Genomic DNA, 57671 nt, shown 5'->3' with positions numbered 1-57671 from the left:
ACCTCGTGGTCTCCAGCGCAGACCTGCACTTCACCGAGACCGAGCTGCTGCCGCGTCACCTGCAGACGTATCCCGAAAAGTGGTGGCACTCGCGCACGCCGAGTCCCGGAGCCGTGCTCCTGATGCTGGGCGTCGACGGCGCACTTCCCGAACTCGCCCACCACACGCTCCTGTTCTCGGCGGATTGGCGCACGAACTTCGACGACATCTTCGGCGCTGACCCTCGACTGCCCGACCCCGCATCGCTCTACGTCTGCAAGCCGTCGGCAACCGATGATTCTGTGGCACCCGCCGGAAGCGAGAACCTCTTCGTCCTGGTGCCGGTTCCGGCAGACCCTGCGCTCGGACGCGGCGGCATCGACGGCGCCGGCTCCCCCGCGATCGAAGCGGCCGCGGACCGCGCGATCGCGCAGATCGCGAGCTGGTGCGACATCCCCGACCTTGCCGAACGGATTCGCGTACGCCGCACGATCGCACCGGGGGACTTCGAACACGACTTCCACGCGTGGCGCGGAAACTCCCTGGGGCTAGCCCACACCCTCCGGCAAAGCGCGATGTTCCGGCCCGGCAATGCCTCGAAGAAGGTCGAAGGGCTGATGTATGCCGGAGCGTCGACGTTGCCCGGAATCGGCCTCCCGATGTGCCTGATCTCGGCGGAGCTCATCGTCAAGCGGCTGCGTTCGGATCACTCCCCCGGACCACTCCCCGAGCCGAGCGTGGTCTGACATGCCCGGCACCTACCTCGCGGCCATCCTGCTCTCGATGCTGGGGGTGGGAATCATCGACGCCCGCTGGCGGCTGGCGCTGTTCGGCGCCCCGGTGCGGACGCTGGTCTGTGTCGGCATCGGCGTGGTGTTCTTCCTCGTCTGGGATGCTGTCGGGATCCTCACCCGCTCCTTCGCGAAGGGTGACAGCCCGCTCTTCACGGGAATAGACCTCGCACCCGAGCTGCCGCTCGAAGAGCCGGTGTTCCTCGCTTTCCTCTGCTACCTGGCCCTGGTCGCGTTCGCGGGCGTCGTGCGGTGGTCGGCCGCGCGAGCCACCGCCGACGCGCAGAACACCGACAGCGTGGGCGACGCCCAATGACCTACGCGCTCACGATCATCCCCTTCGCCCTGATCACGATCAGTGTCGTGTGGATCTCGTCGCGACGACCCAGGATGCGCGAGCGGATGGCGGCATCGGGGGTCGCCGCGATCATCCTGGTCGTCCTCACGGCAATCTTCGACAACGTGATGATCGGCGCCGGCCTGGTCGTCTACCCGGAGGGCGTCTCCAGCGGCATCCTCATCGGCGTGGCCCCGATCGAGGACTTCTCGTACGCGATCTGCGCCGCCTTCCTCATGCCCGCGATCTTCGCACTTCTGCCCGAGGGACGTGCTCACGCCCGGAGCATCGATGAGTGATTCGCGGTCCCCCCTCCCGCTGGGGCGCATCGCACGGGAACTGGTGATCTCCTCGCGTCCGGTGAGCTGGATCAACACCGCCTACCCGTTCGCGGCCGCCTACCTGTTGACCACGCGAGAGATCGACATCCCGCTGGTGGTCGGCACGCTGTTCTTCCTGGTGCCATACAACCTCGCCATGTACGGCATCAATGACGTGTTCGATTACGAATCGGACCTGCGCAACCCCCGCAAGGGTGGCGCGCACGGCGCCGTGCTCGACCGTCGCATGCATCGCATCACCCTCTGGGCAGCGGCCCTGGCCTGCGTGCCTTTCGTCGTCTACCTCGTCGTGGTCGGATCCCCGCTGTCCTGGCTCGTGCTGGCGGCGAGTCTCTTCTTCGTCGTGTTCTACAGCGCGCCGCCGCTGCGGCTCAAGGAGCGCCCCTTCGCCGACTCGGTGACCAGCAGCATCCACTTCTTCTCCCCTGCCGTGTACGGCCTCGTGCTGGCGGGGGCGACATGGACGTGGGGTCTGATGGCGATCATCGTCGCCTTCGCCCTGTGGGGGGTGGCCTCGCACGCGTTCGGGGCGGTCCAGGATGTCGAGGCCGACCGCGCCGCGGGGATCGCATCGATCGCAACGTCCCGGGGAGCGGCCTGGACAGTGCGCTTTGCGCTCGCCTGCTACGCGCTCGCGGGCGCGGTGATGCTCGCCACGCCGTGGCCAGGTCCCCTGGCCGCGCTGGCGGCCGTGCCCTACCTCGTCGTCGTCTGGCCGTATCGCTCGGTCGCGGATGCCGACGCCGCCCGCGCTACGGCAGGGTGGCGGCGCTTCCTGTGGCTCAACCAGTTCGCCGGCTTCGTCGTGACGCTCCTCCTGATCTGGTGGTGGATGCTGACCCTCTGAGGGACCGCACCCACCACCGGGTGATCATCAGCCGTCGCTCGCTACTGGGCGCTTCCGAGATCGATCAGCGTCTGCACGGCGTCGGTGAGGGCCTGGTCGGCCTCGGCGAACGCGGCCAGATCACCGGAGCGCAGTGCCTCATCGCGCGCGAGCATCGCCTGCTGCGCGGCATCCAGCGCCGCCTGATACTCATCGGTGGTCGTGCCATCGTCGGTGGCGCCATCGTCAGTCGTACCGTCGTCGATCGTGGGATCGACGGGTTCGATCCCGTCATCGCCGGCGTCAGCACCGGCGTCGCCGCCGAACAGCGCGTCGAGGGCTTCGGTGAGGGTGTCCTCGAACGCGATCTCATTACCGAAGGACACCAGCACCTTCTGCAACGTCGGAAGCTGTGTCGCACCGGAGGACTGCACGAACACGGGTTGCACGTACAACAGACCGCCACCCACGGGGAGCGTCAGCAGGTTGCCGTTGCGCACCTCGGATTGCCCCTGGGCCAACAGGTTGATCTGCGACGAGATGACCGGGTCGGCATCGAAGGTGTTCTGCACCTGGCCCGGACCGGGCACCGTCGTGTCCGCATCGATCACCAGCAGGCGGAGCTTTCCATACCCTTCGCCGATCACCCCGGCGGTGCTGCCCGCATTCGAGTCCACGGCGAGGTAGCCCATGAGCACGTTGCGCGCGGTCCCGGCCTCGGACGAGGGGATGAAGGTCGTGAACATCGAGTACGACGGCTCGTCCTGTCCCGGCATCTGCATCGTGAGGTAATACGGGGGCTGCAGCTGCGTGTCGTTCTGCGGGTCGTTCGGCGTCTCCCACACGTTGTCACGCTGGTAGAAGGACTGCGCGTCGCTCACGTGATACACGCCCAGGATGGCGCGCTGCACCTTGAAGAGGTCCGTGGGATAGCGCACGTGGCTGATGAGGTCGGCCGACATCTCACTGACCGGCTTCACCGTCGACGGGTAGACGTTCTGCCATGCCTGCAGGATCGGGTCGGTCTCGTCCCAGGCGTACAGCGTCACGCTGCCGTCGTACGCGTCGACCGTGGCCTTCACGGAGTTGCGGATGTAATTGATGTCGTCGAGCCCGAAGCGCTGCAGACTCGTGTTCGAGTCCGAAATCGCCTCCTGCAGGCTCACCGTCGAGGAGTACGGGTAGTTCGCGCTGAGGGTGTAGGCGTCGATGATCCATACGATCCGGCCGTCGACGACGCTCGGGTACGGGTCGGAATCCAGCTGCAGGTAGGGAGCGACCTTCTGCACGCGCTCGGCGGGATCGCGATCGTAGAGGATCTGCGAGTCGTCATTGATGTAGTCCGAGAACAGGATCTGCTCGGACTGGAACTTCAGCGCGTAGACCAAGCGGTTGAAGACGTTCCCGATGCTCGGTCCACCGTCGCCCGAGAAGGTCGTCTTGGTGTCGCTGGACCCGTCGGTCCCCGTGGGGTAGTCCAACTCGACGGGCGTCGTGCCCTCGGGAGCGCCGACGATCGAGTACTCGGGCGAGTTCTCCCCGAAGTACACGCGCGGCTCGAAGCTGCCCTCGTCGGTGAGGAACCCGGAGGTCGGGATGCCCTGCTCGAGGAAGACGGGCTCTCCCTCGGTGGTGCGGTTGTTGCCCTCGGCGACGACGAGCCCGTACCCGTGCGTATAGACGAGCGACGTGTTCTGCCACGTCGCGGCGGCACCGAGCTGGTCGATGTTGAGCTCGCGCACCGATACGACGGTGTCCTGGCTCACGCCGTCGATCTCGTAGCGGTCGACATCCAGCGGGTCCTGGAACTGGTAGTACGAGCGGAACTGCTCAAGCTGCTGCACCGTGGGACCGATGATCGCCGGGTCCATGATGCGGATCTGCGCCGTGGTCTCGGCGTCCTCGCGTAGCTGGCCGGCCTCGGCGTCGGTCGCCGCGGTGAAGTTCATCTCCTCCAGCCCGTCAACGGCGTACGCGGCCTGCGTCCCATCGATGTTGCGCTGGTAGTACTCCTGCTCGTAGGCGAACTGGTTCGGCTGCACCTGGAACGTGTTGACGATCCAGGGGTAGCCGATGCCGACGACGATCGTGGCGATCACGAGCACCGCGGTGCCCACGAGCGGGAACCGCCAGCGTCCGATGACCGCGGTCACGAAGAACAGCAGGGCGACCACGACGGCGCTGAGGGAGAGGATCGCGAGGCCGGGGATCACCGCATTGGCGGTCGTGTACCCGGGCCCGGTGATGCGGTCACCGGTCTGCACGAGCGTGATGTAGCGGTCCAGCCACAGGCTCGCGGCCTGCACGAGGACGTAGAGACCGGCGATGATGGCGATCTGGATGCGGGCGGCCTTCGAGATCCGCAGTTCACGCTGGCCGATCCGCACCGATCCATAGAGGTACGAGACGACGACCGTCACCAGCAACGCGACCAGCAGCACGGCCGAGACGAAGCCGAGCAGCGCGCTGTAGAACGGCATGGCGAACAGGTAGAAGCCGGTGTCCAGGCCGAACTCCGGGTCGGTCACGTCGGTGGCGACACCGTTGAACCACAGCCACGTGGTCTGCCATTGCGTCGAGGCGGCGAAGCCGGCGAAGAACCCGAAGAACGTCGGGATCCCCCACATGGCCAGACGCCGCAGGGGCTCGATCACCTCCTGGTATCTGTCCAGCTGCGAGCTCATCCGCACGTACACCGGGCGCAGCCGGTACGCGAGCTGGATCGCCACCCACACCGGGAGCGCCATGCCGACGAAGCCGACGACGAACATCACGACGCGCGCGAGCCACTGGGTGGTCAGCACCTGGGTGTAGCCCAGCTGAGCGAACCACAACCAATCCGTGTACAGGCTCACGAAGACGAAGAACCCGACGACCAGGGCCGCCAGGACGGCGAGGGTGATCGCGATGATGCGGCGGGACGGTGACGCCTTCTTCGGCGCAGGAGTCGTGGTCACCACCCCATCCTAAGTGGGGCTCCGCGGACCCCGGCCGTGAGAACGCTGGTGACTGCGCTCGCGATCTCTCAACCGCAGGTGGGCAACGCCGAGAGATCGGCGTCGGTGCGGATCGCGTCGAGGGCCGCGAGCGCGTCATCCAGCGTGGCCACGGCGAACACCTGCAGATCACCCGGCACATTGCCCGCGACCTCGTCGCAATTGCTGTCCGGCGCGAGGAAATACTCCGCGCCGGCGTTCAGCGCGCCCCAGAGCTTCTGCCGGATGCCGCCGATGGCGCCGACGACGCCGTCGGCGGTGATCGTCCCGGTGCCGGCGACCTCCGCGCCGCCGTTGAGCTGATCGGGGGTCATCACGTCCATGATCCCGAGCGCGAACATCATTCCGGCGCTCGGCCCGCCGACGTTGTCGAGCTGAATGGTGACATCCACCGGGAAGTCGTACTCGGTCGTGAGCGTCACCCCGATCAGCCACGCATCGCTCTCGGAATCGAAGGCGGGCGTGAGAGAAACGGTCATCGGCGTGCCGTCTCGCAGGATGTCGATTGCCACGGCGGCGCCGTCCGCGTCCTGCACGAGGTCGCGGATCTGCTGCACATCGGCGACGTCCTGCCCGCCGACGGCGACGATGACGTCCCCGGCCACGAGCACGCCGTCGGCCGCGGACCCCTCGCCGACCGAGTACACCGTCTCGGCCGTGCCCACGTCGTACCCGAGCTCGGTGAGCGCTGCCGCGGTGGCCTCGGCCTGTGAATCCACCATCAGTGCCGCGTTGACCTCGCTGCGCTCCTCCGAGGTGACACCGGAGGGGAAGACGGACTCGATCGGCACGATGGCCCGGGACGGGTCGAACCATGCCATCGCCAGCTCGAACCAGGACGGACGTCGCTCGGGTGAACCCGCGACCTGCACCGTCAGCAGATCCAGGGCACCCGAGGTTTCGTAGGTGGGTGCGCCCGCGACCTCGATGAGGGGGACGGTCTCACCGTCCGAGGTCTGCACCGTGCCGAGTGTGTTGTACACGGGCCCCGGCTGCTCGATCACGTACGAAGTCGGCAGGAACGTCAACGCCAGCAGCGTCACGAGCGCGACCACCAGCGCCCACAGCCCGACCTGCGTCCCGCGGCTGCGCCGACGTCGCGGCGCAGGCACAACGGTGACGTTCTCGTCGAACAGAGCCACAGCATCCCCTTGATCGGTCGTTCGCGACCGGCGTACGGCGATTCGTCAGAAGCCGGCGGGTGCGATGAGTCGTACGACTAGCGTAGTTCGCGTCACCATGAAGCGGCTGAGAGGCGGAACACGTGGCCGACGAGACACCGGGTCCGGACGAGGACCTGCCCGAAATCTTTCGCCAGCTCTTCGGCGGAGCAGGAATGGATCCCGAGCAGCTGGCTGAGCTGTCGAAGATGGGCTTCGACCCGGCGATGCTGCAGAGCGCCCTGTCCCAGCTACAGGGCGCATTCGCCTCCGCCGGGCACGGCGGCATCTCGTGGGAACTCGCCGAGCGCCAGGCGCTGCACATCGCGAACAAGGACGGGGCCGGGATCGGGGCCGCCGATCGCAGCGCGGTCGATGAGGCCTTCACGCTCGCCTCGCTCTGGCTGGGCGAGGCCACCGCGATCTCCGATATCCCCGCGCCGGGCACGGCCCTCACCCGCGGCGGCTGGGTCGAGGCGACGCTCCCCGTGTGGCAGGAGCTCGCCGAGCCGGTGGCGACGAGCATCGCGGATGCCTTCACCGCGGCCCTGCAGGAACAGGCTCCCGACGACCTCCAGGGTCTCATCGCCAACGCCGGAAAAGTCATGCGCACCGTCGGTGGATCACTGTTCGCGACGCAGCTGGGCAAGGTCGTGGGCGATTTGTCGACCGAGGTCGTCTCCGGAGGAGATGTCGGCATCCCGCTGCTCGCCGACGGGCATGCGGCGGTGATCCCGCAGAACTTCGCGGCCGTCACGCGCGACCTCGACATCCCCGACGACCAGTTCGTGCTGTACGTCGCCACCCGCGAACTCGCGCACGCGCGCCTGTTCCGCCACGCCCGGTGGCTGCGGCTGCACGTCCTGTCGCAGGTGAGCGAGTTCGCCCGGGGTGTGCGCGTGGACACCCAGGCGCTGGAGGACATGGCAGGGCGCTTCGACCCCGCGCATCCCGAAGAGCTGCGCGAGGCACTGGAGACCGGTGCGCTGCTGCCCGAGCGCTCCGACGCACAGAAGGCGGCGCTCTCGCGTCTGGAGACCACGCTTGCCACCATCGAGGGCTGGGTGGATGTCGTCACCGAGCAGGCCACCTCGCGATTGCCGGCCGCGGCACGCATCGCGGAGACGGTGCGGCGTCGTCGCGCCATCGGTGGGCCCGCCGAGCAGGCTCTGGGCGCGCTCGTCGGCCTGGAGCTGCGCCCGCGTCGCATCCGCGAGGCAGCCGCGATGTGGCGCGCGGTCGCTGATGCCGTCGGCATCGCCGCCCGCGACGAGCTCTGGGACTCCCCCGACCTCGTGCCCACCGCGCACGACATCGACGACCCCGCCGCGCTCGTGGCACGGCTCACCGCCCGAGCCCGGGGTGAGGAGCCGGTCGGCGACGAGTTCGACGACGCGCTGGCGCGTCTGCTGGCCGCAGAAGACCCTGCCCCGTCGGCGGAGGACGACCAGACGGACGAGCCGACCGAGGGCACTGACCCGGTCTGACCGCGCACGGCGCGGACGCCGTCGTCGCTGTCTCGGGCCCTCTCCTCCCCAACGCTGTGCCCGGGGCCACGCGGTCTCCCTGTGGACAGCGCGCCGCCTACCGGCGGGTCCCCGGACACAATCGGGCCATGCTGCGCATCGACCCCGCCTTCCCGCCGCTGTGGCGCACGCCCACGATCCTGCAGTTCGGCATCGAGGGCGCGCTCCGACTCGTCGATCCTCCACTGTGGCAGCTGCAGTTCATTCGCCAGCTCGAACGCGGCCTGCCCGCGGTGACGGCGATTCCGCTGGCACTCGCGCTGGGCGCCGGCAACGCGGAGGAGGCAGAGGCGCTGATCTCCCGTGTGGAGTCGGTGTTGATCGACGCCGCGGTCTCCCCGCTCGATGTCGAGGTGCAGACGACGACCGACGCGAGCGCGGAGCATGTCGGGTCGGTCGTCATCGGGCTCGAGGCGGTGGGCTGTTCCGTTCGGGTCACCGTCACGGATGATGCCGCGCCCGCTGATCCCGTCCGCGATGGTCGCGCCGTCGTTCTCCTCGCCGCGCTCGCGGTGCATCCGCGGCGTGCGGCACGACTGGTCGCCGACGACGTGCCGCATCTACCGGTCGTCCTCGATGAGGGGACCGCACTCGTGGGTCCGGTTGTCATCCCGGGGCGAGGTGCATGCTTGGCGTGCCTCGCGGCGCACCACCGCGACGCGGATTCCGCTTGGCCCGCCCTGACCGCGCAACTGTTCGGTCGCAGCGCCCCTGTCGGTCCGGCGGCGCTCGCGCTCGAAGCGGGCATGCACGCCGCACGCATGCTGAAGAACGGTCTGGTGGGCGTCAGTCGCCTCCTCGACGTGTCCACGCCCCGCCACGTGGAGCGGACCTGGGAACCGCATCCCGCGTGCACGTGCGGATCTCCTGCAGGAAACGGGACGGCTCTCGCCCGCGGGATCCCCGCGACCACGACAGCGACAGCGTTCGCCGTGCCCGCGTGATGCCGACGTAGGTCAGTCGCCGCTCTTCGTCGATCGCCTCGAAACCGGTGGCGTAGCCGATCGGCAGCAGCCCCTCGGCCATCCCCGTGAGGTAGACGTGATCCCACTCGAGCCCCTTCGCCGCGTGGAGCGTCGCCAACGTCACGGTCCTCAGGGCGGGCTCGTCCTGCGCGCGAGCACGGGCCATGACGTCGTCGGTGAACTCCCGCAGCGTCGTCCCCTCCGGCGCCTCCTCGGCCAGCCGCAGCAGCGCCGCGCGGGCCTCCCACGCGTCACGCACGGCACCTCCGGCAGGCGGCGGCTGATCGGTCAATCCGAGCGAGCGCAGAACGTCACGCACCGTATCCACAAAGCCGTTCTCCAGAGGGGCGACCGACGCTCCTCGCAACGCCATGATCGCCTGGCGCACTTCGGGGATGTCGAAGAACCGGGTGCCGCCCAGGACGGTGGTCGGCACGCCCGCGTCGGCGAGTGCCTCGATCAGCTCGGCCGATTGCCCGTGCGCGCGATAGAGCACGGCGATCGCCCGCGGGTCCGCGCCCGCCGCGATCCGCTCGGCAACAGATGCCGCGACCGCCCGGGCTTCGGCGATCTCATCGCGATGCTCCGCGACCATCGGAAGGAGATCGTCCCCCACGCCGCGGTGCACGTCGCCGGCGACGAGTTCGACGGAGCCCGGCCGGCCGCGCATCAGCTGGTTCGCGGCCGAAAGGATGCCCGGCGACGATCGATAGTTGTGCGGCAGCTCGACCACCCGCGCATCAGGATGGCGATGACCGAATTCGAGGAGGAATCTCGCATCTGCGCCCGCGAACGAGTAGATGGTCTGGCTGGCGTCCCCGACCACGCACAGGTCCTGACGATCCCCGACCCACAGTTCCAGTAGCCGCTGCTGCAGCGGCGAGACATCCTGATACTCGTCGACGGTGAAGTGTCGATACTGTTCGTGGACGGCCGCGGCGACGCGATCTTCGGATTCCAGCATTCCTGCGCAGGCGAGCAGGACATCCTCGAAATCCAGCTGGCGTCGCTCATCCTTGAGCTGCTCGTAGGCCCGTTGGAGTTCGACGACCACGGCGGTGCTGAGGGGCCCCACAGCACCGCCCGCGTGCTCACGGGCGTACTGGTCGATCGTCCGCATCCGGACCTTGCGCCACTCGATGTGGCTCGCCACCTCCCGCAGAGTGGCTCGATCCGGATCGAGGCGGAGTGTGTCGGCGGCATGGGCGAGGAGGCGAACCTTGTTGTCGACGATGGCAGGGAGTGCATCCCCGGTGAGTGTCGGCCAGAAGTAGTTGAGCTGGGCCAGAGCCGCGGAATGGAATGTTCGCGCTGAGACGCCCTCGATGCCGAGAGTGCGCAGCCGCCCGCGGAGCTCGCCGGCAGCCTTGCTGGTGAACGTCAGCGCCATCACGCGGCCGGGACTGAAGGCGCCGACATCCACGCCGTGCGCGATGCGCCGGGTGATGACCCGCGTCTTTCCGGATCCTGCTCCCGCCATGACCGCGACGGGTCCGCGAAGGGTTCGCACCGCTTCGAGCTGATGCTCGTCCAGTCCGTCCAACACGTTCATGACACGACGCTCACGCGGCACCGGCGCGCTCAGCGGCGTGCCAGTGCTCGATCAGCGTGCGCGCGATCGACGCCGGCCCGGGCAGATGAGGGAGCGCGTCCCCCGCGAGCGCCGCCGCGATCTGCTCTCGGTCGAACCATCGCGCATCGATGATCTCCTCCCCGTCCGGTCGCGGCACGGCATCGGAGGTCGTGGCGATGAAGCCGAGCATGAGGGAGCGCGGGTACGGCCACGCCTGCGATCCGAGATAGGTCAGCTCCTCCACGTGGACCCCCGATTCCTCGAGGACCTCGCGCGCGACGGCGCTCTCCAGGGATTCCCCCGCCTCAACGAATCCCGCAAAGCACGAGTATCGATCTGCGCCCCAGGCCGCGTTGGATCCCAACAGAATGCGCTCGCCGGTCGGGTCGGTCACCGCGACGATCACGGCGGGGTCGGTGCGTGGGAAGTGCTCTCGTCCGCAGGCCCCGCAGGAGCGTGCCCAGCCGCCGGTGGTCAGCGTCGTGACCGCCCCGCACGCCGGACAGTACGGGCTGTCCCGCAACCATCGCGCCAGGCTCAGCGCGGCGACGAACGCGGAGGCATCAAGGTCCACGAGACCGCCGCCGACGGCACGCAGCGCCTCCCATCGCGCGGCGATGTCCGGTGCCTCAGCGCCGTCGGGCAGCGCAAGGAGCCACAGGTCGCGCCCGTCAGCGCCCTCTCCGAGAAAGGCATGGATGCCATCCAGCGCCGCCAGCGCCGGGTCGGACGCCGATACCCAGAGCAGACGACCTGCCGCGTCCATCGGGGCCCTGTCCGCATCGACGACCAGGACGCGCGCATCCGGTGCCGGATCCGTCCCGACATCCGTGCGTCGATGCTCGGCCCGATCCAGTCCTGACCTGGCCAGGGGCGCACGGCCGGACGACTGCATTGGACAAGGACCTCTCTCAAGGGCGTGGCGCGAGGCTTCGCGCGGGCGCCAGACCTACCCTGGGCACATGGCGCGCTCACCTCTCACTCTAGCCGCGGCCGTCACCTCCATCGGCGCGGACACCACCGTGATCGCCGCCGCCGAGCTCACCGAACGATCCGCCGGCCGCATCGACGCGGCACACCTCACTCTCGACGACGGACGGACCCTGGTCGTCCGGGTCGGCACCGATGCGGACTCCGGTGATGAACTGCGCGCCCAGGCCCGCGCACTCCGCGCCCTGTCCAGCGGAATGCGGGCACTGCTGCCTTTCGCGGTGCCCGAGGTTCTCGGCGAGGTCCCTCTCGGATCGGACACCGCCTACGTCACCACCTTCATCGCCGGCTACCGCGTCGACCCCGGACAGGTGCCGCCCGGAGCCGGTGTCGCAACATCGATCGCCGCGGCGCTCGCCGCGATCCACGCGCTGCCGGTGGCCTCAGTGCGTGACGCAGGTCTGGCGGTGCGCACCTCAGCCCAGATCCGCGACGAGACCGAGCGGCTGATCGACCGGGTGCAGACCACCAAGCGGGCTCCCGTCGCGCTGGTCTCACGCTGGCGGCGGGCCGTGGACACCGACGATTTGTGGCGTTTTGAACCCACCGTGATCCTCGGTTCGGCATCATCGGACAGTTTCTTCCTGGCCGATCGCGACGACCTCCCGGTGGTCACCGGGGTCGCGCACTGGGAGGGGCTGTCGGTCGGCGACCCCGCGGCCGATCTGCAGTGGATCGCGTCGGCACCGACCGCGGCATCCGATGTGCTGGCCGCATACGCGGCGGGATCCGATCGCGCCCCCGACCCGTTCCTGCGCTCACGCGCACGTCTTCACGCCGAGTTGGAGTTCGCCCGTTGGCTCGTCCACGGCTACGACGCGAATGATGCCACCGTCATGACCGACGCCGAGACTCTGCTCTCTTCCCTAGCGGACTCCGTCGTCGATGACGCACTGATCCCGCGCGCCTCCGCCGGTGTCGACGACGCCATCGCGCTCATGGGCCAGATGCCGAGCGCCGCGACCAGCGGTGCCGACACGTCGATGCACACCGACGCGTACGACCCGGATGAACTGGCCACCTGGATCACCGACGAACCGGCGGACACCGTCACCGAGGAGGCCCGGACGGAGCCTGTCTCCACCGTCGATGAGCCGAGCCCGGGAAACGACAACACCGGCACGGATGAGGAGCCCTCCGCCGGCGTCACCGTGACCGACGCCGTCACGGCGCCGATCCTCCTGCCGGTGAAACCCGTTCAGCTCGGCACGGTCGACTCGTCATTCGGCGACATCGATCCCGAGTCCGATGAGCCGGCGCGTGCCGCACGGGCCGCGTTCCAGAGGTGGACGAGCTCCTCCTCCGAGTAAACGCGATCCGAGCGGATCACCGTGTCCGAGGCGACGTAGTACAGCACGACATCGATCTGGTCCAGGGGAATGCCGCTGCGTTTGTGGTACGCGACGCGGTAGAGCGCGAGCTGCAGCATGCGATCGGCCCGCTCCGACGCGGTGCGCGGCGCGGCACCGGTCTTCCAGTCGACGATCTCGATGCGTCCGCTCCGCCGATAAACGGCATCCAACTTGCAGATCAGCCGATCGATTCCCTCCGCTCCCGGGAGTCGAATGTCGATCTCGCACTCCACCTCGAGCGGCGAGAGCATGCCCCACTCCGAAGCGATGAACCTTTCCTGGAGCGCCGCGAGCGCGGCCTCCTCCGCATCGGCGACCGGCGAGGAGTCCACCTCTGCATCGTCCTGCTCCCACAGCAGGTCATCCAGCGGGCTGGTGCTGCCGGCAAGGCCCGAGCGTGCCTCCACCCACGCGTGGAAACGTGTGCCGAGGGTCGTCGCACGATACGGCTTCTCGGGCATCGGTCGCTCGACCGAGGCCTGAGCGCGGGCGTAGTCGGCGACGAACTCCTTGAACCGCGAGGCGGCGACCCGACGCGGGTCCTCCGCCTGCCGACGCGAACTCCGCGCTGAGCGCTCGTCCAGCAGCCGGGCGATGTCCGGTGCCGCAACCAACGGCGATGCGGTGTCGCGCTCCATCGCCTCCTCGACCAGGCGGGCGGCGTCGTGCACGCGCTCGGTCCGTCCACCCAGGGGCGCCATGGGCCACTCGACGGGCACCCCCTCCCGTCCTTCGTACGGATTGTCCTCATCATCGGGCACGGAGATGGCAGGCAGCCCCAGTGCGTCGACGATCTCGACGAGATAGGGGCTCGGATCGCGCGGCTTGCGCTGACCGCCCCACCGTGAGCCGGTCAGCAGCAGTTCGTTGCGCGCGCGCGTCACGGCGACGTACGCGAGCCGCCGTTCCTCGGACTCCAGGTGGTGTTTCATCTGGGAAGCGAAATCCGACACGGCAGCGCTGAGGTCCTTTCGGACCGGATCGCGGTCCGGTGACCAGTCCAGAACCGGGAGAGCGTCACGGTCGCCACGGAACGCATACGGCAGCGAGCCGTAGCCGAGCCAGCCCTGGGTGCTGCGAGGGCGCTTGGGGAGCTCGTCACCCACCATCCGCACGACGGCGACCGCGTCCCACTCAAGGCCTTTCGAGCCGTGGATCGTCAACAGCTGTACGACTCCCGGCTCAGGCGGCTCGGTCCGCGGCATGAGCTCATCGGTCTCTTCTGCGTGGTCGAGCCATGCGAGCAGGCTCGCGAGCGTGCCGCGCTCGTCCGCAGCCAGGAAGGTCTGGATCTCGTCCAGGAACGAGCGCAGCTGCGCGGTGGAGGTGCGCGCAGGTCCCCGACTCTCGTTCGCGGCGAGCTCGATGTCCAGCCGCAACTCACGCTCGATCGCACGGATGACGTCGGGAATCGATCCGGCCGTCACGGCGCGCAGCCGGTGGAAGACGCCCGCAGCTTCCCCGAGGCGATCCAGGCCCTCGACGCTGAAGTGTCGAGTGAAGGGACTTCCCGGTCGCAGCCTCGCCAGCACGTCGAGGGCATCGACGAGGGAAAGCTGCTCCTCCGGGCCGACCGAGGCCCGCACACGCTCCTGGACGGCCTCGGGCAACTCTCCGAACGCCGCGTCGACACGCGGCAGCCTCGCCGCCAGTCCCCGGAGCGCCGCGAGATCGCCCAGACCGACACCGAAGCGCGGACCGACGAGGAGCCGGATGAGGGATGATCCCTGCGAGGGATCGCTCAGCACGCGCAGCGCTGCCACGACATCCACCACCTCCGGGGTGGAGAGCAGTCCGCCCAGGCCCAGGATGCGGTGGGGGATGCCGCGCGCCGCCAGCGCATCGGCGAACACCGTCATGTGGCGCTTGGCGCGGAACAGGATCGCACCCGAGTGCGGTGCCTCGCCGCGGTGCCGCCCACGCACCTGCGCGAAGAAGTCCGCCACCTCGATCGCCTCGTCTTCGATCGTCGCCGCAAAGCGCTGCCTCACCCGCCCGGCGCCCGCCGACGGACGTGCCTGCAGTGGCGGGATGGCGATGCCCTCGACGTGCTGCGCACCGATCACCGCGTTGGCGGCATCCAGGACGGCGGCGTCGTTGCGCCAGCTGGTCATGAGCGCGAAGTGCGCGCACCGCCCGGAAGGGGAGAACGCGCGCGCGAACGACACGAGATTGGCCGCGCTCGCCCCGCGCCAGCCGTAGATCGACTGGTGAGGGTCGCCGACGGCCATCACCGCGGAGTCTGCGAACAGCGTCGAGAGCAAGCGGCTCTGCTGGACGGAGGTGTCCTGATACTCATCCAGCAGCACGACCCGGTAGTGACGGCGGAGTTCGTCGACCACTTCGGGTGCACCGGCGACGATCGCCAGCGCACCGGCGACCTGATCGGCGAAGTCCACCGCGCCCGCGGCTGCCTTCGCCGAACGATACTGATCGACCAGGTCCGCGAGGATCGGAAGCGCGGTCATCGCGGTATGGAATCTCTCGATCGCCCCGGGCTGGGCCAGAGCGCGATTGCAGGCAGGGGCGATGGCGGAGGCCCACACGTTCCCGAACTGCGCGACGGCGTCACCGTCTGCCCCGTGGTCGAGGAATTCTCCGGCCAGGCGCTGGAGCGCATCGACGATGGTTCCGAAGCGGTCCTCGCGCGCGGACAGGCGAGCATCCTGCGAAGCCACCACCACCCGTCTGGCGAGCAGCCACGACGCCGAGGTGCTCAGCAGTGCCGCGTCCGGATCGGTTCCGATGCGCGCACCGTGCTCGCGAACGATGGCATCCGCAAAGGCGTTGTAGGTCGACACGCGCGGACGCAACAGTGCATCCTCGCCGGCGGCATCCGCCGAAAGCTCGCCGATCCGTCCCTCGCGGGCGAGCTGGTCGATGCGCGAGAGACGTCGATCGATCCGCTCGGAGAGCTCCCCCGCGGCTTTCCTCGTGAACGTGAGTCCGAGGATCTCGTCGCGGCGCACGATCCGGTTGGCGACGAGCCAGACGACCCGGCCCGCCATCGTCTCGGTCTTGCCGCTGCCGGCCCCCGCGACCACGAGCGTGGGGCCGAGCGGCGCCTCGATCACCCGCTGCTGGTCGAGCGTCGGCTCCGGAAGCTCGAGGATCTGCGCGATCCGACGCGCCGAGAACAGCATCTGCGGAGGGGCATCGTTCTCGCTCATGACGAACTCACCGGCTTGACTGTGTGCACCCGGCACACGGCGAAGTGATCGTCGTTGCAGTGTGTGTCGGGATGTCCGATGAACGCGTCCGCGGCCATGGCTCGCGCGTCTGCGACCACACGGCGCAGGAATGCGTCGCGCTGCTGGTCATCCATCGGTGCCTGATGGGCGATCCGGTAGTGCGTCCCCTTGAGCGTCTTGGAGAGCACGACCAGGCGTGCGCCGGCCACCTCGGCCGTCTCGTCCGACAGCGCCCGGGCGGCGAGCTGGTACGCCGCCAACTGCGCGTCATCGCCGACCTTCTCGGCAGACACCCGTGTCTCGGAGCGCCCGGTCTTCAGATCCACCACGACCAACGCATCCTTGTGTGGATCATCCGTGTGAGGCACGGCCTCGCCCCGTCCGTGCGGATACCGCTCCAGCCGGTCGATCGACCCGTTGATGACGGCGATATCCGCCGCATCGGGTTCACTCGCGTCCGATCCGGCCAGGCGCACGCGCGGCGGGCCGTCGGGCCCGTCCTGCGCCACGCGCAGGCGAAAGCGCGTCTCCGCGCCGATCGCCTCGCCGCCGTGGTCGCCGACCGCGGCGAGATAGGCGCGCAGTCGGCGACCGAGCACAGCCGCCCACAGCCGCTCTTGGCGCGACATCCACTCCGCCTCGAACTCCAGCTCCCCCCACCGCCCATCGATGAAGGCGTCGACATCCAGATCGGGATCCGTGCGAGCCTGCTCCATCGCGGCGTGCAGGATCGTCCCCACGCCAGCCGAGAAGGTGCGCGTGTCACCGCCGAGCGCGCGCACCGCCCAGTCGATGCCACACGCTTCGAACGACTCCAGTCGCGAGGGCGAGAGAGGGACGGGACCGTCGTCGAGGTCGTGGATCCGCGAACCCCCGGTTCGCCCTCGCACGCCGTACCACTGGGCCGGGTCTGCCCCGGGCACGCCCTCGCGCGCGAGCACCGCGAGCTGCTGCGCGGCCTCTCGGCGTTCGTGTTCGTCGTCCGAGGTCGTCAGCACGCGCCGGAATCGCGCAACCGCGCCACGAAGCGTCATCGGCACGCGGTCGGTGCGCGGCTCGGGGTCGGGAAGAAAGGAGAAGATCACACTCGGCGACGTGTCGTCGTCGAGCACCGAGGTGACGAGCACACGGCTGCGCGCACGCGTCAACGCGCGCAGGAACAGTCGCAGCTCGTCGTGGAGCACCTGACGACGACGATCGACGATGGCCGTCTCGGGAGCGCGTCGTCCCTCTCGGCGCGCCTGGACGTCGTCGGCCAGCCGCCAGCCGTCCAGCAATCCGCCGCGCAGGCGGGTATTGGGCCACACCCCCTCGTGCACGTTCGCGATGACCACGGCGTCGAACTCACGGCCGAGCGCGGCAGCGGGCGTCAGGATCGCGACGGCCGCGGTCCGCGCCGTGCGGGTGATGTTGTCTTCGTGGATCTCGCTGTCGAGGATCCCGCGTACGAACCGGTCGGGGCTCTCGTCGCCGCGCTCTGCCGCCAGCTTCGCGGCACCGAACAGCGCCACGAGGGCGTCCAGCGACCGCTCCGCCTCCGCGGCATCCGGCCCACTCCCGGCCGCCCGACGTTGCCACGCCGCAGCCAGACCGGACCTCTCCCAGACCGTCCACAACAGCTCGTGTGCCGACGCACCCGCGACCGCCTGCCGGTGCACCTCGTCGAGTGTGCGTGCCACACGGGCCGCGCGGCGGGCCTCGGGAGTATCGACCAGCACGAACGTCGCCGGTTCGAGGAAGGCCGCGGTCAGCAGCTCGAGGGCGCTACGGGCCCCGTCGCGCGTGAACTCGTGTGTGCGCAGTCGGGCGCGCAGCCGCCGCATCGCCACCGCATCCATGCCGCCGAACGTGCCCGTGAGCGCCGCGGAGAGCTGTTCTCCGGTCCGCTCGGCCGGGTCGGTGATTCCGAGGCTCACCATCGCGAGGATCTCCCGCACCACGCCCTCGCTCCCGAGCGGGCGGGCCACGCTCTCCGCGCGTGTCGGGACCTCGCGCGCGGCCAGCTCCGTCTCCAGCCGCGCGACCTGGCTCGTGTCGTGGACGATCACGGCCATGTCCTGCCAGGGGATCTCGTCGTGCAGGTGCCAGGTCCGCAGCTGCAACGCGACGCGATCGACTTCTTCGTGCGGCGATGCCTCCACGGCGCAGACGACATCACCCGCTTTCCCGCACCCGGCATCGGGCGACGGAGGGCGTCGATGCGCCACCACGCCGGAGGAGCCGATCGCCTGCGTCACGCGGCGGGCGATGTCGGTCAGTGCCGGCGAGGACCGGTGCGGGCTCAGCAGCGCTCGAGGCGGCCCCAACAGTCGCAGGAGGCGGGCGAAGGTCTGCGCCCCGGCCCCGCGGAACGCCCCCGAACCGATGTCCGGATCACCGACGGCGAACACGGCGATGCCGGCGGCTCGAGCTGCTTCCAGCACAGCCATCCCCCCGTGGGTGAGCTCCTGCGCGTCGTCGACCATCAGCACGCGGACCGCGGTGAGGGCAGAGCCGAACTGGGCAAGCGCCTCCGCCGCGTCCTTCAGTAGCTGTGCGGGATCCCGGTGCGCCTCCCGCAGCCGCCCCAATACGTAGGCGTACTCATCGAGGAAGGATGCCGTCGACTCCCACACCGGGTGTGGAAGCTCGCGCGCAAGTGCGGACAGCTCGTGGGGCGCGACGCCGAGCTCGGCGCACTGCGCGGCGAATGCGCGCAGCTCGCTGCGGAATTCCCGCGACCGTCGCACCGTGGTTCCCAGAGTCTCGGGCCAGCGCGGTCGCCCCGCATCGGCATCGCGCTCGTCGCCCTCGAGGAGGTCCATCAGGATGTGGTCCTGGTCAGCGGCGGTGAGCAGCCGGGGCGGCGGCTCCTCCCAGCGCACCGCCGCCGCGCGCACGAGTTGGAACGCGAACGAGGCGACAGAACGTGCGAGCGGCCCTGGGGTGGCGAGATCCAGATCGGGAGCGAGCTGCTCGCGGAGCGCCGTGGCCGTCTGCCGGGTGGGGGTGAGCACGAGGATCTGTGCGGGATCGATGCCGTCGCGCAGCAACCGGGCGACCCGCTGGGTGAGCACCTCGGTCTTGCCGGTCCCCGGCGCGCCGACGACGATAGCGCTCGCGCCCGCCGGCAGGGACACGAGCTCACGCTGCTGCGGGTCCAGTTCGCTCCAGGCGATCGTACGGAAATCCATCAATGGCACGCTATCGACCTCCGGCGACATCGCGCTGACGTAAAGTGACCAGTGGCTCGCTCGAGGCGGGTCAAGGAAAGCGAGGAAGTGACGTGGAGATCCGCATCGGCATCACCCAATCGGGGCGCGAGTTGAACTTCGAGACGAGCGCATCGGCGGCCGAGGTCACCGAATCGGTGACGAAGGCGCTCGATTCCGGCGCCTCGTCAGTCAGCTTCACGGACGTGCGCGGCAACACCTACATCGTCCCCGCGGCCTCGCTGGCCTACGTCGAGATCGGCACCGAGGAGACCCGCCGCGTCGGCTTCGTCGCCTGACGCTCAGGCCGCCAGCCCCAGGCCGTCCATCCGTCGAGAGTGGGCGGCCATGAGCTGGGTGAACACCGGCTCGACCTTCTTCTCATCCTGCGACTGCAGGTGCTCCGGGCGCAGTGCAGCGCGGGCGACCAGCAGTGTGTCGCCGACCAAACGTCGTCCCCACATCGCCAGAAGCGAGCGCCACTCTTCGTCTGCGTCCACCGTCTCGCGCAGGATGTCGATGATCGGCTGACGGTCGGCATCCGCCCGCAGGATGCGCGCGATCTTCCGACCGGTCTCGCCATAGCTGGCCGCCAGCGCCAGATAGAAGTCGTCGAGCATCCCCGCGGTGATGTGGACCGACAGCATCGTCTCCTGCGGGCGCACGCCGTGCGTGGCAGCGCGGAAATCGTCGAGCGGCTCCCGGAACGGCAGCATCAGCGCCGTGGGATCGTCACCGCGATCGCGGATGACCCCGACGAGTGCCTCGTGCTTGTTCAGGGCCGCGCCGGCCGCGCGGGAGAGGGCGTCTTTGCGCGCGAGCTCCGGCGTCAGCGCGATCAATTCGCTGACCGTCTCGAAGAAGCCGAGCTGGAGATAGGCGGCCTGGCCGAGGAACACATCGATGTCGGGAGCGAGCTCTTCGAAGTCGACGCGGTGCGCGTCGCCGAAGTCTCCCCGGGATCGCAACGACAGCGTCGCCCCGAGCGGGCGCTCTCTGCGCCAGAACCGCCAATCGACCACGAACTCCAGCCTAGGGGTACGCCGGTCGACCCGCCGCCGGTGCCGCGCTCAGGCTGCTGACATCGGCGGCCCGGTAGACTGGACCGGTCTCCGGCGCGGACCGGAGCACCGCGCCTGCGGCTGAGTGAAGGGCGTGGATCCGACACCAGCGGCGGCAACGGCCGCCAGACAGGCTCAATATCGTGACGACTTTCGCCGACCTCGGCGTTGATCAGGACATCGTCGAGGCGCTCTCGCAGCGCGGCATCATCGACGCCTTCCCCATCCAGGAGCAGACGATCCCGCTCGGGCTCCCCGGGCAGGACATCATCGGCCAGGCCAAGACCGGCACCGGCAAGACCTTCGGCTTCGGCATCCCGGTCGTGCAGCGCCTGGGCGCGAACCCCGAGCCCGGCGTGAAGGCACTCATCGTGGTGCCGACCCGCGAGCTGGCGGTGCAGGTGTACGAAGACATGGACATGCTGACCGAGAACCGTGCCACCTCGGTCGTCGCGATCTACGGCGGCAAGGCGTACGAGGGGCAGATCGAACAGCTCAAGGCCGGTGCGCAGATCGTCGTCGGTACCCCGGGCCGCCTCATCGACCTGGCAGGCCAGCGCCTGCTCGACCTGTCGAACGCGACCGAGGTCGTGCTCGACGAGGCGGACAAGATGCTCGATCTCGGGTTCCTCCCGGACATCGAGAAGATCTTCCAGAAGGTCCCCGCAGTACGCCACACGCAGCTGTTCTCGGCGACCATGCCGGGGCAGATCGTGACTCTCGCGCGCCGCTTCATGTCCAACCCGATCCACATCCGGGCGACGGACCCCGACGAGGGCCTCACGCAAGCCAACATCAAGCATCTCGTCTACCGCGCGCACTCGCTGGACAAGGACGAGGTCATCGCCCGTATCCTGCAGGCCGAAGGACGCGAGAAGACCGTCATCTTCACCCGCACCAAGCGTGCGGCGCAGAAGCTCGTCGACGAGCTTCAGGACCGCGGCTTCGCGGCCGTCGCGGTGCACGGCGACATGAGTCAGGAGTCCCGTGAACGCTCGATGGCCGCCTTCAAGGCCGGAAAGAAGGACGTTCTGATCGCCACGGACGTCGCGGCCCGCGGCATCGACGTGGACGATGTGACCCACGTCATCAACCACACGATCCCGGACGACGAGAAGACGTATCTGCACCGCGCGGGCCGGACCGGCCGTGCGGGCCGCACCGGCATCGCCATCACGTTTGTGGACTGGGAGGACCTGCACAAGTGGGCCCTCATCAACCGGGCGCTCGAGTTCGGCCAGCCCGAGCCCATCGAGACGTACTCCTCAAGTCCGCACCTCTATGCCGACCTGCAGATCCCCGAGGGCACCAAGGGCCGCATCGCGACCGCTCCCCGCGCAGACTCCGCGCCCAAGGTCGACGGGGCGGGCGGTGACCGTCCGCGCCGCCGACGCTCGCGCTCTCGCGGGTCGGCGTCGCGCCCGGATGCGGCCGCGGGAGCAGCCGCTCCGCGCCCGGCTGAGGGCGGCGGCACGCACGACGGCGGTGGCTCCGAGCACCGCGACGGCACCTCGACCCCGCGTCGCCGGCGGCGGCGTCGCGGACCTCGCCCCGATGCCGCGGCCTGACACCGGGGCCGGAGTTCACTCGGACGCGGTGTCGAAGCGCTAAGGTGATCTCCGGCGGCACGCCCCGCCCGGTGTCGTCAGCTCTGTGACCACGGCGCCGTCCGTCCCCGAAAGGCTGTCATGCACTTCATCGAAGCTGTCACCACCGGCTACCAGTACCAGGGATTCTGGGGGTCCTTCTGGGACTTCATCTGGTGGTTCCTGATGATCTTCGCGTTCATCGCGTACCTGTTCGTGCTGTTCGCGATCATCTCGGACCTGTTCCGCGACCACAAGCTCAACGGCTGGTTCAAGGCCGTCTGGATCCTGTTCCTCATCGTCGTGCCGTTCCTGACGGCGCTGGTGTACCTCATCGCCCGCGGACGCGGCATGGGTGAGCGCTCCATGAAGGAAGCGGAGCAGATCAAGAGCGCGCAGGACGCGTACATCCAGTCCGTTGCGGGCACCAGCAAGAGCCCGGCTGCCGAGATCGCCCACGCCAAGGAGCTCCTGGACGCCGGCACGATCACCCAGGCCGAGTACGAGGCCCTCAAGGCCAAGGCGCTCAGCTGATCCCCCGCTGATCTCAGCAGACGCGAAGCGCCCTCGTCTCCTACGGGTAGACGGGGGCGCTTCCCGTTCCGGCGGAGACGATGCGCTGCACCATCTGCGCTGTCGTCGTGAATTCGCCGGGCTGGTTGGGCTTTCCCAGGCCGTGGTAGTCACTGGATCCGGTCACGATCAGGTCCCGCTGCGCGCAGAGCGCGCGAAGCTCCCGGATGCCCTGCTCCGTGTTGTCGCGGTGACCGAGCTCGAATCCGGCCAGCCCCGCATCCAGCATGTCCTCGATCAGCGGACGCGGGAACGGCCCCGCGCGCCCGGCCGGATGCGCGATGATCGGCACTCCCCCTGCCGCCACGATGAGGCGCACCGCCGTGACGGGATCCGGTGCGAACAGAGCGACGTAGTACTCACCCCGGGGACTGAGGATGTCGGCGAAGGCCTCGGTGCGATCAGTCACGTGACCGCGGGCCACGAGCGCATCGGCGATGTGCGGACGACCGACGGTGGCGCCGTCGGAGGTCTGGGCGAGGATGTCCTCCCACTCCAGGTCGAAGTCCACCGAGATCCGCTCGGCCATGAGTCGTGCCCGATCCAGGCGCGACCGACGCACCCGCTCGGTCATCTGACGCAGCTCCACGTTCTCGGGATCGAACAGGTAGCCCAGCACATGGACGCTGCGCCAGCTGTCTCGCGAAGACATCTCCATCCCCGGGAGGAACGTCATCCCGAGCGAGGTAGCCGCCTCGGCAGCCTCGGCCCAGCCAGCGGTGGTGTCGTGGTCTGTCAGGGCGACGGTGCGCAGGCCGTGGCCGTGGACCGCCCGCATCACCTCCGCGGGCGGCTCGGTCCCATCCGACTGCGACGAGTGGAGATGCAGATCGGCCGGTCCATCGATCACCCGGACGCCGTGCATGAACGCCAGCGTAGCGCTCGACCGAACGCACGCGGTCCGGCGGGGCTGACACCGATCTCCCAGCGCCGGCACGTAGGCTCACGCACGTGATTCGAGCGGTGGGGGTCCTCATTGCCCTGTTGTGGGCGATCGCCGTCGCGGTCCTCACCTTCCCGGACTTCTTCCGCGTGGAGCGCGTGGCGCCGATCGCGCAGATCATCGCCTTCCGCGGTGCGATCGTGCTCGTCCTCGCCGCCGTCGCGGCGGTCTCCCTGATCGCCCTTCTCGCACGCCCGGTGCGGACCTTCGCCGCCGCGATCCTGCTGGTGTCCCTGGCCGGCGCGCTGGTCACCGGGTCGACCCTGGCGCAGCGCGGGCTCGGCGCCGCATCGCTTCCCGCGAAAACCGAGACGAGCGTGCGCGTGCTCACCTGGAACACCGCAGGCGAGGCGACCTCCGCCGAGGAGATCGCTCAGCTGGCCGTCGCGATGGCGGCAGACATCGTGAGCCTTCCCGAGACGACGATCGAAACGGGTGAGGCCGTCGCGATCGCGATGCGGGAGATGGGCCACCCGATGTGGGCCCACCACACCGACTACGGCGGCTGGGACGCCGGATCCACGACGCTGCTGATCGCGCCGGAGCTCGGCGACTACGCCGTGATCGCGTCCTCTCAGGACGGTTCGAGCAACACCTCCACCGTGCCGAGCGCCGTCGCGATGCCGACCTCGGGCTCCGGGCCCATCGTGGTGGCCGCGCACGCCGTGGCGCCGCGCGAGGGCTACATGGCCGACTGGAGGTCTGATCTGCAGTGGCTGGCCGACCAGTGCGCGGCCGACAGCGTGATCCTGGTCGGCGATTTCAACGCGACCGTCGACCATTTCGGGGGCCTCGGCGTCGACGGCGGTGACCTCGGGCGCTGCACCGATGCCGCCAGCGTCAGCGGGAACGGCGCGGTGGGGACCTGGTCGACGTCGCTGCCCGCTCTGCTCGGCGCCCCCATCGACCATGTCCTGGTGACTCCCGCGTGGAGGGTGTCCGGATCCCTCGTGGTGACCTCACTCGACGATGTCGGCAGCGATCATCGGCCCCTGGTCGTGCAGCTCGAACCTGCATCCTGACCCGCGCACGCCCGACGATCGCGTGCGAAACTGGGGGGTATGACCTCCGAGAGCCAGACGACGACGCCGGCCACGACGAATCGGCGCCAGCCGTTCGCGCAGGGGTTCCTCGACACGATCTCTGCCGGGTGGGCGGACCGGCCCGAGTCGCGGCCGACGCCGCGGGCCCAGGCACCGCACGCGGCCCGCCGACGGGAAGCCCTTTCGGCGCAGTTTCCGGGCGAGCGCCTCGTGATCCCGGCAGGCGAGCTGAAGCAACGTTCGAACGACACCGACTACCCGTTCCGCGCGCACTCGGCCTTCTCGCACCTGACGGGGTGGGGAGCGGATGCCGAACCCGGCGCGGTCCTCGTGCTCGAGCCGAACGACGACGGCCATGAGGCGGTGCTCTACTTCCGCGAGCGCGCGGACCGCACGACGCCCGAGTTCTACGCGGATGCCGCCATCGGCGAGTTCTGGATCGGGCCCCGGCCGGCGCTCGCCGGTGTGCAGGCCGACCTCGGCATCCGCACCGCCGCCCTTGAGGAGTTCGCCCCGGTCGGTGGCGAACGGGTCGTCGACGAGGACACGGACCTCACCCGCGCGGTGTCGGAGTTGCGTCTCATCAAGGACGACTATGAGATCGGTCAGCTGCGCGAAGCCGTCGCTGCCACGGCCGCCGGGTTCGATGACATCGTGGCCAACCTGGATCGCATCGTCGCCCACCCCCGGGGCGAGCGGGTGGTCGAGGGCGTCTTCCACGTCCGTGCGCGCTCGGACGGCAACGGCGAGGGCTATGACACCATCGCCGCCTCGGGCCCGCACGCGTGCTACCTCCACTGGACCCGCAACGACGGCGCCGTCCTCCCGGGGGATCTGATCCTCATCGATGCCGGCGTCGAGGTCGACAGCCTCTACACCGCGGATGTCACCCGCACGCTCCCGGTGAGCGGCACCTTCACCGAGGTGCAGCGGAAGGTCTACGAGACCGTACGGGAAGCTGCCGATGCCGCGTTCGCCGCCGCGCGTCCGGGAGTCACCTTCCGCTCCGTGCACGATGCGGCGATGCGGGTCATCGCCGCCCGCACGGCAGAGTGGGGACTGCTGCCGGTCTCCGCGCAGGAGGCGCTGGATGCCGATACCGGCGGGCAGCACCGCCGCTACATGGTCCACGGCACGAGCCACCACCTCGGCATCGACGTCCACGACTGCGCGCAGGCGCGTCGGGAGATGTACTACGACGGGATCCTCGCCGCGGGAATGGTCTTCACGATCGAGCCGGGCCTGTACTTCCAGATCGACGACATCACCGTTCCCGAGGAGTATCGCGGCATCGGCGTGCGGATCGAAGACGACATCCTCATGACCGACAACGGCCCGGTGAACCTCTCCGCGGCGCTCCCCCGCACCGCGGACGAGGTCGAGGAGTGGATGGCGAAGGGCGCCCGCTGATCCGTCAGCGTGTGTCGTCGCCCTCGTCCGCCGACGACGGCTCCGCCGTGTCGGCGGTCGGCTTCGGCTCGAGCGCCGCAGCAGGCTCCGCATCCGTATCAGCCGCGTCGGCAGGAACGACCGGCGCGCCCGTGGCCGGGTCGATGCGCTGACCATAGCGCGGAGGCTCGCTGAGATCGACCGGATCGACCGGTCGCGCGACCGGTGTCGCGTGCTGTCCGAGGAGCTGACGGGCCTTTCCCGCGCTGGCGTCCGCGACCGCGATGTCGTAATGCTCGGCCACGACCTGCATGACCGAGGCGTAGTCGCGCCGACGCCGCACGATGGCAAAGGTCAGCAGACTCGCGAGCATCCCGATCGCGATGCCCAGGAAGAGCACCCCGATGAAAGCCTGGACGGGAAGGGTCGGGCTCCCCAGAACGAAGATGGCGGAAAAGAGCATCCCCAGCAGCAGTCCGTTGATCGCCCCCGATCGGGCAGCCGTCGCATATCCGAGCCTGCCCGTCACACGTTCGATCGAGCGCAGCCCCTGGCCCACGATCGCGATCTCGCGAGCCGGGATGTCGGCGGCGATCAGCGTCGAGACCGCCTTCTGCGCGGCCTCGTACTGCGAGAAGCTCGCGACGGTCTGCCCGACCTCGCCGAGCCCGCGCGGGAACTGACCGCCCATCATGCTCATACCTCCATCCTCCCATGCGCCCGGGCGCCCGATCTCCTGCACCGCGGTCGCACTACGCTGGACGCGTGAGTACGCAGCGGGTCTTCGTCGCGCGCCTGGTCGGGTGCGCCGTCTTCGACCCCGCCGGGGATCGACTGGGTCGGGTGAGGGATGTCGTCGTGGTCTACCGCGCCGAGGATCCCCCGCGCGTCGTCGGCCTCGTGGTCGAGATCCCGGGCCGCCGACACGTGTTCGTCTCGATCGGACGTGTCACCTCCATCGCCCCGGGCCAGGTCATCACGACCGGCCTGATCAACGTCCGTCGCTTCCAGCAGCGAGGCGGGGAGGTGCGGGTCATGGCCGAGTTGCTCGGCCGTCGCGTGTTTTTGCGCGACGGTTCCGGGGAGGCCGTGATCGAAGATGCCGCCATCGAGCGCTCCGCTCTCGGCGACTGGGACATCGGCAGCCTCTTCGTGCGGCGACCGCGGACAGTGCCGACACCGTTCACGAAGGGGCCGACCGCGGTCGTGTCATGGCGTGACGTGACCGAGCGCCTCTCGCCCGGCGAGGAGCCCTCGGCCGAGCAGCTCGTGGCGACCCTCAGCGAGCTGCGCGCCGCTGACCTCGCCAACACCCTGCTCGACCTCCCCGACGACCGGTTGATCGAGGTCGCCGAGGAGCTTCCCGACGACCGCCTCGCCGACGCGCTCGAGGAGATGCCCGAGGACGAGCAGGCGCACATCTTGGAGCAACTCGGTGATGAACGCGCCGCCGACATCCTGGATGCCATGGAGCCCGACGACGCCGCTGATCTGCTGGGTCAGATGCCGATCGGCCGCTCGGAGCAGCTCCTGGACCTCATGGAGCCCGAGGAGGCAGAGGACGTCCGCGAGCTCCTGAAGTACGGACCGGACACGGCCGGTGGTCTCATGACCAGCGACCCCATCGTCCTGTCCGGCGAGGCGACCGTCGCGGAAGCCCTGGCGATGGTCCGCCGACATGAGCTCCATCCGGCGCTCGCGGCCTCGGTCTACGTCACCCTTCCCCCCTACGAGACCCCGACCGGTCGCTACCTCGGAACGGTCCACTTCCAGCGGATGCTGCGTTACCCGCCGCACGTGCGGATCGGCACGCTCGTCGACGACACCATCGACCCCCTGCCGGCGACGGCCTCCGCCGCCGACGTCGCACGGATCCTGGCCAGCTACAACCTGGTGTCCGTCCCCGTGGTCGACCACGTCCACCGGCTCGTCGGCGTCGTCACGGTCGATGATGTGCTCGACTACCTCCTCCCCGAGGACTGGCGCTCGCACTCGACGACTCCCGCGCACGTCGCGTTCCCGTGGACGGGACCGGTGACACTGTGACCGGCGTGGTGGCATCGTGATGGCACGTTCGCCGCGCGGGTTGGATGCCCCGCGCGGCCTGTCTTCGATGCGCGGGCGTCCCGCCCAGCCGTCCCGCGACCGGTTCGGGCGCGCGACCGAGTGGATCGCCCGCAACATGGGCACACCGTGGTTCCTGGTTGCCCTCACGGTGTTCTGCCTGGCCTGGATCACCTGGAACGTCGCCGCACCGGAAGAGTTGCGCTTCGACTCCGCCGCCAACGGCTTCACCGCGCTGACCCTCATGCTTTCTCTGCAAGCGTCCTACGCAGCGCCCCTCATCCTGTTGGCGCAGAACCGCCAGGACGACCGCGACCGCGTCCAGATCGAGCAGGACCGGCAGCGTGCCGAGCGCAACCTCGCCGACACCGAGTACCTCGCGCGCGAGATCGTGGCGCTGCGCCTGGCACTGACCGAGTTGTCCGACGAGGTGCTCACCCGGGACACGCTGCGCAGCGAACTGAAGGCCGCGCTCGCCAAGCTCGATGAGCGCTCCGCGGGGGGCGATTCATGACCCTGGCCGACAGCGTCCGCACCGCCGTCGCCGCCGTCGTGGACCCGGAACTTCGGCGACCCCTCGGCGAGCTCGAGATGGTCAAGAGCGTCACCGCCGACGCGGGGCATGCAGCCGTCGAGATCGCGCTGACCATCGCCGGCTGCCCGGCCGCAGACCGCATCGAGCGGGACGTGCGCGAGGCCGCGGTATCCGTCGAGGGCGTGAGCGACGTCGACGTCCACATCGGGGTCATGACCGCCGCGGAACGGGCCGCACTGACGGAGAAGCTGCGCAACGGGCGCCCTGCGCGAACGATGCCGTTCACTGCGGACTCGCTCACCCGCGTCGTCGCGGTCACCAGCGGCAAGGGCGGTGTCGGCAAATCCACCGTCACCGCCATGCTCGCGGTGGCCCTCGCGGACCAGGGCCTGCGCGTGGGACTCATCGACGCCGATGTGCACGGATTCTCCATTCCTGCCCTGATGGGCCTGATCGCCGCCGACGGCACCGTACCCTCCCCCACCCGCATCGATGACCTCATGATCCCGCCGGTCGCGCACGGGGTGAAGGTGATCTCGATCGGGATGTTCCTGCAGCGCTCCGGCAGCGACGCGGTCCGGGGCGCGGTCGCCTGGCGTGGCCCGATGCTGCATCGCACGGTGCAGCAGTTCCTCACCGATGTGCACTTCGGCGATCTCGACATCCTGCTGCTGGACATGCCGCCGGGCACGGGAGATATCGCGATCTCGGTGGGCCAGCTCCTCCCGCACGCCGAAGTGGTGGTCGTGACCACTCCGCAGAGGTCTGCCTCGGAGGTGGCGGTGCGCTCTGGGCTCGTCGCCCGACAGACGGGCCAGCGGGTGCTCGGAGTGATCGAGAACATGGGACCGATGACCCTCCCGGATGGCACGACGCTCGAGGTCTTCGGATCCGGTGGCGGGAGGGAGGTCGCCGCGGCCCTCCACACCGACGACGAGCCGGTGCCCGTGCTCGGATCGATCCCGCTCAGCCCGCCGCTGCGCGCGGATGCCGATCAGGGCCTGTCCACCCTGCGCGCCCATCCCGATGATCCCGCCGCGGTCGCGCTGCGGTCCATCGCCACGAGAATCATCGGTGTCCCACGCGGACTCGCCGGACGCTCCCTCCCCCTCGGCATCCGCAGCTGACAGCGTCTGCGCGAGAGGATCTGGGGTCAGGTCGCTTCGGTGTCGTACGGCGGCACGGCGCCCGCGGGGAGCACGTCTCGCGGTTGCGCGGCGGGCCCAGGAGCCGACTGCGGCTTGACGGGCGCGGGCGTGGTCGGCTCGTCGTCCAACAGCGCCTCGCGGATGATGCGACGCGGGTCGTACTTACGGGGATCGAGGGTGCGCCAATCGACGTCGTCGAAATCCTCGCCCATCTCGTCTTTGACCCTGGTGCCCGCGTTGCGGGCGAAGTCCCGGACGCGTCGCGTCATCTGCGCGAGCGCCGCGGCGTAGCGGGGCAGGCGTTCGGGACCGATGATGAGCCCGGCGACGAGTGCGATCAGCATCAGCTTCTCGATCGTGAGCCCGGAGAACATGACTCCAGGCTACCCCTCGCGCCTCCCGCCCAACCGGCGCTGCGGCACGTAGGCTGACTCCCCGAGAGGAGCTGACATGGGCCCCCACGCAATCAACCGTTTCGTCGACGAGGTCACCGTCGAACCCGACGGGATCGCCCGCGCGCGCGAGGCCGCGCTCGAGCTCGGCATCAGCTCGATCAGCGCGCCCGTCGGCGTGCAGTGCGCCACGATCGCCGCGGTCGGCAAGGCCACGAGCATCATCGAGATCGGCACCGGTGGCGGCGTGTCGGGGCTCTGGCTGCTGCGCGGGGCACCGGGCGCGACGCTGACCACGATCGACAGCGAGCCCGAGCATCTGGCAGCGGCCAGGTCGGCGTTCACGGCCGCGAAGGTTCCCTCTGCCCGCGTGCGCTTCATCACCGGCCGCGCCGCCGATGTGCTCCCCCGCATGAACGAAGGCGCATATGACATCGTGCTCGTCGACGCCGAGCCCGAGGGCGTCATCGAATACGTCGAACACGGCCTTCGCCTGGTGCGCCCCGGAGGGACGGTGCTGGTCCCCCGCGTCCTCGTGGACGGCGCCGTGGCGGACCCCGTCCGCCGTGATCCCGTGACCAGCGCCTATCGCTCCCTCATTCAGGAGGCAGCGCAGTCGTCGGCCGTGATCGGTGCACTCAACACGGTCGCGGAGGGTCTGCTGCAGCTGACCACACTCCCGGGCGACTGACCCCTGCAACGACGAAGCGGTCGGATCCCCACAGGAATCCGACCGCTTCGCGAAGAGTCGGCTCAGGCCGCGCTGACGACGCCGCCCAGGACGTCGTAGAGTTCCTTGGCTTCCGCGTCGTTCACCGAGACGACCAGCCGCCCCCCGCCTTCCAGCGGTACGCGCACAATGATGAGACGCCCCTCTTTCACGGCCTCCATCGGCCCGTCTCCGGTTCTCGGCTTCATCGCTGCCATCGTGGCTCCCTTTCCTCGTGGTCTGCCTGCCAAGTTTATCCCGGCCTCGATACAGCGACGAACTGAGGACCGCACGACGTGGCACCGCGTCGCGCGCTCAGGGGATCTGCCAGTACGTGTTGCCCAGCGCATACATGTTGTAGATCCACCACCACTGGCCCGCCACGCACGCGACGATCACGCCGCCGCGCCACCACGGCGAACGCGGGACGGCGAACGCGCCCCACAGCGGCGACAACGGCAGCAGCAAGCGGAACACGCTCGACTGGGGGAAGAACACCGCGAGCAGGTAGACGAGGTACGACACGGACCACAGCCGGACCTCAACCCCGAGTGCCCGCACCTGCGGCGCCCGCCACAGCGCGAGTCCGATCGCCACCAGCACGATCAGCAGGGCGAGGATGCCGCCCCACTGCCCCCACCCCCAGGAGCTCCCCCAGAACAGGGCCGCCTGCACGAAGCCGTCGAAGGGGATGAAGCCGCCCGCGTCCCCGGGGATCCAGTTGCGCCGCCACGACAGCTCGGTGAGCAGATACGCCTGGGGATCTCCCGTCACGAGCGCCGCAATCACCTGCCAGGAGAACCCCACGGTCGTCGCCAACGCACCGAGCGCGACGATGTGGACGACCTCGACGCGGCCCAGCGGCTCGCGCCGCCGTGAGAACCAGCGCCAGATTCCGAACAGGCCCAGAAACAGCGCGAAGGCGAGAACCCCCGGACGCGTGAAGCCCATCACGACGATGAGCGGGTAGAGCCAACCGTAGCGACGAGCGCTCACAGCCCAGAGGGACAGAAAGAGCCAGAAGAGGAACAGCGACTCCGCATACGCGACCTGGAACATCGCGGCCAGCGGGCCGGCGGCGAAGAAGGCCGCGGCCCAGAGCGCGGCGGTCTCGCCGATCTTCACGCGCAGCATCCGGAACAGCACATAGGTGGCGCCGTAACCCGCCGCCAGGGAGATCAGAACGGCCGCAAGTCCCCAGGAGCCGCCGAGCAGCGGAGCGAGACCTGCCGCAAGGAAGGGGAACAGCGGCATGAAAGCCCACTGGTTCTCCGCGACCAGCCCAGCGTCGGTGAGGGGCAGCTCGGCGGGATAGCCGTGCACGGCGACGAACCAGTACCACTGGCCGTCCCACCCGATCGCCAGGTCCTGCACGGTCGCGTCGGCGCCGAACCGGGTGCCGTCGGCGGCGAGGGCGGCCGCGAGAACGAAGAAGCCGAGAGTGACCAGGCGCGCGACGAGGTAGATCAGCGCGATCGTCAACGCGGGGGGAAGAACCCGACGCGGCGTCGTCAGTCCCGTGGGCTCTGGCACGGAGTGCGTCAGCTCAGCCAGGCGCGCAGCCCGCGCTCGACGTCCTCGATCTGCGCCACCGGCACGCTCTCCTCGTCGTGGTGAGCGAGGTGGGGATCGCCGGGGCCGTAGTTGACGGCGGGAACCCCGAGCGCCGAGAAGCGCGCCACATCGGTCCAGCCGTACTTCGGACGCGGGGTCGCGCCCACGGCCGCGACGAACTCCTGCGCGAGCGGGTCATCGAGTCCGGGGCGCGCGCCGGCGGCCTTGTCGATGACCTCCACCTCATAGCCCTCGAACACCTCGCGCACGTGAGCTTCGGCTTCGGCCACGGAACGGTTCGGCGCGAAACGGTAGTTGACCTCCACCTCACACACATCCGGGATGACGTTGCCGGCGATCCCTCCCCGGATCCGCACGGCATTGAGTCCCTCGCGGTAGACCAGTCCTTCGACGGGCACCTGACGGGCCTCGTAGACCGAGAGCCGCTCGAGGATGGGCGCGGCCTTGTGGATGGCATTCTCACCGACCCACGAGCGGGCGCTGTGCGAGCGCACCCCGCGGGTGCGCACGATCGCTCGCATGTGCCCGTTGCAGCCGCCCTCGACCTCGGCGCCGGAGGGCTCTCCGAGGATCGCGAAATCGCCCGCGAACAATTCGGGACGGGTCCGCGCCAGGCGGGTGAGCGCGTTGAGCTCGGCATCCACTTCTTCGTGGTCGTACCAGATCCAGGTGATGTCGACGCGGGGCGCGACCAGTTCGGCGGCCAGCTTGAGCTGCACGGCGACGCCCGCCTTCATGTCGACGGTCCCCCGGCCCCAGATGACATCCTCTCCGTCGATCACCACGTCCCTGGTCGGCACGTTGCGGTTGATCGGCACGGTGTCGATGTGGCCAGCGATCACGACCCGCTGCGCCCTGCCCTGCGTGGTGCGCGCGATGATCGTGTCGCCATCGCGCAGGACGTCCAGGTGCGGGTAGGCGCGCATCGCCTCCTCGATGAGGTCGGCCAGATGCCCCTCGTCGCCCGACACACTCGGGATGTCGCAGATCGTGCGGGTGATATCGGCGGAAGAGGCGGTGAGATCGAGCACGCCTCGAGTCTACCGAGCGCCCCCGCGGGCGGATCAGGAGCCCGGCGTCGATATCCTGGAGGGATGACTCAGACACGGTGGATCAGCGGCGCAGGCCTGGCGACTCTCGCTCTGGACGGGACGGTGCTGGACACCTGGTACCCCGCTCCGCGGGCGGGTCGACTGACCGACGAGCTCGACGCTCAGCGCGCCACGGCGGCCTGCCTTCACGCCGAGGAGTACGACGATGACGTACGCGGTGTCACCGTCCGCGTCGTCGAGCTCGAGATCGATCTGGACGCGGCCCCCGCAGGGACCTCCGACGCCTACCTGCGCCTGCACGCGCTGTCACATCTGCTGGTGCGCCCCAACGAACTGAGTCTGGAGGGCATCTTCGGCTGGCTCCCCAACATCGCCTGGACGAACGCCGGTCCCGTCGATCCCCGCGCGCTGGACGCCCGCCGTCCGCGGTTGCAGCGCGCCGGCATCCAGGTGCAGGGCCTGGACAAGTTCCCACGCCTGACCGACTACGTGACGCCCGCGGGAGTCCGCATCGCCGACGCGTCGCGCGTACGCCTGGGCGCGCACCTGGCCCCGGGCACCACCGTCATGCACGAAGGGTTCGTCAACTTCAACGCCGGAACCCTCGGGGCCAGCATGGTCGAGGGCCGCATCTCGCAGGGTGTCGTCGTCGGAGACGGCAGCGATATCGGCGGCGGTGCCTCCATCATGGGAACCCTGTCGGGCGGCGGATCCCACCGCGTCGCGATCGGCGCGCGGACCCTGCTGGGCGCCAACGCCGGCATCGGCATCTCGCTCGGTGACGACTGCATCGTCGAGGCGGGCCTCTACGTCACCGCCGGCTCGAAGATCGTCCTCGCCGATGAGCCTGCCCGCGCCGACGGGTCGCGGCCGACGGTCAAGGGTGGCGAGTTGTCGGGACGAAACGGCCTGCTGTTCCGGCGGAACTCCCTCACCGGAGCGGTGGAGGCGGTACGCCGCGCAGGGGTGGGCGTGACCCTCAACGAGGCGCTCCACGCCTGAGCATCAGTCCCGCACGCGCACCGACAGGCAGGTGACGCAGCCTTCGAGCTTCTCGAACTCCGAGACGTCGACCGTGATCACCTCAAGCCCGCGCTCCCGGTGAGATGCGGCGGTCCGGGGCGCGTCCGCAGACATCAGCACGGTGCGCTCGTCCAGCACGACCACCGCAGTCCCGTGTTCCTCGGGAACACCCTCGAACACCGGGAACAGCGACGGGTCGTCCACGAGCGGCTCGTAGCCGACCACGGTGCCATCCGGCAGCGCGGTGACGCCGCTCTTGAGGTGGAGCACGCGCGACACCGGGATGTCGCGCACGTCCCAGCCGCGGGGCGCGAGGTGCTCTCGCAGCTGCGCGATCCCCGCGGCGTTGGTGCGCGATGAGGCCCCAACGTAGACCGTCCGGCCGATCTTGAGGACATCTCCCCCGTCGAGGGTTCCCGGCGCCACGATGTCGAGTACCGGCATCCCGAGGGCCACAGCGCTCTCGCGGGCTGCCGCCCGCTCGCCTCGGCGTGAATCCGCTCCGGCGTTCCCGACGACGACGACATCCCCGAAGATCACGATCTGATCCTCGATGAAGACGCCGTCGGCGAACTCCTCCCCGGCGGGAACCTCGATGACCTGCCATCCGCGCGTGCGGAACACTTCGACATAGTCCTCCCACTGCCGCAGCGCGCGGTCGGCATCCACGGGGACGCGCTCGAGGTGGGTCAGCTCGCCGTCGGCGAGGTGGGGCGAAGGACGACGGACGAGGAGCTTCGACATCCTCTCAGGATGCCACCTCGAAACCGGTGTCAGACGCCGGGGTAGTTGCGCTCGCCCGAACCGATGTACAGCTGCTGGGGGCGGCCGATCTTGGTCTGCGGGTCGGTCACGGCCTCACGCCACTGCGCGAGCCAGCCCGGCAGCCGCCCGATCGCGAACAGCACGGTGAACATGCGCGTGGGGAAGCCCATCGCCTTGTACATGACACCGGTGTAGAAGTCGACGTTCGGGTAGAGGCGACGCTCCTTGAAGTAGTCGTCGTTGAGAGCGATCTCCTCGAGCTCCTTTGCCAGATCCAGCAGCGGGTCGTGGACACCGAGCTCGGTGAGGACCTCGTCGGCCGACTCCTTGACGAGCTTCGCGCGGGGGTCGTAGTTCTTGTAGACCCGGTGCCCGAAGCCCATGAGCTTGACGCCGTCTTCCTTGTTCTTGACGCGCTCGACGAAGCGCTGCACGCTCTCGCCCGAGTCCCGGATCTGCGCGAGCATCGTGAGAACGGCCTCGTTCGCGCCACCGTGCAGCGGCCCGTAAAGCGCGTTGATGCCGGCCGAGATGGAGGAGAACTGGTTGGCGCCGGTCGATCCCACGAGACGAACGGTCGACGTCGAGGCATTCTGCTCGTGGTCCTCGTGGAGGATCAGCAGGCGCTCCAACGCGCGGGAGACCACGGGGTTGACCTCGTACGGCTCGCTCATCACGCCGAAGTTGAGGCGGAGATAGTTCTCGACGAAGCTCAGCGAGTTGTCCGGGTACAGGAATGCCTGACCGAGGGTCTTCTTGTGCGCGTAGGCGGCGATGACCGGCAGCTTGGCGAGCATGCGGACCGTGGTCAGCTCGATGTGCTCGGGGTTGTGCGGGTCGGATTCGTCCTCGTAGTAGGTCGAGAGGACAGCCGTCGCGGCCGAGAGCACCGACATCGGGTGCGCGGTCGGCGGCAACGAGCTGAAGAAAGAGCGCAGATCCTCGTGCAGGAGCGTGTGGCGACGGATGCGGGCGTCGAACGCGGCCAGTTCATCGGCCGTGGGGAGCTCGCCGTAAATGAGGAGCCACGCGACCTCGAGGTAGGTGCTGTGCTTGGCCAGCTGCTCGATCGGGTACCCGCGATAGCGCAGGATGCCGGCGTCGCCGTCGATGTAGGTGATGGCCGACTTCGTGGAGGCGGTGTTGACGAACCCGTAGTCCAAAGCCGTGTAGCCGGTCTGTCGCGTGAACGTGGCGACGTCCAGACTCGGCACACCGTCCGTGCCGTGCAACAGCGGGAATTCAGCTGTCTGATCCCCGATCGAAAGAGTGGCCTTCTGTTGCGTCTGCGCGTTGTCCACGTAGCCTCCTCGCGATGGTTCGGGGGGTCTCCCCGCCGCTTGCGCGTTACAGCCTAGTCGGCCTGTGGGCCAACTGCGTTCACGACCAAAGGATGATCGGATCCGATGGAGGAATCCGTCAGCTCCACGCGGCGATACGCTGCGCGGCCGCGGCGATCCGCTCATCCGACGCCGTCAGTGACAGCCGCACGTGCTGCGCGTGCCCTTCGCCGTAGAACACCCCGGGGCCGACCAGAATGCCGGCATCGGCGAACCGCGCCACCGTCTGCCAGGCGTCCTCGCCCGCCGTGACCCACAGGTACAGGCCCGCCTCGCTGCGATCGATCCGCAACCCGGCGGCCTCGATGGCGGGACGCAGGATGTCACGACGATCGCGATAGAGCTCCTTCTGGTGCGCCACGTGCGCATCGTCGGCGAGTGCCACCGCCATGGCCGCCTGCACGGGTGCGGGGAGCATGAGACCGAGGTGTTTGCGCGCGGTGAGCAGGCGCCCCACGAGCGCGGCATCGCCCGCGAGGAACGCCGCGCGGTAGCCGGCGAGGTTGGACTGTTTACTGAGCGAGTAGACCGAGAGCAGGGACTCGAGGTCCCCCTCGGTCACGCGCGGATCGAGCACGGAGGGCACCGGTTCGCGATCCCAGGGCGCGTCCCATCCGAGCTCGGCGTAGCACTCGTCACTGGCAAGCACCGCTCCCAGCTCCCGTGCGCGGGCGCGCGCCGCTCGCAGCCCCGCGACATCCAGCACAGCACCATTGGGGTTACCGGGCGAGTTGATCCAGATGAGTTTGGTCCCGGCGGGCCAGGTGGCCGGATCGTCCGCGGCGACAGGAGTGGCCCCGACCACGCGCGCTCCGACCTCGTAGGTCGGGTACGCGGCGACGGGGTGTACGACGGTGTCACCCGGTCCGAGATCCAGCAGCAGGGGCAGCAGAGCGACGAGCTCCTTGGAGCCGATCGTCGGGAGGACGTTTTCGACCCCCAGCCCCGGCACGCTGCGACGGCGCTCGTACCAGTCCACGATCGCCTCGCGCAGGAGCGGGGTGCCGATCGTCTGCGGATACGCGTGGGCATCAGTCGCGCCGGCCAGGGCTGCGGCGATCAGCGGCGGCGTCGGGTCGACGGGCGAACCGATCGAGAGATCGACGATCCCGTCCGGGTGCTGCCTCGCCCGTTCGGCGAACGGGACCATCGCGTCCCACGGGTAGTCGGCGAGTTCTGCGACTCCCATCGGTCTCAGTCGCCCTGCGGGGGCAGGGCCTCGATCACCGGGTGGTCTTTGTGGATGACGCCGACCTTGGCGGCGCCACCGGGAGAGCCGATGTCGTCGAAGAACTCCACGTTCGCCTTGTAGTAGTCCTGCCACTCATCGGGCAGGTCGTCCTCGTAGTAGATCGCTTCGACGGGGCACACCGGTTCACACGCGCCGCAGTCCACGCACTCGTCCGGATGGATGTACAGGGAGCGTTCGCCTTCGTAGATGCAGTCGACGGGACATTCGTCGATACAGGCGCGGTCCTTGACATCCACACAGGGAAGGGCGATCACATACGTCACGATGTCAGTCTAGTTCGCGCTCTCGACGGCGGGCCGTCTCACGACGCGCGTCGGCCATGCCACGACGAGCACGGTCACCAGCGGAACCCACGCCGTCCACACCAGGCCGAGGGTCGACGCCTCGACGACGACCGATCCACCCGGGCCTTCGCCCGAGAGGACGAGGGTGGCGAGCATGGCACCCAGCCCCGTGGCGAGGGCCGCCCAGCGATCATGGGTGAGCACACGCACCGCCAGGACGATCGCGGCGACCGAGACCATGGCCAGGAGCAGCCCGACCGGCACGGCACCCCAGAAGTAGGCGTGGCCGATCGTCCCGGCCGCACCGTAGAGCAGCCCCACCAGGGCGGCGACGATCCACGCGGCGATGCGGATCAAGAATGCGCGACTCACGCGCGCCACTCTAGCCGCCCGCTCTGTGCACCCCTCTCAGCGTGCCGTGCCGCCGGTTCACGCGGCGAGACCCCACAACCGCAGCAGCGCGGCCACGATCGCGGCGGCGGCGACCACGACGAGGAACGGCGCGCGCAGCATCAGCAGACCCGCCGCCACGAGGAGGGCGGTAACGCGCGCATCGACGATGATCTCCTGCCCGATCGAGAAGGTCTGCACGGCCACCAGGGCGCCGAGCAGCGCCACTGTCAGCAGGTCGGCGATGCGCGACGGACGCGGCCCCTCCAGCGCGCGGGCGGGAATGACGTAGCCGACGGCCTTGAGCGCGAGACAGATGACTGCGGCGAGCAGGGTCGCCGTCCACAGGGTCATGGCAGCCCCTCCCGCTCGGGGACGTCGTCCGGTTCGGGGGTCGGTACTGCCGCGGGATCCTCACCCGGGCCCCGCGGCCAGTTGATCCACCCCACGATGATGGCCACCAGGCCCGCGATGAGGACGGGCACCCCGGGCATCAGCACCGGCGTCAACACGACCGCGACGACGGCCGCCGCCACCCCGACCACGATCGGCTGCAGCGCCCGGAGCCGCGGCCACAGCAACGCGAGGAAGGCCGCCGCGGCCGCCGCATCCAGCCCGTACGCGCGGGGATCCCCGAGCACATCCCCCAGCAGTGCACCGGCGAGGGTCGACAGATTCCATCCGAGGTATATTCCGACACCCGTGACCCAGAAGCCCACGGTACGGGCGCGTGGGGTCGGCTGTGCGAGTGCGACCGCGACGGACTCGTCGATCGTGAAATGCGGCGCGAGGACGCGGGAGAGCGGCCCTCCGAGGATGAGCGGTGACATCCGCAGGCCGTACGCGATGTTGCGCACACCGAGGAGCGCTGCGGACGCGATCGCGGCGGGGATCGCCGCCAGTCCCCCGGCACCGATGACACCGACGAAGGCGAATTGCGAGCCGCCGGTGAACATCACCAGGCTCAGCACACACGTCTGCCAGACGTCCAGGCCGGATGCCACGGCCAGGGCGCCGAATGAGACGCCGTAGGCACTCGTGGCCAGCGCCACGCCCAGCGCCTGGCGCCACGCACGCCGTGCGTGGTCGTCAGGCGTCGGTGCGGAGGCCGAAGCTCCGGGCTCAGGCGTTGGCATCCTGGCGCTTCAGGCGCGACGCCGCACGGCCGCGCTCGGTCGCGTCGAGCACGACCTTGCGGATGCGCACCTTCTCGGGCGTGACCTCGACGCACTCGTCCTCGCGGGCGAACTCCAGGCTCTCCTCAAGCGAGAGCAGACGCGGCGGCGTCATCGACTCGAACGTGTCGGCCGTGGAGGAGCGCATGTTGGTGAGCTTCTTCTCCTTGGTGATGTTCACGTCCATGTCATCGCTGCGGGAGTTCTCGCCGATGACCATGCCCTCGTAGACCTCTTCGGTGGGCTGCACGAAGAAGCTCATGCGCTCCTGCAGCGCGATGATCGCGAAGGGCGTCACCACACCCGAGCGGTCGGCGACGATCGAACCGTTCTGACGCGTCACGATCTGCCCCGCCCAGGGCTCGTAGCCGTGCGAGATCGCGTTGGCGATTCCGGTGCCGCGGGTCGTGGTCAAGAACTCCGTGCGGAAGCCGATGAGGCCGCGCGACGGCACGACGAACTCCATGCGCACCCAGCCGGTGCCGTGGTTGGTCATGTTGTCCATGCGGCCCTTGCGCGCCGCCAACAGCTGCGTGATCGCCCCGAGGTACTCCTCCGGCGCGTCGATCGTGAGGTGTTCGAAGGGCTCGTACGTCTTGCCGTCGATCTTCTTGGTGACCACCTGGGGCTTGCCGACGGTGAGCTCGAAGCCCTCGCGCCGCATGTTCTCGACGAGGATCGCGAGGGCCAGCTCGCCGCGGCCCTGAACCTCCCAGGCGTCGGGACGGCCGATGTCGACGACCTTGAGCGAGACGTTGCCGATGAGTTCGCGGTCGAGGCGATCCTTGACCATGCGGGCGGTGACCTTGTGGCCCTTGACCTTGCCGACCAGCGGCGAGGTGTTGGTGCCGATCGTCATCGAGATGGCGGGGTCGTCGACCGTGATGGCCGGAAGCGGGCGCACGTCCTCGGGATCGGCGATCGTCTCGCCGATCGTGATCTCCTCGATGCCCGCGATGGCGACGATGTCGCCGGGACCGGCCGATTCGGCAGGGAACCGCTCGAGCGCCTGCGTCTTGAGGAGCTCGGTGATGCGCGCGTTCGAGTAGGTGCCGTCGTGGCGCACCCAGGCGACCGTCTGCCCCTTCTTGAGCGTGCCGTTGAAGACGCGCAGGAGCGCGAGGCGCCCGAGGAAGGGGCTGGAGTCGAGGTTCGTGACCCAGGCCTGCAGCGGTGCCTCGTCGTCATAGGACGGCGCGGGAACGTGATCGAGGATCGCCTCGAACAGCGGCTCGAGGTCGTCGTTGTCGGGGAGGCTCCCGTTGTCCGGCCGGGTGCGGGATGCCGCTCCCGCACGACCCGAGGCGTACACCACCGGCACATCCAACAGCGCGTCGACGTCGAGATCGGGGACATCGTCCTGGAGATCGGATGCCAGTCCCAGGAGCAGGTCATGGGCCTCCTCCTCGACCTCGGCGATGCGTGCGTCGGGGCGGTCGGTCTTGTTGACCAGCAGGATGACAGGGAGTTTGGCTTCGAGCGCCTTGCGCAGCACGAAGCGGGTCTGCGGCAGCGGACCTTCCGAGGCATCCACCAGCAGCACCACGCCGTCCACCATCGACAGACCCCGCTCGACCTCGCCACCGAAGTCGGCGTGACCGGGGGTGTCGATCACGTTGATCGTGATCGGGATGTCGGTGTGGGCGCCGTTGTAGGTGATCGCGGTGTTCTTCGCGAGGATCGTGATGCCCTTCTCGCGCTCGAGGTCGTTCGAGTCCATGGCGCGCTCTTCGACGTGCGCGTGCTCGCCGAAGGAGCCGGTCTGGCGGAGCATGGCATCCACGAGCGTGGTCTTGCCATGGTCGACGTGCGCGACGATTGCGACGTTGCGCAGGTCCGAGCGGAGGGCGTGGGCCATGAGGGAATTCCTTGCAAGATGGGGGCGCGCCGGGATTCCGGCGCCTACCAGGATATCTCAGGCGGACTTCTGGGCTGCCAGCAGCGCCGCCCGCGCCTCGCGGCGCTGCCGCTGTTCGGCGGGATCGGGCACGGGAACGGCCGCGATGAGGCGCTTGGTGTAGGGATCCTGGGGGTTGCGGAGGATCTGCTCCTTGCTCCCCTGCTCCACGATCTTGCCGTGCTGCATCACCGCGATGCGGTCGGCCAGCAGGTCGACGACGGCCAGGTCGTGCGTGACGAACAGAGTCGCGAACTGCTTCTCCCGCTGGATGTTCTGCAGCAGCTCGAGCACGCGCGCCTGCACCGAGACGTCCAAGGCGCTGGTCGGCTCATCGGCCACCAGCACGGTCGGGTCCAGGGCGAGCGCGCGGGCGATGCCGATGCGCTGGCGCTGACCGCCCGACAGCTCGTGCGGGTACCGGTTGCGGAACGAACGCGGCAGCTCGACCAGGTCCAACAGCTCCTCGACGCGGGCGGAGATCTCCCTGGCGCCGCGGCCGTCCAGCTCCATCGGCTCGCCGATCGAGACGCCGACCGGCCACCGGGGGTTCAGCGATGAGCCCGGGTCTTGGAAGACGATCCCGAGCTTGCGTCGGACGCTGCGCAGATGCTTCGGATCCACCCCGACCATCTCCTGGCCGGCGACGCGGAGCGTCCCCTCCGCGATCGGGGCGAGGCCCACGATCGCGCGAGCGATGGTCGTCTTTCCGGATCCGGATTCGCCCACGAGCCCCAGGACCTCGCCGGGTTGGATAGAGAGGGAGGCATCCGACACCGCACGGAAGGCGGGAACGCGGCCGCGCTTGGGGTAGTCGATCGACACGTTGTTCAGCAGCAGAGCCGCCGCGGCATCGTCGCGGACGGCGGCCTCTTCGGCACGGGCTTCGCCGAGCCCGAGGTGCGGCACCGAGGCCATCAGCGCCCGCGTGTACGGGTGCTCAGCGTCACCGAACACCTGCGCGGCAGATCCGTACTCGACGACGTCGCCGTCCTTCATGACCATGACGTCGTCGGCCATGTCGGCCACCACGCCCATGTCGTGGGTGATGAGGATGATCGCCGAATCGAGCTTGGTGTGGAGATTGCGCAGAAGATCCAGGATCTCGGCCTGCACCGTGACATCCAGCGCCGTCGTCGGCTCATCGGCCACGAGAACGCGCGGCTCCAGCGAGATCGACTGCGCGATCATCGCGCGCTGGCGCTGACCGCCCGACAGTTGGTGCGGGTAGGAGTCGAACGCTTTGACGGGGTTGGGCATCTCCACGAGCGTCAGCAGCTCGATCGCGCGCTCGCGCGCCTGCTTGCGTGTCATGCCCGGGCGGTGGGTCATGAGCGCCTCGGAGATCTGGAACCCGACGGTGTAGACGGGGTTCAGCGCCGTCATCGGCTCCTGGAAGATCGCGGCGATACCCTCGCCTCGGACCTTCCGCAGCGCCTCCGGCTTGGCGCCGATGAGCTCGCGACCTGCCAGCTTCGCGCTGCCGTGGATGCGCGCGTTGGCGGGCAGCAGACCCATGATCGCCATGCTGCTCGTGCTCTTGCCCGAGCCGGACTCGCCGACGACCGCCAGAACCTTGCCCGGCATCAGGTCGTAGGTGATGTGCTTGGCCGCAGCGACCCACGAATCGCCGACGTAGAACTCGACGCTCAGGTTGGACACGGACAGCGCCGGCTCGGCGCCACCGGCCGCCGCCTGCGTCGGACGGTGTCGGCGCAGGCCGAAGCGGGTGCGCTCACGGGGCTGTTCGGCGCTCATCTCTCGTTCTCCCATGTCAGGATGGGGCCATGCCCGGCCCCGTCACTCTGCGTCCGCGCGGTGGTCAGGTCGTCGCGTGGATCGCCATCGTCATCGCGGTGGCGGCGCTCGTCTACCTCGCCGTCGACGGAGGTCTCGGCGAACTCGTCCGCTGGGCGTGGCCGATTGTGGCGCTGGGCTGGGTCGCCTGGCTGCTCTACATCCGCCCGTACGTGCGTGTCACGCCCGGCTTCGTCGAGGTGAGCAACATCCTGCGCACCCACCGCGTTCCCTGGGGCGACATCGATCACGTCGACTCGCGCTTCGCGCTGACACTCCACACGAACGGCGGTCGCAGCATCCGCGCGTGGGCCGCGCCCGCACCCGGCGCCCGGCAGGGTCTGCGCACGCGGCGCGAGGATGTCGCGCACTCCCCCGGTGACACCGACACGCGACGACCGTCCGACGCGGAGGGCACCGCATCGGGTGACGCGTTCGGTTTCGTCACGCGAGAACTCGAGGCGTACCGCCGCGGGCGCGGGGCGACGCACACCGGCGGCACGGCGACCTCGTGGAACCTCGTCCTGGTGGGTGTGACCGCTGCGCTCGTGGCGGCGGCGCTGCTGAGCCTGCTGCTGCCTCACGCCTGACCCCCCGGAGAGTCCCCGCGTGCGTCCGGAGGTGCGGTGTCCTCGCCGAGACCGGTGAACTCGTCGATGTACGGCTCATCGGTCTCAGAGGTGGGGGCATCCATCATCGTGACCGCCTGCACGGACGGGATGGCAGCCACCGCACGGTTGGCCTTGCGCTTGCTGACGCGGGCCTGCTGACGCGGGTCGAACGCATCGCGCAGGCCATCGCCGATGAAGTTGATGCACAGCGCGAGCATCACGATGAACAGACCCGGCCACCAGAACAGCCACGGCCGGGTGCGGAAGGCCTCGCGGTACTCGCTGATGATCTGGCCGAGGGAGACATCCGGGTAGGTGATGCCGAAGCCGAGGAAGCTCAGCGCCGCCTCGGTCAGCACCGCCGCGCTCATCAGCAGCGTCGTGTTGACGATGATCACGCCGACGGCGTTGGGAAGGATGTGGCGGAAGATGATCCGTGAGTTCGAGGCGCCGGCGACGCGCGCGGCATCCACGAACTCGCGCTCCCGCAGCGACAGGAAGTCACCGCGCACCAGGCGAGCCAGGGCCGTCCAGCTCAGGATGCCGAGGAAGATGCCGAAGACGAACGCATTGCCACCGAAGAGCTTTCCCATGATCGAGCCGAGCACGAGGATCGGGATGATGATGACGACGTCGGTCGCGCGCATGATGAGCGAGTCCGACCAGCCGCGGAAGTAGCCCGCGATCGCGCCGAGGGTCACGCCGAGAACGAGCGAGACGAGCCCCACCAGGAACATGACGGTGATCGACTGCTGGGTCCCGCGCATGACCTGCGCGAAGACGTCCTTGCCGAGCGTGTCCTGGCCGAAGGGGTGCTCGCCAAGACTCAGCGGCCACAGTGTCAGCGTCGGCTGGCCGCCGTTGACGATCGGGTACGAGGTCCACCAGTTCAGCGGCCACCAACCGGGGATACGCCAGCCGTTGATGGCCAACTCTCCCACCGCATTGGCCTCCAGCGCACCGGTGCCACCGACGACGGTGCCGACCGAGGTGAAGGCCAGCAGGATGATGAGGAGCAAGATCACCAGGGCTGCCATCGCGAATTTGTGGCGGAAGAAGCGGCGCCGGACGAGCGCGCCCTGGCTGAGGCCCGCGACGGCCCGCTGCTCGATCGTCTGCTCGGAGCCCCGGTCTTCGGGAGCGCCCGTCGGAGTTGTCGTCGTCATGTCAGCTCACCCGAATCCGTGGGTCGAGCGCGGAGTACAAGAGGTCCGCGATGAGGTTGAAGATGACCGCCAGCACGCCCGTGACCACGAAGAAGCCCATGACGAGATTGACGTCACCGTCGGTCAGGCCCGAGGTGAACAGCGATCCCATGCCCTTCCAGGCGAAGATCGTCTCGGTGATCACCGCGCCGCCGATGAGGGCGCCGATGTCGAACGCGATGATCGTGGTGATCGGGATCAGCGCGTTGCGCATCGCGTGTCGCACGATCACGGTGCGCTCGGTCAATCCCTTGGCTCGTGCGGTGCGCACGTAGTCCTGATTCATGACCTCGAGCACGCTCGAGCGTGAGTACCGGGTGTAGGCGGCGATCGACACCACCGAGAGCGCGATGGTCGGCAACACCAGATGCGAGAAGCCGTCGAGGATCTGGAACCACATGTCCCCCTGGAGCCCCGGGGTCTGGGAGCCGATCGTCGCGATCACCCCGCTCTGCGGGATGCGCTGAAGATAGTCGGGGTACACCAGCAGGACGCGATCGATGACGATCACGAAGAAGGTGATGAAGCTGACGATCGCGGCGGTGCGCGCGGCCTCCCGCTTGCCGTCGCCGCCGACGATGACGCCGGCGAGAATGCCCAGACCGATCGATGCCAGGCCCAGCAGGACCAGCATCCAGCCCTCGGGAACGTAGAAGAACAGGTACTGGAGCGGATAGTAGAGCGCGATCCACACGGCGACCGAGATGAGGGCCGCCAGAAGCGCACGACGGTTCGCCAGGCCGGTCGAGATCGCCGTGACGCCGACGGCGGCGCCGATGCCGGTGATGATCACGCCGATGATCCCGACCGTCGGGCGGACGAACCAGTCGGTCACACCGAGAAGGGCGAGCAGTCCCCCCGCCGCGACGAAGGCCGAAGCGAAGGTGATGAGCCGGGTCTTCCAGGACCCGCCGAGGATGCTCATGAAGATCACGCCGCTGAGCACGCCGACGATCAGAACCGCCAGCAGGGATATCTGTGGATCGGCGAGGAACTCGTTGAAGCGGATCGCACCGAACTCCTTGAGGAGCACCGCCACCCAGAAGATGGGGAGCGCGTAGACGATGAAGGTCAGGAAGGTGACGCTGTAGTCGAAGCCGCTGTACTGGCGGAGGGCGGTCAGGATGCCGATCGTGATGCCCACCAGGATCGCGATGATCGTCGCGGCCGTGACGAGTTGGATCGTGGATCCCGCCGCGCTCGCGATGGCCTCAGTCACCGGCTGGTTGCTGCGGCTGTAGGCGACGCCGAGGTCGCACTGACCGATGAAGCACTTGGCGGCGCCGCCGAGCCAGGTGAAGTAGCGCAGGACCACCGGCACGTCCAGGTGCAGGGTCTCGATGCGGTACTGGATCTGCTCCTCACGATTCGGGGCGCTGGAGCCGCGCAGCTCTCGCAGCGGGTCGCTGCCGACAGCGGTGAGGGTGTAGACGATGAACGAAGCGACCAGCAGAACCAGCAGGATCGCGCCGAGCCGGCGAAGGATGAAGGTCAGCACGTGCATCCTCGCGCGTTCGGGAAGTCAGAAGTCATTCGGAGGTCCGTTTCAGGGGCGTGATCTGCCCCAAGCGTACGGTGCCGCGTTTCCCGCCGGATAGGCGCGGACACACGGCAGTGGGCGCCGAGGGGGTCACCTCGGCGCCCACGTGCGGTGGTGTCGCTGTGCGGGGAAGCGGGCTGGCCACTCCCCCGCGCAGCGGGTCGAGTGTTACTCGGACTCGACCGGCGCCCACTCCCAGAAGTTCCAGAAGTAGTCGGGGCTCAGCGGCATGATCTCGACACCGGTCACGCGGTCGCTCGACACGAGCAGGCCGGGGAACTGGAAGATCGGGATCGTGACGGCGTCGGACCAGATACCGGCCTCTGCCTCCTCGAGGATGGCGGTCTGAGCGTCGTAGTCGCTCGTGGTGTTCAGCGTCAGCAGCAGGTCGGAGACGTCCTGGTTGCAGTAGCCGTTGTAGTTGCCACCCTTGGCCAGCGGGTCGGTGTAGCAGGCGTAGATCTGGTCGGATCCACCGACGGCCAGGCTCGTCTGCGACCACGCGAAGATCACCGCGTCGTGCGGGTTGATCGGGTTGGCCTCAGGATCGGTGAACTCCCAGTTCGGCTCGCTCTGGTCGACGAGCTGGAAGCCCGCCTGCGCGGCCGATGCGGCGATGAGTTCGAACTCCTGACCACGGCGGACGTTGCCCTCGGGGTACCAGAAGCCGACCTCGACCGGGGTGGAGACGCCGGCGTCGGCCAGCAGCTGGATCGCGCCATCGACGTCGACATCCGCGTACGCGTCCGAGCCGTTGGTCGAGACCAGCAGCGGGTAGCGGACGGTGTCGGCCGCACTGACGAGGTTCGCGTTGCGGACCTCCGCGTCAGGGTTGAGCGGAACGATGATCTTGTCGACGATCTCCTGACGGGGGATCACCTTCAGGAACGCCTGGCGAACAGCGAGGGCAGTCGCCTCGTCGCCACCGTAGGTGGCCGCGTCGAACGGACCGCCGTTGTTAACGGTGAGGTCCACGTGCTCGTGCGAGGCCTGGACACCGGTCTGGACCTCGGCGTTCTCGATGCCTTCGGCAACGGCGAGGATGTCCGCGGTGGGCTGACCCGTCCAGATGTCGAGCTCGCCGGCCTGGAGGGCCTGGAGCGCGGTGGTGGAGTCACCGATCGCACGCACCGTGATGCGCTCGAACTTGGGCGAGGGACCCCAGGTGTAGAGGGGGTTGGCCACGAGGGTGGTGTACTCGTCTTCGACCGTGGTCTCGATCGTGTACGCACCGCTGGTCAGGGCAGCAGCGGGGCTGTCCGGCAGCGAGGTGTAGCCGTAGGCCGTGTTCCACGCGGTGCCGAGGGCCTCGAGGACCGTGGCGTCGCCGGTGGTGATGGCGTCGACGACGTTCTGCTTCGCGGTTTCGGCGAAGGTCTTGGCAGCCGAGCTGTACGCGTCCCAGTCACCCTGCTCGCCCGAAGCGGCGTAGGTGTCCCAGGCGGCCTGCACGTCGGCGTACTCGTCCGGGAAGGCGAGGGCGTAGGTGCCGTGGGCCGAGACGCCGAGGGGGCTCACGAGCTCCCAGTCGACGTAGGGCTCGTCGTAGACGAACGTGATCGTCTTGTCGCCGGTCTCAGGCGTGGTGGTGATGAGGTTGTAGCCCGTGGTGGCAGCCGGCGCGAACGCCTCGCTGACGTTGCCGGAGATGGCAGCCCACTCCAGCAGCATGTCGGACTCGTCGATCGGCACGCCGTCCGACCAGACGGCGTCGGCGGTGATCGTGTACTCGACCGTCAGCGGGTCTTCGCTCACAACCTCGTACGAGCCGAAGTCGGTGTTGTGCACCCACTCGGGGGTGTTGTCGTAGTAACCGAAGTTCGTGTCGGTCATGTACTTGATGTTGCCGTTGGACGTGTTGTTTCCAGCGGCGCTGTCGTCGTTGAAGTGGAAGAAGCCCTCGTTGTACGCAACGGTGATCTCCGAATTTTCCACGACATCCGACTCGTAGGGGTTGCTGCAGCCGGCGAGCACGAGTGCCCCGATTGCAACGACACCCACGCTCGCCGTAAGACGCGCGATCTTCACATTTCCTCCTGTGCAAGGGGTGGTGCACCTTGGCAGAACCTGCCTCGGCGCGGATGGGAAAACGATATGTGTCGCTTATGAGTTGTTCAAATCGATGCACCAAACCGTTACAGACCCTTAACTCCGCGCTGAGGAAGTGTGGCAATCTGACAAGATGAGCCCCGGAAAGCCCAGATCTGTTGTGTCCGAGGCGCTGACGGTCCCCGCTGCCGACGAGCGGGACCGTCGCCGGTTCGGCTGGGAGATCGGAATCGTCCTGGCCATCACGGTCGGGCAGGGCGCGGTCTACAGCCTGCTCTCGTTCGTGCGCTCACTCGTCCGCGCGGCACAGGAGAACCAATCGCTGGCCGACCAGTCGACCGCGTTGAACCCCACGCGCGACGCCGAGGCGATCTGGAACGCGGTGTACCAGCTGCTGAGTGTCTTCTTCGCGCTCTCGCTCGTGGCGCTCGTGATCTATCTGCTCTGGGAACCGGGGAAGAACGCCTTCCACCGCATCGGGCTGGACTTCTCCCGCTTCGGCGGAGATGTCGGCCGGGCAGCGCTGCTCGCGGCGGTGATCGGCATCCCCGGGCTCGCGCTCTATCTGATCGGTCGCGCGCTCGGCATCACGCTGCAGGTGTCGGCATCTCCCCTGGATGCCGCGTGGTGGACCGTTCCGCTTCTCATCCTCGCGGCCCTGCGGGCGGGTCTCACCGAAGAGATCATCTTCAACGCGTATCTGTTCGACCGGCTCCGACGGCTCGGGTGGGGCTGGTGGACGATCATCCTGGCCACCGCGGGCCTGCGGGCGGCCTACCACGCGTATCAGGGCGTCGGGGCGATCGTCGGCAACTTCGCGATGGGCATCGTCTTCGGTTGGTGCTACCGCCGCTGGGGCCGCGTCATGCCGCTCGTGATCGCCCACACCCTCATCGACACGGTCGCCTTCGTCGGCTACCCGCTCGCCGTCTCGCTCTGGCCCGCCGCCTTCGGCCTCTAACCCTCGCTCGCCCTCGTCTCAGGCCGCTCTCGGGAGGACTCGGGAACACGAAGGCGCGGCGGCTCGGGTGGGGTCATCCCGAACTCGGGCATCACCTCGTGCGCGAACAGTTCCAGCTGGTCGAGCGTCTCGCCCAGCGGCATGACCGCGTACGGCAGATGCCACACCAGGTACTCGAAGGGCACCGCCGAGAGCTGGACGTCGAGTTGGCGCTTCACATCATCGACCGTGCCACCAATGATCAGCCCCACCTGTTGCAGTCGGGCTGCGACATCCTCGCCGGGTCGAGGAACCTGACCCTCTTCGCCGGGAAAGCGGAACCCGCCAAGGTGTCCGAACGAGCCATACCACTCCCGCCACGCGAGCATCTCGTACCTCTCGATCGCGTCCTGGGCAGCGGATCTGCTGCGGTGGATCGAGAAAGAGCGCACGAGTCCCATGTTCTGGCCGAGCGCATAGTCGCGCCCCGCCCGCGCAGCCTCGTCCCGGTACAAGCCCGCGAACCACCCCGCCGTCTCGATGGGGGCGAAGGTCGTGATGGGGATGAGACCGTTGCGCGCGGCCCACGCGACAGTGGTGCGGCTCTGCGAGAACGGCTGAAAGAGCGGAGGATGCGGATCCTGAAACGGGGAGGGAACGACGCTCACTCCCCGCAGCGCCCCGTCGTCGTCGACCTCGCCGGGCACACCGAACTCGCGGGTGAGACCCGCCGCAGGCCAGTCGGCTATGCCCGACTCGAACGGAAAGGGCACCTCGTAGTGGCGGCTGCGGTACTGGAGGAGGTCCTTCTCCCAGGCCAGCTTCATGATGCGGAAGTGCTCGAAGAACAGCTCCTTGTTGCGCCTTTCGCCCGCCCGGTCACCCGGCGAGGACGCGCGCACACCGATCCGTTGGCCCAGCACATCGACCCAGCGCGACTGATATCCGCGCGCCACCCCCACGAAGAGGCGGCCCTCGAGCATGTGGTCGATCATCGCGATCTCTTCGGCCAGCCGCAGCGGATCACGCGCGGGCAACACGTAGCCGAACTGACCGTGCCGCAGCCGCTTCGTGTATTGGCCGAGGTACAGATTCCACAGTCCCGGATCGGGCGAGACCTCAACACCCTCGGAGTGGAAGTGGTGTTCGACGTGCGAGAGCCCCCAGTAGCCGAGCTCGTCCATCGCCTGCGCGATCTGACGCAACCCGTGCATGACGGTGTGGAAGGCGTACGGATCTCTTCCGATCGGGCGGTGCCGGGACATCTCGGAGGTACCGCCCAGAGAAGGGTAGATCTGAGCGATCACCTTCGGCACTCAGGACACCTCTCGACGCACACCAACAGTGGTTCAGGAGGTGGTGACGGTGGCGGTTCCGAGGGGCGCGTCAGGCCCCATTTCCGCGGCGAGCCGGTTGGCCTCTTCGATCAGCGTCGCGACGATCTCGGACTCGGGGACGGTCTTGATGACCTCACCCTTGACGAAGATCTGCCCCTTGCCGTTACCGGAGGCCACGCCGAGATCGGCATCCCGTGCCTCACCGGGGCCGTTCACGACGCACCCCATGACGGCAACGCGCAGCGGAACGGTCATGTCCTTCAGTCCCTCGGTGACGTTGTCGGCGAGGGTGTAGACATCCACCTGGGCACGGCCGCACGAGGGGCAGGAGACGATCTCAAGCTTGCGCTCGCGCAGGTTCAGCGACTGCAGGATCTGATGTCCCACTTTCACCTCTTCGGCCGGCGGCGCCGACAGCGAGACCCGGATCGTGTCGCCGATGCCCTCGGAGAGGAGGATGCCGAAGGCTGTCGCCGACTTGATGGTGCCCTGGAAGGCGGGGCCGGCCTCTGTGACACCGAGGTGAAGCGGCCAGTCGCCGCGCTCGGCGAGGAGTCGATAGGCCTTGACCATGACGACCGGATCGTTGTGCTTGACCGAGATCTTGAAGTCGTGGAAGTCGTGCTCCTCGAACAGTGAGGCCTCCCAGACGGCGCTCTCCATGAGCGCCTCCGGCGTCGCCTTGCCGTACTTCTCGAGCAGCCGCTTGTCGAGCGAACCGGCGTTCACACCGATGCGCAGCGACACGCCCGCAGCCTGGGCCGCCCGCGCGATGGCGCCGACCTGGTCGTCGAACTTGCGGATGTTCCCCGGGTTGACCCGCACCGCGGCGCACCCCGCGTCGATCGCCTGGAAGACGTACTTCGGCTGGAAGTGGATGTCAGCGATGACCGGGATCTGACTCTTCGCGGCGATGATGTGCAGCACATCGGCGTCGTCCTGGGACGGAACGGCGACGCGCACGATCTCGCAGCCGGATGCCGTGAGCTCGGCGATCTGCTGGAGCGTCGCGTTGATGTTGGTCGTCGGTGTCGTCGTCATCGACTGGACGCTCACGGGGGCGTCTCCGCCGACCAGGACCTTGCCGACCTTGATCTGGCGGCTCTTGCGGCGAGGGGCGAGAGTCTCGGGGACTCTCGGCATCCCGATGTTCACTGCTGGCACGTCGTCCAGCCTACGCACTCCAGCTGAACGTCGGGCGGGCGTGAGGCTCGCGCTACTTGAGCTTCCTCATCTCGTCCTGGATCCTGCTCTCCGACAGCGTGGACCGCATCGGACCGTACGCGGCGAATCCCGAGAAGACCACCCCGATGGCGATGCCCGCGATCGGCCAGACCGGCCAGTAGTACCCCATACCCGTCACAGCCCAGATGAGCGTGAAGAACCCGGACAACACCACCCAGGCGACCAGCGTGTACCAGAACCCCTGCTTGGCCTTCAGGCTCGAGACGGCACGCTGACGCAGCTCGTCGCTTTCCCCGGACCCCTGCGCATCTGTCATGGCACGAATCTATCGAGGCGATGGGCCCCTCGCCAGAGGCGAGGGGCACCTGTGGTAGGTTCGGCGCATGTTCGCACACACCTCCTGGTGGCACACCGCATAAGGCGGTGCGCAGCGAACAGCACAGACCGCCCCCGGGCGGTCTTTTTTTGTGAGGCAGACCGCCCCTCGACGAAAGACCGACGATGACCGGGAACACCCTGCCCCCGCTCGAGGACCTCGCCTCGGCCGACATCCCCTTCGCCATCATCGCGCGCGGCGCCGATGCCGTGGACGTGTTCACCGGCGAGGTCGTGGACGTCGATCTGTTGGCCGACATCCCGCTGCTCTCCCCCGACGGAACGCCGCAGCAGGTTCTCGCGCTCGTCCCTTTCCGACAGGTGCGCGAGCGCGGCTTCGCCTGCCACGGCGACGGGGCACCGCTGCGGTGCATGGTGATCGACCACACCACCCACTACACGCGCGACGATGCGCTCGCGCTGCTCCCCTCGGCTCCCATCCCGCTTGAGGATGCCGGGTTCGATGTCGCCGACGAGGACTACGCCGACATCGTCCGGCGCGTGATCGCCGAGGAGATCGGACGCGGCGAGGGCGCCAACTTCGTCATCCGCCGCGACTTCGTCGCCGGGGTGGATGCCGATCCCCGCGTCGCCGCGCTGACGTGGTTCCGCGCTCTGCTGGAGTACGAGCGTGGCGCCTACTGGACCTTCGCGATCGTGACGGATGGACACGTCGCCGTCGGCGCCAGTCCCGAGGCGCACGTCAGCGCGAAAGATGGCGTGGTCACCATGAACCCGATCTCGGGCACGTTCCGCCACCCGGCCGGGGGCGCGACCGCGGAGAACCTCAGCGAGTTCCTGCGCTCGGCCAAAGAGACCGAAGAGCTCTTCATGGTCGTCGACGAAGAACTCAAGATGATGAGCGCCGTGTGCTCGGACGGCGGCCGGATCACCGGTCCCCATCTCAAGGAGATGTCGCGGCTCACACACACCGAGTACATGCTGCGAGGACGCAGCCGGCTCGATCCCCGCGACATCCTGCGCGAGACGATGTTCGCCCCGACCGTCACGGGTTCCCCCATGCAGAACGCGTGCACGGTCATCACCCGCCACGAGACGACTCCGCGCGGCTACTACTCCGGCGTCGCAGCCCTGTTCACCCCGCGCGAGACGCTCGCGGTGGGCGAGCCGACCCACGATGTCGACGCACCGATCCTCATCCGCACCGCATACCTCGTCGACGGACGTCTGCGCGTGCCGGTCGGGGCGACGCTCGTGCGTCACTCCGACCCCTACGGCGAGGTGAGCGAGACCCACGGCAAGGCCGCGGGCGTCCTGGGTGCGATCGGTGCGATCCCCCGCGAGGGCACCCCGATCACCGAGGACGAGGACGCGCCGGCCGCCGAGCCGCGCCTGTTGGCCGAGGATCCGCAGATCGCGGAGCTGCTCGTCTCGCGAAACGCACGTCTGGCACCCTTCTGGCTCAATCCGCAGGCCCCCGACGGGGCGGGACCGTTCGCGGGGCGATCGGCTCTGGTCATCGACGCGGAGGATCGATTCACGACGATGTTGGCCCACCAACTGCGTCACCTCGGCCTGGATGTGTCGATCGTGGACTGGAAGGACGTCACCGATACGCAGGTCGCCACGGCCGAAATCCTGGTCTCTGGCCCCGGCCCCGGTGACCCGCTCGACGCCGGCAACCCTCGCATGGTGCGCCTGCGCGAGATCATCGCCGCGCGTCGCGCGAGCGGGATGCCACTGCTGGCCGTGTGTCTCAGCCACCAGATCCTCGCGAACGACCTCGGGATCGAATTGATGCCCCTCGCTCAGCCGCACCAGGGTCTGCAGCTGACGGTCGACGTGTTCGGAGAGGACGCCTCGATCGGGTTCTACAACACCTTCACCGCCCACGTATCGCCGGGCACGGGCCGTGTCGATGTCGCTGAGGTTGCTGCGGATGCCGAAACCGGGGATGTCTACGCCCTCCGCGGCCCGGGCTTCGCGTCGGTGCAGGGACACCTCGAGTCGATCCTGTCGCGAGACGGCATGCGCACGATGCAGCGCCTGCTGGAGTCGGCCGTGCAGCCGACTGCGCTGCCGTGACGCAAGACGACGCTCAGACCAGCTGGCGCTGAGCGAGCCGGGCAAAATCCTCGCCGCGACGCATCAGCTCGTCGAAGCTGCCGCTTTCGACCATCCGCCCATCTTTCATGACCAGGATGCGGTCGGCGCGGCGCACCGTCGACAGGCGGTGCGCGACCACGATGCGAGTAGCCTGCAGCCGCTCGAGCGACTCCATGACATGTGCTTGCGCCGTGTTGTCGAGTGCGCTCGTCGCTTCGTCCAGGATCACGATCGCGGGCCGGCGTACGAGTGCGCGAGCGAGCAGGATGCGCTGTTCCTGACCGCCCGAGATGAGGTCCGGTTCCACGAGCGTCCGCATACGCATCGGCATGTCACGGATGTCATCGGCAACGCCCGCTTGTTCTGCCGCCCGCCAGGCATCGTCGACGGAGCCGTGGGCCGACCCGAGGATGTTCTCCAGCACGGTGCCGCGGCTGAGGCGTCCGTCCTGGATGACCACCCCCATCTGTTCCCGGACGGCATCCGCATCGAGATCGCGGAGATCCGCGCCGTCGAAGCGCACATGACCCGACGCCGGCTGTTCGAATCCGAGCAGCACACGCACGATCGAACTCTTGCCCGAACCGCTCTCGCCGACGACGGCGACGAACTCCCCCGCGTCGATGTCGACCGACACGTCGTCGACGGCCAGCGGCGCCGACGGTTCGTATCTCAGACTCACCCGATCGAGCGCTACCGCGCCGCTCAGATGTGGCCGAGTCGGCGCCGCCTGTTCCTGCGGCGCGGTGTCGAGGATCGGTCGGATCATCTCAACGATCGGCCCGATGACCGCCATCGGCACAAGCAGCCCCACCGCCGCCAACAACCCGCCGACCAGCGCGTTGTATGCGGCGGTGAACGCGATGAACTCCGACGCAGCAATGATGGTCGTCGATCCGGACTGCGCGCTGGCCAGGATGACCATCACGAACAGACCAGGTCCGAGCGGGATGAGCGCGGTGACCCAGGCTGAGACCCGTCCCACGCTCCGGGTCATCCCCGCTTGGGCCGCGACCTGGGCGCGCACAGCGCCGAAGTAGTGCTTGTGGGCTCGGCGCTCGGCTCCGGCGAGCCGGATCTTGGACAGACCTGCGAGGGTCTGGGTGATCCACTGCGTCGCCGTGAGCTGCGCTGCCACGGCGACGCGGGCGGTCGACCGCAGGCGCCGCCACGCGAAGGCCAGAGCAACGGCGGTCGCCACCAGGAGCGCGACGGCCACCGTGCCCAGCAACGGGCTGTAGACGAACAACACCACGAGGTTCACGACCGTGAAACAGCTCGCGAGCGCCCCCGCGATCAGCTGCGGTGAGAACATCTGCAGCATGGCATCGGCGGCCATGACACGAACCGCCACGTCGCCGGAAGCGTAGCGTCGGAAGAAACTCGGCGGCAGGCGCAGAAGCCTGTCCCACACGAGCGGCTGCGTCGCTTCTGCGAACAGCTGCGCGCTGCGGCTGAGCACGAGGATCGTGACCGCTGTCAACGCCCCCGAGCACAGTGCGACGATGGCCAGCGCCACTCCCGCTTGGATGATCACGCCCGTCTCGGCCTGAGGCACCGCGATCGACAGCACGCGTTCGAGCAGGAACGGGTTCGCCAGGCTGAGGATCGCCACGGCGAGGGAGAGGAGCGCTGCCCAGACGACGCCCCTCCCGCTACGCGCCGCACCCTGGGCGAGCGCCTCGCGAAGTGACACGGCACGTGACGGCTCCAGCGTTCCGGAGAGCTGGTAGCCCCACTCCACTTCGTCGCGATCCTGATGGCTCCATCGGCGGCGCTGTCCTGAGGCATTCTGCACGACGTACCCACGGTTATTGGGGAGCAGCGCGAGCGGACCCTCGCGCTCGGAGACGACGACGAACGCGTGGGCGCGTGAGTCGAACCACCCGGTCTCGCGCAGCCAGACCCGTCGAGCGCGAAGCCCCATGTCTTCGGAAGCACCCTCGACGAGATCACGCGAGGCGGCCGTGCGCTCTCCCCCGCGCCGCGGGCGCAGCGGAATGCGCTCTGCGCGTGCGACGCTTGTGATCGCACGGACGAGCGCGCTCTCGGACCGCGAGTCACCCGTTCCGGCGAGGTACTCGACCGCCTGCGTGGTGAGGGTGAACTGTTCCTCCCGCTCGCGATCGTCACCCGCTCGTCGATCCCACTCGCGCTGCTGTCGAGACTCGCGCTGCGCGCGGGCATACGACTGCAGCGTCGCGGCGAGCTGCACGGGATCTGCGGGGGCCTCGCCGCACAGACGCGCCAGGGCACGGGAGAACGCCGTGACCGACCGATCCGTTCCCGCTCCCTCGCTGCGGTGGATCACGCCATCAAGGCGCGCGACGACCTCGACGACGACACCATCGCCGATCGGGGGCACCGACGACCCCGCGGCAAGGGTCACCAGCGGCAGGCGATCACCGCCATCCAGGAGGAAGACGTCCGCCACACCCGCCAGGACCTGGGCACCATCCTGCTCCGATACCCGAACCCGTCGCGTCTCAGCCATCGCGGGCTCCCACCCGATCAGCGACGAGCCGCGCGTAGGCGCCGCCGGTCGCCATGAGCTGGTCATGTGTGCCGCGTTCGGCGATGCGACCGTTGCGCCCCATCACCACGATCTCGTCGGCGTCGCGAATCGTGGAAAGCCTGTGGGCGATGATCAGACATGTCGTTCCCCGTCGACGCAGCGCCTCATCGACCAGCGCCTCGGTGGGCGGGTCGAGCGCGCTCGTCGCCTCGTCGAGAATGAGCGCGCGCGGGTCGCAGGCCAGCGCTCGGGCGATCTCGAGGCGCTGACGCTGACCGCCGCTGAAGTTTCGACCACGCTCGTCGACGCGGGCATCGATGCCGCCGCCACGACGGAGAATCTCATCGAGGACCCCGGCGTCAGACAGCGCCAGCCGAATCGCATCCTCGGTCGTGGTGGCGTCCCACAGCGCGACATTGTCGCGCACGGTGCCCTCGAACAGCACGACCGACTGGTCGACTTTCTGCAGCCTCCCCGGCTCCAGAGCCTGCACCGGCACGCCGCCGAGGGTGATCTCTCCCTCCCAGGGGTGCAAGAGCCCGGCGGCGAGGTCTCCGACTGTGCTCTTTCCTGAACCGCTGGGTCCAACGAGGGCGACCCGCTGACCGGCTCCGACAGACAGGTCGATGGCCGAAA

49 protein-coding genes (2 of these 49 cut by a window edge) are annotated in these 57671 nt (G+C 68.7%); 19 read left to right on the top strand and 30 right to left on the bottom strand.

Translation table 11 applies throughout. The features are described 5' to 3' along the window. The 4 genes in view from crtI to ABD206_RS02205 are tightly spaced (at most 1 nt apart) and all read left to right on the top strand, a layout consistent with a single transcriptional unit that may run on beyond the window. Positions 1–725, top strand: partial view of a phytoene desaturase family protein gene (gene crtI, locus ABD206_RS02220; RefSeq protein WP_344068643.1) — the final stretch only. It extends 853 nt beyond the left edge of the window; 725 of the gene's 1578 nt are visible here — the last part of the coding sequence; the start codon falls outside the window, past its left edge; it ends in the stop codon at positions 723–725. A 1-nt stretch (position 726) separates the two neighbouring features. Continuing rightward, the gene (locus ABD206_RS02215; RefSeq protein WP_344068641.1) at positions 727–1086 is read left to right on the top strand and encodes a lycopene cyclase domain-containing protein; all 360 of its coding nucleotides are present in this window, start codon (positions 727–729) and stop codon (positions 1084–1086) included. Then, positions 1083–1406 carry a lycopene cyclase domain-containing protein gene (locus ABD206_RS02210; RefSeq protein WP_344068638.1) on the top strand — a complete coding sequence of 108 codons (324 nt, stop codon included), beginning with the start codon at positions 1083–1085 and terminating at the stop codon, positions 1404–1406. The genes ABD206_RS02215 and ABD206_RS02210 overlap by 4 nt, the downstream gene beginning before the upstream one ends. Then, positions 1399–2295: a prenyltransferase gene (locus ABD206_RS02205; protein ID WP_344068635.1), complete on the top strand. Its 897-nt coding sequence runs from the start codon at positions 1399–1401 to the stop codon at positions 2293–2295. Before ABD206_RS02210 ends, ABD206_RS02205 begins: the two co-directional genes overlap by 8 nt. A gap of 41 nt (positions 2296–2336) precedes the next feature. Here the strand turns inward: ABD206_RS02205 and ABD206_RS02200 are convergent, their stop codons facing one another. Then, a complete protein-coding gene (locus ABD206_RS02200; RefSeq protein ID WP_344068632.1) occupies positions 2337–5231 on the bottom strand; it encodes a UPF0182 family membrane protein in 2895 nt (964 codons plus the stop codon). A gap of 68 nt (positions 5232–5299) precedes the next feature. Next, positions 5300–6412 carry a YlbL family protein gene (locus ABD206_RS02195; RefSeq protein WP_344068629.1) on the bottom strand — a complete coding sequence of 371 codons (1113 nt, stop codon included), beginning with the start codon at positions 6410–6412 and terminating at the stop codon, positions 5300–5302. Positions 6413–6534: 122 nt separating this feature from the next. On the opposite strand from ABD206_RS02195, the gene ABD206_RS02190 reads away from it, so the two are divergent. Then, positions 6535–7917: a zinc-dependent metalloprotease gene (locus ABD206_RS02190; RefSeq protein WP_344068626.1), complete on the top strand. Its 1383-nt coding sequence runs from the start codon at positions 6535–6537 to the stop codon at positions 7915–7917. Positions 7918–8742: 825 nt separating this feature from the next. Here the strand turns inward: ABD206_RS02190 and ABD206_RS02185 are convergent. Continuing rightward, a complete protein-coding gene (locus ABD206_RS02185; protein ID WP_344068623.1) occupies positions 8743–10473 on the bottom strand; it encodes an ATP-dependent helicase in 1731 nt (576 codons plus the stop codon). Positions 10474–10483: 10 nt separating this feature from the next. After that, positions 10484–11389 carry an NAD(+) diphosphatase gene (gene nudC / locus ABD206_RS02180; protein ID WP_344068621.1) on the bottom strand — a complete coding sequence of 302 codons (906 nt, stop codon included), beginning with the start codon at positions 11387–11389 and terminating at the stop codon, positions 10484–10486. 67 nt (positions 11390–11456) lie between these two features. On the opposite strand from nudC, the gene ABD206_RS02175 reads away from it, so the two are divergent. Then, positions 11457–12794, top strand: a complete 1338-nt coding sequence (locus ABD206_RS02175; RefSeq protein ID WP_344068618.1) for a phosphotransferase — start codon at positions 11457–11459, stop codon at positions 12792–12794. Here ABD206_RS02175 and ABD206_RS02170 read toward each other — a convergent pair. Beyond that, positions 12683–16006 (bottom strand): ATP-dependent helicase, encoded by a 3324-nt coding sequence (locus tag ABD206_RS02170; protein WP_344068615.1) that lies wholly within the window; start codon positions 16004–16006, stop codon positions 12683–12685. The two genes, ABD206_RS02175 and ABD206_RS02170, sit on opposite strands and share 112 nt — an antisense overlap. Further along, complete coding sequence (locus ABD206_RS02165; RefSeq protein WP_344068612.1) at positions 16003–19200, bottom strand: PD-(D/E)XK nuclease family protein; 3198 nt, start codon at positions 19198–19200, stop codon at positions 16003–16005. The genes ABD206_RS02170 and ABD206_RS02165 overlap by 4 nt, the downstream gene beginning before the upstream one ends. Before the next feature lie 92 nt (positions 19201–19292). Here ABD206_RS02165 and ABD206_RS02160 point away from each other — a divergent pair, with 92 nt between their 5' ends. Then, positions 19293–19517, top strand: a complete 225-nt coding sequence (locus tag ABD206_RS02160; RefSeq protein ID WP_344068609.1) for a DUF3107 domain-containing protein — start codon at positions 19293–19295, stop codon at positions 19515–19517. A gap of 3 nt (positions 19518–19520) precedes the next feature. Here the strand turns inward: ABD206_RS02160 and ABD206_RS02155 are convergent, their stop codons facing one another. Further along, positions 19521–20240: a ferritin-like fold-containing protein gene (locus ABD206_RS02155; protein WP_344068606.1), complete on the bottom strand. Its 720-nt coding sequence runs from the start codon at positions 20238–20240 to the stop codon at positions 19521–19523. Positions 20241–20422: 182 nt separating this feature from the next. Between ABD206_RS02155 and ABD206_RS02150 the strand changes: the two genes are divergently transcribed. Further along, positions 20423–21847 carry a DEAD/DEAH box helicase gene (locus tag ABD206_RS02150; RefSeq protein ID WP_344068603.1) on the top strand — a complete coding sequence of 475 codons (1425 nt, stop codon included), beginning with the start codon at positions 20423–20425 and terminating at the stop codon, positions 21845–21847. A 120-nt stretch (positions 21848–21967) separates the two neighbouring features. Beyond that, entirely contained in the window at positions 21968–22399 is a 432-nt protein-coding gene (locus ABD206_RS02145; RefSeq protein WP_344068600.1) for an SHOCT domain-containing protein, read from the top strand. Between the two features lie 40 nt (positions 22400–22439). On the opposite strand, the gene ABD206_RS02140 is transcribed toward ABD206_RS02145, so the two are convergent. Next, positions 22440–23303 (bottom strand): PHP domain-containing protein, encoded by an 864-nt coding sequence (locus ABD206_RS02140; RefSeq protein WP_344068597.1) that lies wholly within the window; start codon positions 23301–23303, stop codon positions 22440–22442. Positions 23304–23389: 86 nt separating this feature from the next. On the opposite strand from ABD206_RS02140, the gene ABD206_RS02135 reads away from it, so the two are divergent. Then, on the top strand, positions 23390–24403 hold the full coding sequence (locus ABD206_RS02135; protein ID WP_344068594.1) for an endonuclease/exonuclease/phosphatase family protein: 1014 nt from the start codon (positions 23390–23392) through the stop codon (positions 24401–24403). A gap of 39 nt (positions 24404–24442) precedes the next feature. Next, the gene (locus ABD206_RS02130) at positions 24443–25834 is read left to right on the top strand and encodes an aminopeptidase P family protein (protein ID WP_344068592.1); all 1392 of its coding nucleotides are present in this window, start codon (positions 24443–24445) and stop codon (positions 25832–25834) included. Between the two features lie 4 nt (positions 25835–25838). Here the strand turns inward: ABD206_RS02130 and ABD206_RS02125 are convergent, their stop codons facing one another. Then, on the bottom strand, positions 25839–26513 hold the full coding sequence (locus ABD206_RS02125) for a YflT domain-containing protein (RefSeq protein WP_344068589.1): 675 nt from the start codon (positions 26511–26513) through the stop codon (positions 25839–25841). Positions 26514–26578: 65 nt separating this feature from the next. Here ABD206_RS02125 and ABD206_RS02120 point away from each other — a divergent pair, with 65 nt between their 5' ends. Genes ABD206_RS02120 through ABD206_RS02110 form a run of 3 tightly spaced genes read left to right on the top strand, consistent with a single transcriptional unit; the run spans position 26579 to position 29539 of the window. Then, on the top strand, positions 26579–27859 hold the full coding sequence (locus ABD206_RS02120; RefSeq protein ID WP_344068586.1) for a magnesium transporter MgtE N-terminal domain-containing protein: 1281 nt from the start codon (positions 26579–26581) through the stop codon (positions 27857–27859). A gap of 19 nt (positions 27860–27878) precedes the next feature. After that, positions 27879–28391: a DUF1003 domain-containing protein gene (locus ABD206_RS02115; protein WP_344068583.1), complete on the top strand. Its 513-nt coding sequence runs from the start codon at positions 27879–27881 to the stop codon at positions 28389–28391. Further along, entirely contained in the window at positions 28388–29539 is a 1152-nt protein-coding gene (locus tag ABD206_RS02110) for an Mrp/NBP35 family ATP-binding protein (RefSeq protein ID WP_344068580.1), read from the top strand. The genes ABD206_RS02115 and ABD206_RS02110 overlap by 4 nt, the downstream gene beginning before the upstream one ends. Positions 29540–29565: 26 nt before the next feature. Here the strand turns inward: ABD206_RS02110 and ABD206_RS02105 are convergent, their stop codons facing one another. Then, positions 29566–29934 (bottom strand): twin-arginine translocase TatA/TatE family subunit, encoded by a 369-nt coding sequence (locus ABD206_RS02105; protein ID WP_344068577.1) that lies wholly within the window; start codon positions 29932–29934, stop codon positions 29566–29568. 76 nt (positions 29935–30010) lie between these two features. On the opposite strand from ABD206_RS02105, the gene ABD206_RS02100 reads away from it, so the two are divergent. Beyond that, a complete protein-coding gene (locus ABD206_RS02100; RefSeq protein WP_344068573.1) occupies positions 30011–30643 on the top strand; it encodes an O-methyltransferase in 633 nt (210 codons plus the stop codon). Between the two features lie 62 nt (positions 30644–30705). On the opposite strand, the gene ABD206_RS02095 is transcribed toward ABD206_RS02100, so the two are convergent. The 3 genes from ABD206_RS02095 to dapE all read right to left on the bottom strand — a co-directional run bounded on the left by ABD206_RS02095 (position 30706) and on the right by dapE (position 33267). Further along, positions 30706–30879 carry a DUF3117 domain-containing protein gene (locus ABD206_RS02095; protein WP_169582164.1) on the bottom strand — a complete coding sequence of 58 codons (174 nt, stop codon included), beginning with the start codon at positions 30877–30879 and terminating at the stop codon, positions 30706–30708. A 97-nt stretch (positions 30880–30976) separates the two neighbouring features. Further along, positions 30977–32194 carry a hypothetical protein gene (locus tag ABD206_RS02090; RefSeq protein WP_344068567.1) on the bottom strand — a complete coding sequence of 406 codons (1218 nt, stop codon included), beginning with the start codon at positions 32192–32194 and terminating at the stop codon, positions 30977–30979. 8 nt (positions 32195–32202) lie between these two features. Continuing rightward, positions 32203–33267 carry a succinyl-diaminopimelate desuccinylase gene (dapE, locus tag ABD206_RS02085; RefSeq protein ID WP_344068564.1) on the bottom strand — a complete coding sequence of 355 codons (1065 nt, stop codon included), beginning with the start codon at positions 33265–33267 and terminating at the stop codon, positions 32203–32205. A gap of 63 nt (positions 33268–33330) precedes the next feature. Here dapE and dapD point away from each other — a divergent pair, with 63 nt between their 5' ends. Continuing rightward, complete coding sequence (gene dapD / locus ABD206_RS02080; protein ID WP_344068561.1) at positions 33331–34290, top strand: 2,3,4,5-tetrahydropyridine-2,6-dicarboxylate N-succinyltransferase; 960 nt, start codon at positions 33331–33333, stop codon at positions 34288–34290. A 3-nt stretch (positions 34291–34293) separates the two neighbouring features. Here the strand turns inward: dapD and ddaH are convergent, their stop codons facing one another. The 9 genes from ddaH to ABD206_RS02035 form a co-directional block, all read right to left on the bottom strand. Further along, a complete protein-coding gene (gene ddaH, locus ABD206_RS02075; protein WP_344068558.1) occupies positions 34294–35055 on the bottom strand; it encodes a dimethylargininase in 762 nt (253 codons plus the stop codon). Positions 35056–35084: 29 nt separating this feature from the next. Further along, positions 35085–36377, bottom strand: a complete 1293-nt coding sequence (locus ABD206_RS02070) for a citrate synthase (protein WP_344068555.1) — start codon at positions 36375–36377, stop codon at positions 35085–35087. Positions 36378–36495: 118 nt separating this feature from the next. Then, the gene (dapC, locus tag ABD206_RS02065; protein WP_344068552.1) at positions 36496–37605 is read right to left on the bottom strand and encodes a succinyldiaminopimelate transaminase; all 1110 of its coding nucleotides are present in this window, start codon (positions 37603–37605) and stop codon (positions 36496–36498) included. Between the two features lie 5 nt (positions 37606–37610). Further along, positions 37611–37931: a ferredoxin gene (fdxA, locus tag ABD206_RS02060; protein ID WP_344068550.1), complete on the bottom strand. Its 321-nt coding sequence runs from the start codon at positions 37929–37931 to the stop codon at positions 37611–37613. A 9-nt stretch (positions 37932–37940) separates the two neighbouring features. After that, positions 37941–38324 (bottom strand): histidinol dehydrogenase, encoded by a 384-nt coding sequence (locus ABD206_RS02055; RefSeq protein ID WP_344068547.1) that lies wholly within the window; start codon positions 38322–38324, stop codon positions 37941–37943. Positions 38325–38381: 57 nt separating this feature from the next. Next, entirely contained in the window at positions 38382–38696 is a 315-nt protein-coding gene (locus ABD206_RS02050) for an AzlD domain-containing protein (protein ID WP_344068544.1), read from the bottom strand. After that, positions 38693–39478, bottom strand: a complete 786-nt coding sequence (locus ABD206_RS02045) for an AzlC family ABC transporter permease (protein WP_344068541.1) — start codon at positions 39476–39478, stop codon at positions 38693–38695. The genes ABD206_RS02050 and ABD206_RS02045 overlap by 4 nt, the downstream gene beginning before the upstream one ends. Further along, complete coding sequence (gene typA / locus ABD206_RS02040) at positions 39465–41375, bottom strand: translational GTPase TypA (protein WP_344068539.1); 1911 nt, start codon at positions 41373–41375, stop codon at positions 39465–39467. The genes ABD206_RS02045 and typA overlap by 14 nt, the downstream gene beginning before the upstream one ends. Positions 41376–41432: 57 nt before the next feature. Next, on the bottom strand, positions 41433–43172 hold the full coding sequence (locus ABD206_RS02035; RefSeq protein WP_344068536.1) for a dipeptide ABC transporter ATP-binding protein: 1740 nt from the start codon (positions 43170–43172) through the stop codon (positions 41433–41435). Between the two features lie 29 nt (positions 43173–43201). Here ABD206_RS02035 and ABD206_RS02030 point away from each other — a divergent pair, with 29 nt between their 5' ends. After that, entirely contained in the window at positions 43202–43801 is a 600-nt protein-coding gene (locus ABD206_RS02030) for a PH domain-containing protein (protein WP_344068533.1), read from the top strand. On the opposite strand, the gene ABD206_RS02025 is transcribed toward ABD206_RS02030, so the two are convergent. The 3 genes from ABD206_RS02025 to ABD206_RS02015 form a co-directional block, all read right to left on the bottom strand. After that, the gene (locus ABD206_RS02025; protein WP_344068530.1) at positions 43792–44988 is read right to left on the bottom strand and encodes an ABC transporter permease; all 1197 of its coding nucleotides are present in this window, start codon (positions 44986–44988) and stop codon (positions 43792–43794) included. The two genes, ABD206_RS02030 and ABD206_RS02025, sit on opposite strands and share 10 nt — an antisense overlap. A 1-nt stretch (position 44989) precedes the next feature. Continuing rightward, complete coding sequence (locus ABD206_RS02020; RefSeq protein WP_344068527.1) at positions 44990–46531, bottom strand: ABC transporter permease; 1542 nt, start codon at positions 46529–46531, stop codon at positions 44990–44992. A 204-nt stretch (positions 46532–46735) separates the two neighbouring features. Continuing rightward, positions 46736–48595: an ABC transporter family substrate-binding protein gene (locus tag ABD206_RS02015; RefSeq protein WP_344068525.1), complete on the bottom strand. Its 1860-nt coding sequence runs from the start codon at positions 48593–48595 to the stop codon at positions 46736–46738. A gap of 154 nt (positions 48596–48749) precedes the next feature. On the opposite strand from ABD206_RS02015, the gene ABD206_RS02010 reads away from it, so the two are divergent. Beyond that, positions 48750–49577: a CPBP family intramembrane glutamic endopeptidase gene (locus tag ABD206_RS02010; protein WP_344068522.1), complete on the top strand. Its 828-nt coding sequence runs from the start codon at positions 48750–48752 to the stop codon at positions 49575–49577. On the opposite strand, the gene ABD206_RS02005 is transcribed toward ABD206_RS02010, so the two are convergent. From ABD206_RS02005 to ABD206_RS01995, 3 genes are read right to left on the bottom strand one after another with little or no spacing between them, the layout of a single operon-like run. Then, positions 49574–50872, bottom strand: coding sequence for an LLM class flavin-dependent oxidoreductase (locus ABD206_RS02005; RefSeq protein WP_344068519.1), 1299 nt, complete (start codon positions 50870–50872; stop codon positions 49574–49576). The genes ABD206_RS02010 and ABD206_RS02005 overlap by 4 nt on opposite strands. A 33-nt stretch (positions 50873–50905) precedes the next feature. Further along, positions 50906–52057 carry a flavodoxin-dependent (E)-4-hydroxy-3-methylbut-2-enyl-diphosphate synthase gene (ispG, locus tag ABD206_RS02000; protein WP_344068516.1) on the bottom strand — a complete coding sequence of 384 codons (1152 nt, stop codon included), beginning with the start codon at positions 52055–52057 and terminating at the stop codon, positions 50906–50908. A gap of 52 nt (positions 52058–52109) precedes the next feature. Further along, positions 52110–52394 (bottom strand): 2TM domain-containing protein, encoded by a 285-nt coding sequence (locus ABD206_RS01995; protein ID WP_344068513.1) that lies wholly within the window; start codon positions 52392–52394, stop codon positions 52110–52112. Positions 52395–52579: 185 nt separating this feature from the next. Here ABD206_RS01995 and ABD206_RS01990 point away from each other — a divergent pair, with 185 nt between their 5' ends. Beyond that, the gene (locus ABD206_RS01990) at positions 52580–54499 is read left to right on the top strand and encodes a chorismate-binding protein (protein ID WP_344068510.1); all 1920 of its coding nucleotides are present in this window, start codon (positions 52580–52582) and stop codon (positions 54497–54499) included. A gap of 13 nt (positions 54500–54512) precedes the next feature. Here the strand turns inward: ABD206_RS01990 and ABD206_RS01985 are convergent, their stop codons facing one another. Continuing rightward, entirely contained in the window at positions 54513–57014 is a 2502-nt protein-coding gene (locus tag ABD206_RS01985) for an ATP-binding cassette domain-containing protein (RefSeq protein ID WP_344068507.1), read from the bottom strand. Next, on the bottom strand, positions 57007–57671 hold the 3' portion of the coding sequence (locus ABD206_RS01980) for an ATP-binding cassette domain-containing protein (protein WP_344068504.1). Its footprint extends 1462 nt past the window's final position; only the last 665 of its 2127 coding nucleotides appear in the window; its start codon lies beyond the right edge, outside the window — the gene reads right to left on this strand; its stop codon occupies positions 57007–57009. The genes ABD206_RS01985 and ABD206_RS01980 overlap by 8 nt, the downstream gene beginning before the upstream one ends.

The organism is Microbacterium sediminicola, from assembly GCF_039531125.1.
Classification (GTDB): Bacteria; Actinomycetota; Actinomycetes; order Actinomycetales; family Microbacteriaceae; genus Microbacterium; species Microbacterium sediminicola.
The sequence above is the reverse complement of the archived record's forward strand: the minus strand, read 5'-3'. Positions and strand labels throughout refer to the sequence as shown.

Excerpts from the sequence above, each read along its gene's own strand:
- ABD206_RS02215 (WP_344068641.1), top strand. The coding sequence starts at position 727 with ATGCCCGGCACCTACCTCGCGGCCATCCTGCTCTCGATGCTGGGGGTG.
- ABD206_RS02210 (WP_344068638.1), top strand. The coding sequence starts at position 1,083 with ATGACCTACGCGCTCACGATCATCCCCTTCGCCCTGATCACGATCAGT.
- ABD206_RS02205 (WP_344068635.1), top strand. The coding sequence starts at position 1,399 with ATGAGTGATTCGCGGTCCCCCCTCCCGCTGGGGCGCATCGCACGGGAA.
- ABD206_RS02185 (WP_344068623.1), bottom strand. The coding sequence starts at position 10,473 with ATGAACGTGTTGGACGGACTGGACGAGCATCAGCTCGAAGCGGTGCGA.
- nudC (WP_344068621.1), bottom strand. The coding sequence starts at position 11,389 with ATGCAGTCGTCCGGCCGTGCGCCCCTGGCCAGGTCAGGACTGGATCGG.
- ABD206_RS02175 (WP_344068618.1), top strand. The coding sequence starts at position 11,457 with ATGGCGCGCTCACCTCTCACTCTAGCCGCGGCCGTCACCTCCATCGGC.
- ABD206_RS02170 (WP_344068615.1), bottom strand. The coding sequence starts at position 16,006 with ATGAGCGAGAACGATGCCCCTCCGCAGATGCTGTTCTCGGCGCGTCGG.
- ABD206_RS02165 (WP_344068612.1), bottom strand. The coding sequence starts at position 19,200 with ATGGATTTCCGTACGATCGCCTGGAGCGAACTGGACCCGCAGCAGCGT.
- ABD206_RS02145 (WP_344068600.1), top strand. The coding sequence starts at position 21,968 with ATGCACTTCATCGAAGCTGTCACCACCGGCTACCAGTACCAGGGATTC.
- ABD206_RS02140 (WP_344068597.1), bottom strand. The coding sequence starts at position 23,303 with ATGCACGGCGTCCGGGTGATCGATGGACCGGCCGATCTGCATCTCCAC.
- ABD206_RS02130 (WP_344068592.1), top strand. The coding sequence starts at position 24,443 with ATGACCTCCGAGAGCCAGACGACGACGCCGGCCACGACGAATCGGCGC.
- ABD206_RS02125 (WP_344068589.1), bottom strand. The coding sequence starts at position 26,513 with ATGAGCATGATGGGCGGTCAGTTCCCGCGCGGGCTCGGCGAGGTCGGG.
- ABD206_RS02115 (WP_344068583.1), top strand. The coding sequence starts at position 27,879 with ATGGCACGTTCGCCGCGCGGGTTGGATGCCCCGCGCGGCCTGTCTTCG.
- ABD206_RS02110 (WP_344068580.1), top strand. The coding sequence starts at position 28,388 with ATGACCCTGGCCGACAGCGTCCGCACCGCCGTCGCCGCCGTCGTGGAC.
- ABD206_RS02105 (WP_344068577.1), bottom strand. The coding sequence starts at position 29,934 with ATGTTCTCCGGGCTCACGATCGAGAAGCTGATGCTGATCGCACTCGTC.
- ABD206_RS02100 (WP_344068573.1), top strand. The coding sequence starts at position 30,011 with ATGGGCCCCCACGCAATCAACCGTTTCGTCGACGAGGTCACCGTCGAA.
- ABD206_RS02095 (WP_169582164.1), bottom strand. The coding sequence starts at position 30,879 with ATGGCAGCGATGAAGCCGAGAACCGGAGACGGGCCGATGGAGGCCGTG.
- dapD (WP_344068561.1), top strand. The coding sequence starts at position 33,331 with ATGACTCAGACACGGTGGATCAGCGGCGCAGGCCTGGCGACTCTCGCT.
- ddaH (WP_344068558.1), bottom strand. The coding sequence starts at position 35,055 with ATGTCGAAGCTCCTCGTCCGTCGTCCTTCGCCCCACCTCGCCGACGGC.
- dapC (WP_344068552.1), bottom strand. The coding sequence starts at position 37,605 with ATGGGAGTCGCAGAACTCGCCGACTACCCGTGGGACGCGATGGTCCCG.
- ABD206_RS02050 (WP_344068544.1), bottom strand. The coding sequence starts at position 38,696 with ATGACCCTGTGGACGGCGACCCTGCTCGCCGCAGTCATCTGTCTCGCG.
- ABD206_RS02045 (WP_344068541.1), bottom strand. The coding sequence starts at position 39,478 with ATGCCAACGCCTGAGCCCGGAGCTTCGGCCTCCGCACCGACGCCTGAC.
- typA (WP_344068539.1), bottom strand. The coding sequence starts at position 41,375 with ATGGCCCACGCCCTCCGCTCGGACCTGCGCAACGTCGCAATCGTCGCG.
- ABD206_RS02035 (WP_344068536.1), bottom strand. The coding sequence starts at position 43,172 with ATGAGCGCCGAACAGCCCCGTGAGCGCACCCGCTTCGGCCTGCGCCGA.
- ABD206_RS02030 (WP_344068533.1), top strand. The coding sequence starts at position 43,202 with ATGCCCGGCCCCGTCACTCTGCGTCCGCGCGGTGGTCAGGTCGTCGCG.
- ABD206_RS02025 (WP_344068530.1), bottom strand. The coding sequence starts at position 44,988 with ATGACGACGACAACTCCGACGGGCGCTCCCGAAGACCGGGGCTCCGAG.
- ABD206_RS02020 (WP_344068527.1), bottom strand. The coding sequence starts at position 46,531 with ATGCACGTGCTGACCTTCATCCTTCGCCGGCTCGGCGCGATCCTGCTG.
- ABD206_RS02010 (WP_344068522.1), top strand. The coding sequence starts at position 48,750 with ATGAGCCCCGGAAAGCCCAGATCTGTTGTGTCCGAGGCGCTGACGGTC.
- ABD206_RS01995 (WP_344068513.1), bottom strand. The coding sequence starts at position 52,394 with ATGACAGATGCGCAGGGGTCCGGGGAAAGCGACGAGCTGCGTCAGCGT.
- ABD206_RS01990 (WP_344068510.1), top strand. The coding sequence starts at position 52,580 with ATGACCGGGAACACCCTGCCCCCGCTCGAGGACCTCGCCTCGGCCGAC.
- ABD206_RS01985 (WP_344068507.1), bottom strand. The coding sequence starts at position 57,014 with ATGGCTGAGACGCGACGGGTTCGGGTATCGGAGCAGGATGGTGCCCAG.